The organism is Actinomadura kijaniata NBRC 14229 (assembly GCF_001552175.1).
Lineage (GTDB): Bacteria > Actinomycetota > Actinomycetes > Streptosporangiales > Streptosporangiaceae > Spirillospora > Spirillospora kijaniata.
Genome location: NZ_BCQR01000036.1, coordinates 1 through 55,087 on the forward strand (window position 1 = coordinate 1; position 55,087 = coordinate 55,087).

Consider the following 55,087-nt stretch of genomic DNA (forward strand, 5'->3'; position numbering starts at 1 on the left):
GGATCGGGACGTGCTCGTTGGCGGTCGGAGTGTCCAGGTGGGGCAGTACGCAAAGTGAATCTCCCGATTGCCGCGGGGGTCGATGTGCGGCCAGTAGAACTGGCGACAAACGTGGTAGTTGCATCCGACCGAGAGGTAGAGGGAGTCACGTGCTGCGGCCGGCGGGCCATGTTTGGCAACGGCGAAGAAATGGCGGGCCGCTTCCCGGAAAGCGGCGGCGCTGCCGGTCAAGAAAAGGGTCTCTGCGTACCTGTGCTGGCGGAGGACGTCTCTGTTCTCCTGGTAGCTGAAGGCCGGATAATTGACCTCCTCATCGGTAGGGAGGTCGCTGTCCGGTACGCCTGCGGTTCGGAGTTCGCGAGGGGTGTTGGCTCTGGTGATCCGTTCGCGTACCCGCTTCCAGCGCGAGGGCGGAAACTGCAACGAGTGGTGTAGCAGCACCAGGTCGAGTGGCCCCTCTGGAAACCAGTCGCAGCCGATGTCAGGGGGATGCGGAGTGGCGCGCATTGGCAGGTACACCATTGAGCGCGGGGAACGTGCTGCGAGCAGCCAGAGTGTGCCGGCCCGTCGCCCATCCGCGCGGTCGACATACATGTCGTAGTGGTTGAAGCCGTGGTCGTGGAGTGCCGCGTTGTTCAACGGCTTGGCGGGACGGATCACTCGATGCCGCTCGGCACCCAGGCTCACGTGTTGCACGATGATCTTTGTCTGCAATCGTCCCCCGTCGTGTCACCAGTCAGGCTCACTAGATGATCGTGCTTGCCTTCACTGTCACGCCATCCCTTTTCGCGTGCCTTCATCACGGCCTTGCCTGTCAGGGTTGTTGCCGGTGACTTGGCCCGGCCCAGGTGAGGTGGTGCGGTCACATCGTGAGGTAGGCGACCGGGCCGCCGGGGACATGGCAGGCAATCCAAGTTGGCAACGCTGTTCCGCATTGCGGTCGGCACCGGGGACTCGGCGCGAGGATGGCTTCGAGCAGTGGAGGGACGGCGTTCAGCAGCATGGCGGAACGGCCGGTCAGGACTTGAGCCAGCATCGGCCGTGGCCACGGGCTAAGTCGCCGCCAGCACGAGGCCATGTCATACATCGCCTCGTACGCGGTTCGGCGCTGCTGACGAGGCGATCGCGGCGGTGCGGGCATCAGGGGTGGCGATCACGAGGCCTGGCATTAACACGCATGATCACGCTGGGTCTGCGAGTCATCTGTGAAATTGCGGCGTTCGATGATGACGATCGCCTGCGTCGGTCACCCGCCTGGGCGGATGGTGTCGGCATGACTGCCGATCTCGGATCGGCATGTGGGTCCGCGCACGGTACCGGTGGCGGGGCTCTCACCCATGGGTCATAGTCCCGAGGCCCGCCGGGAACGGTTCTTCAAGGTGATCTGACTGGTGGTCGTCCCGCCCGTCGCCGTCACTCGTATCCTCATCGCCGCCCGAGAGACCGGTGCCGTCTTCGCGGCGGTGACCGAGTCCGGGTCGCCGGGTACGTTCACGGCCGCGGCCAAGACCTGCGGCCGGGGCTGAGTCTGAGGCGGAGGCTACGCAGGAAGCCGTTCGATCCTGCGCTCGTGTCAGGAGCCCTTCTCGCGGGTGGTGGAGGGGCGGGCGCGGAGTGTGTGGGTGCATGCCTCGCGTGCGGCGCGCAGGAGGCGCTCGCCGTCGGGGCCTGGCAGGCCCCGCCCGCACCTGGACCGTCCTGCTGGTCGCCGCGGTCGCCGACACCGGCACGCTGCCGATGGTCCTGGACACGGCGGCGCGGCTGGACGGGGAACGGCTGACGTTTCGGCGTCCCCTCATCCAGTCCACCGTCTACCAGTAGGCCGACACCGCGCGACGGCTGGCGGTGCACCGGGCGCTGGCGGAGATCCTGGCCCGCCACCGCGACCCGGTCGGCGGGCGTGGCACCTGGCGGCGGCCGGTATCGGGCCGGACAAGGAGGTCGCCGCCGCGCTGGAGGACAGCGCCGGGGAAGCGCGACGTCGCGGGGGATACCTGGCGGTGGCCCGCACCTACGAACGCGCCGCCGTCCTGACCTCCGACCGGTCCCGCCGCGCGGCGTCCCTGCTGGAGGAGGTGGCTGTGCACCTGACCAGCCCGGCCCGGCCCTGCCCGCCGAGGTCGCCGGGCTCGACGCGCTGCTGGACACCAGCGACGGGTGGCAGGCGAACCGGCGGCTGATCCACGCGGCGGGCACCGTCGCCGAACGGGGTCCGCGGACCTGACCCGGGCCGCGACTGCGTTCGATCGGCTCGCCGTCGGCGGCACTGCCACTGCGCCATGACCGTCCGGTGGCACGTGCTGCTCGGCGACTTCGCCACGGCCCAGGCGCTGGCGGCCGACCTGGAACGAGACTGCCGACTGTCGGGGCGATCGGCGTCCCGCCCGAGGTGCTGGCGCTGACCGCCATCGCGCACCTGCACCACGGACGGCACGCCGAGGCGCTCACCGCCGCGGGCGAGGGGCTGCGCCCGGCGGGACGGCCCGGCGATCGTCCTGGCACGGCACGCGGCGATCGAAGGGGGCACGCGGCGATGCCACGCGCTGCTGGTCGAGGCCGACGACGTCCCCACCCGTTCCTGGAGGCGACCCGCGCGAGGAACCTGAGGGCCGTCCCGACGCCGTCCTGGACCGGCTGCCGTCATCGCGGCCGCCCTGAAACGTATGGACGCCCGCGCGAACCGTTCCGGTGGTACCTGAACTGGGTGTTCTCGCTCGACCGCCCCTGGGCCGAGGCCATCGTGGCGCGTTGCGCGGCGCTGCTCGACGACGCCGAAACGCACTACCTCCGCGTTCTGCGTCTCCACCGGGAACGCGCTCGTACCGAGCTCCTGTACGGCGAATGGCCGCGCAGGGCGCAGCGGCGCGTCGACGCTCGCGCTCCGCTACGTTCCTCCTCGGAGACGTTCGAGCGCCTGGCCGCCCGCCCCTGGGCCGACCGCGCCCGGGCCGAGGCGCTCATCGCCGTCGGCGAGAGTCGCGCCGTGCCGACGCCCGGCTCCCTCGCCGACCTCAACCCCGCGTGAACAGCAGATCGCCCGCCTCGCGGCGACCGGCCTGTCCAACCAGGACATCCAGGACATCGTCGCCCACCTGTTCCTGAGCTCGGGGACCGTCGGGCACCACCTGTCCAACGCCTACCGGAAGCCCGGCCTCGCCTCCCGCACGGAACCGGCCCGCCTCGCACTGGACGACAGCCGGACCGGTGGCATGTGACGCGCACCGCCGAGCGGGTCCGAAGGGCGCGGAGCGGCGGGATGGCACCTCGCCGGTCCGTCACGCGTGAAGGGCCGGTAGGACCATTGCGGCCGTTCGTCGCGAAGCCGCAACCGCTGGTCGTATCCGGCACGCGGGCACCGGCCGACCGGACTAGTTTTCTGGGCGTCGACCAACCGGCCCGGAGCGACGCGGCCCAGGTGAGGGGATCGGGATCGGCGTCCGGCACCCGGCGCCCGGTTGGTCGGCCGCCTCCGTGGGCGCGCCCCGTGCCCGGCGCCATCCGTCCAGGCGCCATGTGTTCCCAGCACCGGCGAGGGCGTGCCCACGGAGGCGACAGCACCCCGGCCACCGCGTTCCCCGCCCGACTCCGGGTTCAACCGCCGGTCCATCCGCGCGGACGAGAGCTGCCGCTCGTCGATCGACCGGCCGGTCCGGTGTCCAGCCGTCCATGCCGCCGCGCGCGGCGGCACGCCGATGCGTTCCGTGGAGTCCCGCCGGTTCACGAACGGACCCGCAGGTGGGTGGTGAGGAACTCGATCTGGTCGGCGACGAGCCGTTCGACCAGCGGCGGATGGTAGACGGTGAAGTGGTCGGCGTCGTAGTGCTTGAGCACGCCGCGCGGCGCAGTGGCGGCGACCTTCTCCGCGATCGCGGTGTCGACCAGGTTCTCCCGGTCGCTCTGGCACACCAGCAGCGGGCACCGCACGCGGGCGGCTCGGGCCGCGGCGTTGTAGAACAGCATCCCCAGCCCGGAGGCGGCGGTGACGCGGTTGTCGAACTCGTAGCCCGGCGGGCACACCGACCGCCAGCCCTCCAGGGCGCCCGGCTGGTTGACGAAGGCCGGCTCGCCGGGGCGGCCCACCAGCGGAACGTACCGCCGCGACCGCCCCAGCGAGGCCCGCACCAGGTCGGAGGTGATCGGGACGGTGAGCCGGGCCAGGTGCCGCAGGCCGGCCCGCAGGGCGACGGCGCGTCCGCTCAGCACCGGGCACTGCACCACCGCCGCCGACAGCGTCGGATGCCGGGCGGCCGCGGCCACCACATGGCTGGCGCCGAACGAGGTCCCCCACAGCGCGACGCGCCCGGCGTCCAGCTCGGGCCGCGAGCGGGCGAACTCCAGCGCCGCGTCGATGTCCTCGGCGTACCGGCGCGCGCTGACCAGTTGGCGCGGCTCGCCGCCCGACTCGCCCAAATGACGGAAGTCGAAGGCGAGCACGGCCAGGCCCGCCTGGGAGAACCACTTCTCGTACTGGCCGAGCATCATCTCGTGCGTCGCCCCGCCGCCGTGCACCAGGACGACGACCGGATGCGGTCCGGAGCCCTCGGGAACGGTGAGCCAGGCGGCGCACCGGTCGCCGCCGGAGGTGAAGGAGGTGCGTGTCATCATGATCCCCTCGATCAAGTACCTTGTACGTGAACGGGGAGAGTTAAACACGTACCTTGTACGTAATCAAGTAGAGGAACCCATGCCGGCACCGCGCAAGTTCACCCACCAGCAGTTGCAGGCCGCGGCTCTGGAGCTGATCGACCAGGAGGGCCTGACGGGGCTGACCATGCGCGCCCTGGCCACCAGGCTCGGCACCGGCCCCATGACCATCTACAACTACGTCGACGGCCGGGAAGGACTCGAACGCCTCGTCACCAGCGCGGTCATGGCCCAAGCCCACTGGCCCGACGACCCTTCGGGCGACTGGCGGACGCGGGTGAAGGCGATCGCCGAGGCCATCTGGCGCGCCGTGCGCGCGCACCCCAACGCCATTCCCCTCATCCTCACCGCACGCAGCCTCGACGAGGACGCGCTCGTCCCCACCGAAGCCCTGTTGCAGGCCCTCGCCGACAGCGGAAGGTCCGGAGCAGACCTGCTGGCCGCCTTCCGCGTGGTCTCCGGTTTCATCGCCGGGTTCGCCCAGGCCGAGCTCACCGGCCCTCTCGTCGCCGGCCGGGACGCCGAAGCCATCACCGCGCGGATGGCCGATCTTCCGGCACGGCGGTTCCCCAGGCTGATCGAGACGGCCCACGCGGCCACCGGCGACCCTCAGGCCGAGTTCCACTCCGGTCTGAAGATCCTCCTCGCCGGGCTCGACGCCTCAGCCCCGGAGCGCAGGGGGTGAGGGCCGACCCGGTCCTTCCGGGGCTTCCCGATCGTCTGGTTCTGGCGGGAACAGCCGTGGCCTCCCCCTATACTTGCGGAGGCTTGATGCTCGGTAATGTTTGACGCTGACCCCAATCAGCCTCGTCCCCGTTCACTCCCGAGGGGGTTCTTGTGTCCGGCCTGCGCGTGCAGCCGTTGACCGAGCTGGTCGGCGTACGCGCCGTCGGGGAGGTGAACGTGCTCACTCGTGACATCTGGGAGTCCACCCTGTCGGAGCTGCCCCCCACCGGTAACGGCACCGACGTGACCGTGGTGCATCTGGAGCTGTCACAGCTGGTGAGCGTGGACGCCGGTGGCGCCGCGGCGGTCGCCGCCGTCGCCCATCGCCTGGCCCCCACCGGCCGAGTGGTCCTGCACAGCCCGCCTCCGGCCCTGCGGCGCATCCTGCAGGTCATGTGGCCCGACACCCCGGGGATCGAGGTGCTCGCGCCGTGACCGTCCCGACCTCTCACGCCTCCCGTCCCGCCGACCCGTTCTGGCATCCCGCGCTGTTCTACCGCGGCCTGGAGCAGTACCTGGCGGGCACCGTGCCGTTCGTCGTCGACGGCGTGCGGGCCGGGGAACCGGTCGCGGTGGCGGTTCCCACCTGGCGGCTGGAGCCCCTGAGCCAGGCCCTGCGCGAGGAGCTGGGCGCGACGGCCGACGCGGTGACGCTGCTGGACATGACGCGGGCCGGCCGCAACCCCGGCCGCATCATCCCCGGCGTGCTGCGCGCCTTCGCCGACCGCCACCCCCAGGCCCGCGTTCGCATCATCGGCGAGCCGATCTGGCCGGGCCGCTCGGCCAGCGAGTACCCCGCCTGCGCCCAGCACGAGGCGCTGATCAACCACGCCTTCACCGGCCGCGACGTGGCGATCCTGTGCCCCTACGACCTCGACGGGCTGGACGAGCGGGTGGTGGCCGACGCCGCCGCCACCCACCCGGTGCTGATCGACGCCGACGGCGAGGCCCCCAGCGACCGCTACGCGCCCGACGCGATCGTGGCCGCCTACAACCAGCCGCTGCCCGACCCCGCCCCCGGACAGGCCACGACGCTGCCGTTCGACCGGGACGCCCTGGAGCGGACCCGCGCGCTGGCCATCGAACACGCCGTCACCGCCGGGCTGGACCCCGAACGCGTGCTGGACGTGGAGCTGGCCATCAGCGAACTGATCTCCAACTCGGTCATCCACGGCGGCGGCACGGGCACCCTGCGGATGTGGATCGAACCCACCCACCTGGTCCTGGACGTCTCCGACCAGGGCCACCTCACCGACCCGCTGGTGGGACGCCGCCCCGTGCCACCGGACACCCCCGGCGGCCGCGGCGTGCTGCTGGTCAACCAGCTGGCCGACCTGGTCCGCATCCACACCATCCCGCAGGCCACCACCGTCCGCGTCTACTTCACCCGCTAGCCCTGCCTTCCCCCGCCGCCCAGCCGGGATGCCGGGCCTGCTCGTCCAAGTGCCTCATCGGCCAGGGAGCAGCGCGTCACGAAAATGCCACACCTGCGCCACCACTTCTTGACTTGGCCGTGCCGTGCCGTGGCGGCGCACGGCGCGGTGGTCGCCCAACCAGGCGGCGTTGACTGGGCGGGGGCGCTGGGCAACCAGGCCGCTGCCCTGCCGGTGGTGGTGCCGTGCTGGCCGACCGATGGCGCGACGGGCAGGTGGTCGATGCCTACCCGGCGCTGTATGAGGCCGCGCTGCACGCGGTACTGGACACGCTGTTCTCCACCCGGGCCGACACCGGCGTGGTGGACAGGGTGCACCGGTCGGTGGAGACGATCCTGGACTACCTGTTCCGGTGGATGTTCCTGCCGCCGTCACTGCTGCGCCTGCCGATGGCGGCCAACCGGCGCTTCGACCGCGCGCTGGCCGACCTTGATCGCAGCGTCGCCACCCTGATCGCCCAGTACCGGCGCACCGGCCGGGACCAGGGCGACCTGCTGTCGACGATGCTGGCGACCCAGCGCCACGCCGACGGCGGGTTGAGCGATGCCGAGATCGCCGACGAGGTGGCCCGGGAAGGCCGCACCGGACGGGTGGTCTGCGAGACGCTGCGGCTGTATCCGCCCGGATGGTTGTTCACCAGGGCCACCGGCGCTCCGGTCGAACCGGCCGGGCGGACGCTGCCCGCGGGCAGCACCGTGCTGTTCATGGCGCCGGCTGCCGCTGAGCCCGACCCGGCGCCCCGGGTGAGGTGATCACGTGACCGTCGGTGTCCGGTGCGACAGCACCGCCGGCCCCGGAGAGGCGGCGGTCCAAGTCGAACTGCCGCCTCGCCTGCGCCGAGATCATCGACGGGGAGGAAGTCCCGGCCGCCGAGGTGGATGCTCCCGCCGTGTGCGCGCTGACCGAGGTGGCCATCATCACCGCCGCCCTGGATGGCGACCTGTTCTACTACGGCAAGGAGCTGTGGCAGGCCATCCGCGCGCCCACCCCCTCGCGCTGCCGGCTGAACCTGCCCGACATCCTGCGCGCCGAACGGCACCTGGAACGGCCGCGGGCACTGGAACGGACCGTCGAGCTGTGCGACCAGCTCACCCTGCGGTTCCTCCAACTGCGCGAGCAGGTCCTTCCCGGCGCCAGCCGACCGCTGTGCCGCTACATCGAGCACCTGCCCCATCTGATCCTCGGCAACCTGGAACGGGGCCTGCGGGACGGCCGCCACCCCGGCGCCGTCGCCACCAGCGTCACCTTCACCCAGACCGCGCCCCCGCCGGTCCGCCGCCCATCCCCTCGATCGCCTGGTGGTGGGATCGGGCCCTGCGAGAAGGCCGCCCTCGCTCCACTCCAACGACCTTGCGGGGGACCGGAGACGGTCCCTCAGTTGTCGAGGAGGTGCCAGGCGGTGAGGGCGAGTTTGGCCCGTGTCAGGCCGGCGGGCTGGGTGAGGTCGATGTCGAGAGTCTTGCTGATGTGGTCGAGTCGGCGGGCGACGCTGCTGTGGTGCAGGTGGAGGAGGTCGGCGGCGCGACGCAGGGAGCCGGTGGCGCAGTAGGCCTCCAGCGTGTCCAGGTCCTGGGGGACGGTGGCCAGGTGGGCGACGGCGATGACGTCGGGGTTGGCGCGCAGGGTGTGCGGCGGCAGGTCGCCCAGCAGGGCCAGGGCGCCCAGGTGATGGTGGTGCAGGACGGGCTGGCGCGCGGTGGTGAAGCGCAGGGCGGTGCGGGCGTCGATCCAGGAGCGGTCGGGGCGGGGGGTGGAGGCGATGCCGGCGCGCACGCCGGGAGGGAACCCGGCGGGGTCCAGGGTGGTGGCCAGGATGACGCCCACCTCGGCCAGCGGGGCGGCCTTGACCGGGCGGGACGGGCAGATCAGCGTGCCGAGCCGGTCCAGGGGGAGCCGGGTGTGGACGGCGGCGACGTGGACGGGAAGGTCGGCGGCGAAGCCCAGCAGGCGGAGGGCACGGGCGCGGGCGGCCTCGTCGCTGTCGGCGCTGATCACCAGTTCGACCAGGGCGGGGTCGGCCATGGTGGTGCGGGCCGGGCCGTAGCGTTCGACGCTGGCGGCGGTGGCGATGGCCAGCCGGTCCAGCAGGACCTCGTCCAGGGGGTTGGGCGGGCCGCAGCGTTCCAGCCAGACCGTGCCGATCTGCTCGTCGTCCAGGGTGATGGGGGCGGTGCTGGAGGCGGGGGCCGCCGGGGCGGGGGCGGAGGTGCCGTCGGGGGCCATGCGGATGGTCCGCCCGGTGCCGTGCAACCCGATCCCGGCCACGCACTCGGCCAGGCCCGCCGAGGCCCGGGCCAGCGCCGGCAGGTCCACCCGCCGACGCATCAACGTGTCATAGAACGCCACGACGCGGATCGCGCCCTGGACGTGCGAGTCCAGCTGTGACAGCCGTTCGGCCAGGGCCTCCATGGCATCAGCATAGAGGCCGCCCGGCGCGCCGATCGGCGCGTTATCGGGGCGGGATGCCCGACGAATGGCGGATGATCGCCGGGGGCGGGACCTGGAGGATGGGGGCATGGACCCCGAGCTGGAAGCCTTCATCCCGTTTCTTCCGCAGGTCGACCTGAACGACCCGCTCACCGCGCGCAAGCACCTCGCCGGGCTGGCCGCCGCGAGGCCGACGCCGGACGTCGCGGGCCTGGAGGTCGAGGACCGCGTGGTGCCCGCCGATCCGGAGGTGCCGGTGCGGATCTACCGCCCGCACCAGGCGCAGGGCGCCCTCGTCTGGATGCACGGCGGCGGGTTCGTGATGGGAGACCTGGACACCGAGCACCTGTGGGCCGCCCGGCTCGCCGACGACTCCGGCGCGGTGGTGGTCTCGGTGGGCTACCGCCGGGCTCCCGAACACCCGTTCCCGGCGGCCCTGGACGACGCCTACGCCGTGCTGGCCTGGACGGTCGAGCACGCGGTCGAACTCGGCGTCGACCCCGAACGGATCGCGGTCGGCGGGCACAGCGCCGGTGGGAACCTCGCGGCCGCGATGGCGTTGCGGGCCCGCGACGAGCAGGGGCCGCCGATCCGCTTCCAGCTGCTCAACCAGCCTGGGCTCGACGACCGGCAGCAGACGTGGTCGGCGCGGAACTTCACCGACACGCCATGGATGAACCACGACACGATCGCCGCCATGTGGCGGCACTACCTGGGCTCACGACCCGCCACGCCGTACGCCGCCCCGGCGCGGGCCACCGACCTGTCCGGCCTGCCACCGGCCTACGTCGCCACCGCCGAGTTCGACCCGAACCGCGACGAGGACATCGACTACGCGGTCCGTCTGTTGCAGGCGGGCGTGCCGGTGGAGCTGCACCAGTGGGCCGGTACCTTCCACGGCTCGCAGGCGATCCTGTCCGCCGAGGTGTCCCAGCGGCAGATCGCCGAACTCTCCGCCGCCCTGCGCCGCGCCCTGGCCGGGTGAGACCGCCGTCCACGGCCGGAGAACCCGAACGCCGCCCTCATCCACCCTCGGCGCGACCGGATGCCCGGTCGTGACGAATTCGACGAAGACGAGAAGACGATGAACGCCGCCGCTCAGGCGAGACAGCAGTCCCCACCGCCGCCGGACGCCGATTCCGAGGCGGGACAGAGTATGGCGCGGCTGCTGCGCCCCTATGGATGGGGCTTCGCGGCCGTGGTGGTGTCGCAGGTCGTCGGGGCCGTCGCGGGGCTGGCGCCGCTGCTGGCGGTGGTGGAGCTGGGCCGCGCGCTGTTGGCGCCCGGCCCGGTCGACCACGGCCATGTCCGGACCGTCGTGGTCGTGGGCGCGGCCGGGCTGCTGGTCCGGCTGCTGTTCACGGCCGCCTCCTCCGGGATCGGGCATCTGCTGGACGGCAGGGTGCAGCTGGCGCTGCGCCGGCAACTGGCGGCGCGGCTGGGACGGGTGCCGATCGGCTGGCTGTCGCGGCGCCGGACCGGTGAGCTGGCCAAGGTGGTGGGGGAGGACGTCAGCGCGGTGCACCCGTTCATCGCCCACGCCCCCGGCGAGCTGGTGGCGGCGTTCGTGGTGCCGCTGGTGTCGCTGGTCTACCTGCTGACCGTCGACTGGCGGCTGACGCTGATCACGCTGATCCCGGTGGTGCTGGCGATCCTGCTGGTCCCGCTGCTGATGCTGCCGGCCCGGCTGCGCGAGCAGCGGCGGTTCGACGCGGCCATGGCCCAGATCGCCACCGCCGCGGTGGAGTTCGTGCAGGGCATCGCGGTGGTCAAGGCGTTCGGCGGCGCCGAGCGCGCCCACCGCCGCTTCCGCACCGCCACCGAGGAGTTCGTCGGCGTCTTCGCCCGGTGGGCGCGCGGCATGTCGCCGATCGCCGCCGGGATGCAGCTGGCGCTGTCGCCGCCGTTCGTGCTGCTGGTGGTGCTGCTCGGCGGCACCGTCCTGATCACCGACGGCTCCCTGGCCCCCTCGGACCTGCTGCCGTTCGTCCTGCTCGGACTGGGCCTGACCGCGCCGGTGGCGGCGCTGGGCCACGGGTTCGACGACCTCCAGGCCGCCCGGCGCGCCCTCGACCGGATCCGCGAGGTGCTGGCGGTGCCGCCGCTGCCCGAACCCGAGCACCCGGCCACGCCCCGGGGGCACCGGGTGGAGCTGCGCGGGGTCAGGTTCGGCTACCAGGACGATCACGAGGTGCTGCGCGGGATCGACCTGGCCCTGGAGCCGGGAACGGTCACCGCGATCGTCGGCCCGTCCGGGAGCGGGAAGTCCACGCTGGTGCAGCTGCTGCCCCGCTTCTTCGACCCGACCGAGGGATCGATCACCGTGGGCGGGGTGGACGTGCGCGAACTGGGCAGCCGCCAGCTGTACCAGCGGGTGTCGTTCGTGTTCCAGCAGGTGCGGCTGCTGAACGCCTCGGTCACCGACAACATCGCGCTGGCGGTGCCGCACGCTAGCCGCGAGGACGTGGAGCGCGCCGCCTGGCTGGCCCACATCCACCACCGCGTCCTGGAGCTGCCGCGCGGTTACGACACGGTGCTGGGGGAGGAGGCCCGGCTGTCGGGGGGCGAGGCGCAGCGGATCGCGCTGGCCCGCGCGCTGCTGGCCGACACGCCGGTGCTGGTGCTGGACGAGGCGACCGCCTTCGCCGACCCGCACACCCAGCAGGCGGTGCGCCACGCCCTGGCCACCCTGCGGGGCGAACGGACCCTGGTGGTCATCGCGCACCAGCTGGAGACCATCGCCGACGCCGACACCGTGGTGATGCTGGACGACGGCGCGATCGTCGAGCACGGCGCCCCCGCCGACCTGCTGGCCCGCGACGGACGGTTCGCCGCGTTCTGGCGCTCCCAGCAAACCGCGATCTCCACGGAGGTGACCCGATGATCGGCACGTTGCTCCGGGTGCTGGGCGACCAGCACGCCCGCCCGGTGCGCGGCACCGTGGCGCTGATGGCCGCCGCCGCGATCGCCGAGGGCCTGTCCTACGCCCTGCTGGTCCCGGTGCTGCGCGCGCTGCTGGGTGACGCGCCCGCGGACGCCTGGCCGTGGATGGGGGCGCTGGGGGCCGCGGTGGCGGCCTACGCGGCGCTGCGCTACGCCGGCGACCTGGCCGGGTTCCGGGTGGGGACCACGCTGCTGCGCGGCATGTACCACCGCCTGGGCGACCACCTGGCCCAGCTCCCTCTGGGCTGGTACCACACCGACCGCCTGGGGCAGGTGTCGGTGCTGGCCGGCCGCGGCCTGCTCCAGGCGATGAGCATCATCGCCCACCTGCTGGCCCCGTTCATCTCCGCCCTGGTCACCCCGGCGACGATCGTGGTGGTGATGCTGGCCTTCGACTGGCGCCTGGGACTGGCCGCGCTGGCCGCCGCGCCGGTCGTGGCGGCCACCCAGCGGTGGACGGCCCGCGCGACGGCCGCCACCGACACCGAACGCCACGCCCGCGACCAGCAGGCCACCGGCCGCGTCATCGAGTTCCTCCAGGCCCAGCCGGTGCTGCGCGCCGGCGGCCGCACCCGCGAGCGCTTCGGGATGCTCGACGAGGCGCTGCGGGAGGTCCAGCAGGTGTCGCGCCGCCAGACGCTGGCGACCCTGCCCGGCGCGGTGGGCCTGACGCTAGTGGTGCAGGCGGCGTTCACCGTGCTGCTGGCCCTGGCCGCCTACCTGGCGCTCGGCGGCGCCATCGGCGCGGCCGAGGTGCTGACGATCCTGGTGCTGGCCGCGCGCTGCGCCGACCCGCTGCTGTCGCTGTCGGACCTCGGCGGCAAGCTCCGCGCCGCCCGCGCCGAGCTGGACCGGCTCGACCAGGTGCTGCGCACCGAGCCGCTGCCCGAGCCCGCCGACCCCGTCCAGCCCGCCCACCAGGGCCTGGAGCTGGAGTCGGTCACCTTCCGGCACGGCGACCGCACCGTGTTCGACGACCTGTCGCTGACGATCCCCGAGGGGCAGCGGCTGGCCGTCGTCGGACCGTCGGGGGCGGGCAAGAGCACCCTGCTGCAACTGCTGGCCCGCTTCTACGACGTGGACGCCGGCGCGGTGCGGGTGGGCGGGGTGGACGTGCGCGAGATCAGCACCCGGGGGTTGATGGACCAGATCGCCATCGTCTTCCAGGACGTGTACCTGTTCGACGGCACCATCGAGGAGAACGTGCGGCTGGGCCGCCCGGACGCCACCGACGCCGAGCTGCGGGCGGCCGCGACCGCCGCGCGGCTGGACGAGGTGGTCCGGCGCCTGCCCCAGGGGTGGGCGACCGGCGTCGGCGAGGGCGGCGCGCTGCTGTCGGGCGGGGAACGCCAGCGTGTCTCGATCGCCCGGGCGCTGTTGAAGGACGCCCCGATCGTGCTGCTGGACGAGGTGACCTCCGCCCTGGACCCGGTCAACGAGGCCGCCGTCCACCAGGGCATCCAGCACCTGATGGCCGGGCGCACGGTGGTGATGGTGGCGCACCGGCTGCGCACCGTCCGGCGCGCCGACCGCATCATCTTCCTCGACGACGGCCACATCGTCGAGGACGGCACCCATGACGAACTGCTGCGCCGCGGCGGCCGCTACGCCGACTTCTGGGACATCGTGACCGCGCCGACGGCCGATCGATGAGCCGGAGCACCGGCCGGGCCGGCTCAGGGGGCGATCGGCAGCCGCCGCTTGTGCTCGGTGAGCCGGTAGCGGCGGACGATGGCCTCGAAGGCGGCCTCGCCGACCGGCTCGCCCTCCAGGAAGTCGTCGATCTCCTCGTAGGCGACGCCGAGAGCCTCCTCGTCGGGCCTGCCCGGGCTCAGCGTCTCCAGGTCGGCGGTCGGGACCTTGCCGACCAGCTCGGGCGGCGCGCCCAGCGCCTGCGCCACGGCCCGCACGCGCCGCTTGGTCAGGCCGGTCAGCGGGACCACGTCGGCCGCGCCGTCGCCGAACTTGGTGAAGAAGCCCGAGACCGCCTCGGCGGCGTGGTCGGTGCCCACGACCAGGCCCTCGTGCGCGCCCGCCACCGCGTACTGGGCGATCATGCGCTGCCGGGCCTTGATGTTGCCGTGCACGAAGTCCTGGTGGTGCTCGTCGCGGAAGACCGTGTCGCCGGCCAGCAGCGCCGCCAGCGCGGCGTCGCTGGCGGGCTTCACGTCGACGGTCAGGACCCGGTCGGGACGGATGAACTCCAGCGCCAGCCGCGCGTCCTTCTCGTCGGCCTGGACGCCGTAGGGCAGCCGCATCGCGAAGAACGTCGCCTCGTGCCCCTCGGCGCGGACCCGTTCGACCGCGAGCTGGCACAGCCGCCCGGCGGTCGTGGAGTCCACGCCGCCGCTGATGCCCAGCACCAGCGAGCGCAGGCCCGTGGAGGTCAGCTGGCCGGCGAGGAAGGACACCCGGCGCTCGATCTCCCGCCGCGCGTCGAAGGACGCGCTCACCTGGAGATCCCGGGCGATCTCCTGCTGCATGGACGCCGGGTCGGTCACGGTTGCTCCTCTGCTCCTCGTTCGGTCCGGTGTGCGGGAACGCCAGCACTCCAGGGGAGGGCCGTCCGGACCCGACCAGGAGAGGTGACCCGACGACCGCTCACCACGTCATCTCGAACCACACTGTTGCCCTCAAAGCCGCGCGTTAAGCCTTCACGGCCGTGACGTAGTGGACGAGCGGGCGCAGGTCGCCCTCCTGCTCGACGGTGAGACCGGCGCCGGCCAGGAGTTCCGGTAGCGCTCCGGTGATGTCGTGCCGGTGTTCGCGCGTGTGGTGGGCCGCGGAGCGCGGGAACACGTTCGGCGGGCGGATCCTCGGGGCGCGCAGTTCGGCTGTCAGGAGGCGTCCTCCCGGGCGGAGGACCCGGGACATCTCGGCGACGGCCGAGGGGCGGGCCGGTTCCGGGACGTGGTGCAGCGTGAAGCTGGAGACCACCAGGTCGAAGTGCCCGTCGGGGAACGCCAGGTCCTGCGCCTCGCCGACCGCGTAGGAGCAGTTCGGCGGGGCCTTGCGGCGGGCGTGGGCGACCATGGCGGGGGACAGGTCCACGCCGGTCACCTCGCCGTCGCGGGTGACGGCGCGGGCGAGCATGCGGGTCCAGTACCCGGGCCCGCAGCCGACGTCCAGGATCCGCTGGCCCCGCCGGGGACCCGCGAGCCCGCTCAGGGCGAGGAAGACCCGGCGGCGGCCGCCCAGGAACAGCGGCGACAGCAGGTCGTAGGCGCGCGGGTGGTCGATGGTCGCGCCCGCGCGGTCGCGGTGAGGCGACGTCCGCTCCTTCGTCGCCTCCCATGGTGCCCCATCGCGGCGCCTCAGGTCGCGTTCAGCACGGCGTACACGGTCTTGCCGCCGGAGGCCAGGAGCCGGTAGCCCCAGCGGCGCGCCAGGCGCTCGACCGTCGCCAGGCCCCGGCCCGACACGCCGTCGGGGGTGAGGGGATGGACGGCCGGCGCGGCGGTGCTGGTGTCGCGGACCTCGACGACCGGGCCGGCGTCGGCGAGGTACAGGTGGAGGGAGATCACCTCGCCGGGACGGGAGCCGTGCCGATGGGCGTTGGTGGTCAGTTCCGTCACCACCAGGGCCGCCAGGAAGACCGTGTCCTCGGGGAAGCCCCTCGCCGTGAACCAGCCGCGGGTGAAGTCCCGTGCGGCCCTGATCGCCTCGGGGGCCGACGCGAGCAGCAGCGTGGCCGGGGCGCCGCGCGGGACGGGCGGCGGCGGGCAGGTGCGCACTGTGGACATGGCCGGTGCCTTCGAGAGAGGCGAAGTTTCTCTGACCATTGAGGCATCATGTCGGTACCGTGTGTAACAAAGCGCAGCGTGCGGGGGTGCAATTCGGTGGGTGCGGCCCCTCTTGGTTGGGGGCGACTTGGGTCGTACTTTGGTGGGAGGAGAGGGCGAGATCATGGCTCCTAAGCGCAACAAGGCCACCGTTTCCCCCAGCCTGCTCGCCTTCGGCAAGCGGTTCCGCAGTTACCGCGAGGCGAAGCACTGGACCCAGGAGGCGTGCGCCGCACGCGCCAACAACGGCGCCGGCGTCAAGTACCAGTACATCGGCGCCATCGAGAACGGCCGCACCCGCTGCACCCTCGAGTTCGTCGAGATCATGGACCGTGAGCTGGAGGCGCGGGGGGAGCTGGTGGCGCTCTGGCACGACCTGGTGAAGGAGGCCGCCTACCCGACCTGGTTCGACTGGCCCGAGGTCGAGAGCCAGGCCGCCGAGCTGACCACCTGGGAGCACACCATCATCCCGGGCCTGCTCCAGACGCCGAACTACGCGCGCGCGTTCCTCGGCTCCGACGAGGCGCTGGAGGCGCGGCTGGCGCGCCAGCGCATCCTCACCCGGCCGGAGAACCCGGTCGCCCTCGTCGCGCTCATCAGCGAGACCGCGCTGCGCAACCTGGTCACCTCCAGGGAGGTGATGCGGGAGCAGCTGGAGTACCTGGTCGAGGTGAGCGCGCTTCCCAACGTCACCGTTCAGATCGTCGTGAACGACGGCCGCCCGGCGGGGACGGGCGGCGCGTTCGTGGTCGCGACCATGGAGGACCGGAGCGAGGTGGCGTACCTCGAGACGGTCGTGCGGGGGATCACGTCGGACGACCCCCAGGACCTCTCGGGGATCGCCCGGTCACTGCGGTCGCTGAGAGGCAGGGCACTGCCCGTTGACATGTCGCGAGACGCCGTAAGAAAGGTGATCGAGGAACTATGGACCTGAGCAGCGCCACGTGGCGGAAGGGTGCCCGCAGTGGCGAGAACGGCGGCAACTGCGTGGAGGTCGCCGCCGTGCCCGGTGTCGTCGCCATCCGCGACAGCAAGGACCCCGAGGGTCCCAAGGTGTTCGTCGAGTTCGGCATCTTCCGCCGGCTCGCCGACGCCATCAAGAACAACTGAACCCGAAAACAGAACAACGGAAAAGGACGCCTCCGCCCCGCGACGCGGGACGGAGGCGTCCTTTTCCGCCGTTCAGGCCGGGCCGGTCCGCTCCAGGATCTCCAGGTAGTGGACGTTGCGCATGACGCCGAGGACGTTGCCGAACGGGTCGACCACCGAGGCGGTGACGAAGCCCTCGCCGTGCTCGGTGACCGGCATGTGCTCCTTGGCCCCGAGTGACAGCAGCCGGGCCACCGCCGCCTCCAGGTCGTCGACGTGCCAGTGCGTGACCGCGCCGCCGGGCGCCGTCCGGGTGGGGGCGTAGCGGCTGTCGATGATGCCGAGCTCGTGCTCGTAGTCCCCGACGCGGAACTCCAGATAGGCCGTGGTGCCGTCGGGGTTGGAACGCCGGAAGTACGCCTGGATGCCCAGGAACTCGGCGTACCAGCGGCCCGCCTCCTCCACGTCGTCGGCCCAGATGTTGATGGTGGCCATTCCTCGCAGCATGTGCTGTTCCCTTCGTTCCGGCTGATGGGCACCACGTTAGGCGGCCTTGCGGAACGTGCGTTTCCTCAAGGGATGGCAGGCTTGGGCCATGTTGGAGACATCGGTTCGGCTGCTGCGGTTGCTGTCGTTGCTTCAGTCCCGGCCGGTCTGGTCGGGCAACGAGCTGGCCGCGCGGCTCGGCGTGACCACCCGGACGGTCCGCAACGACGTCGAGCGGCTGCGGATCATGGGGTACGAGATCGGCTCGACGACGGGGACGGCGGGCGGGTACCGGCTGGGCGCGGGCGCGGCGCTGCCGCCGCTGCTGCTGGACGACGAGGAGGCCGTCGCGGTCGCGGTCGGGCTGCACGCGGCGGCGGGCGGCACCGTCACCGGGATCGAGGAGACCTCGCTGCGGGCGCTGACCAAGCTGCGGCGGATGCTGCCGTCGCGGCTGCGGCACCGCGTCGACACGCTGGGCGCGGCCACCGTCGCGGTGGGCGGGCGCGGGCCCACCGTGGACGCCGAGACCCTCACGGCCATCGCCGGGACGGTCCGGGACGGGGTGCGGCTGCGGTTCGACTACGTCGGCCACGAGGGGGGCGCGAGCGTGCGCGACGTCGAGCCGCACCGCCTCGTCTACACCGGGCACCGCTGGTACCTGCTGGCCTGGGATCCGGACCGGGGCGACTGGCGGACCTTCCGCGCCGACCGGATCCGCCCGCGCGTCCCGAACGGGCCGCGGTTCACGCCCCGGGAGATGCCCGACGAGGACGCCGTCGCCCGCGTCATCCGCGGCACGAGCTCCAGCGCCTGGCGGTACCCGGCGAGGGTGCGGCTGCACGCCTCCGCCGAGACGATCGCGGGCATGCTCCCGCCGGCCGCCGGGCTGCTGCACGCCGACGGCGCGGACGGGTGCGTGCTGGAGACCGGCTCCGACACGCTGCACAACCTCGCCGGGTTCCTGGGCGGCCTCGGCGTCGGCTTCACCGTGCTGGACCCGCCGGAGCTGCGCGGGTACCTGGACGAGCTCGCCGACCGTTACAAGGCCGCCGCCCGCCTCACGTCCGCCGGAACGTCTCCACCGGACGGCCCGGCCGCCACAGGCGGATGACCATCTCGTTCCCCTCGACGCCGGTCAGCACCGCCTCCCGCAGGTCGAGGCGGAAGGCGTGGAAGCCGCCGGGAGGCTCGCTCCCGGTGGTGTAGCGCCGCTTCTCCTCCGGATCGGTGACCTCCACGGCGATCCCGGCGACCTTGGCGTCGCCGTCCTTGGCCGGGTGCGCGTGGATCGCGCAGCGGCCGTCCCGCCGCAGGTCGCGCGCCTTGACGGCGTTCAGCATGGAGCCGAACGACAGGTCCGGCCCCCGGAAGTCGACCTCGGTGCCGCTCACCCGGGGCGACCCGTCCTTGCGGAGCGTCGCCAGCACGTGGGTCTCGGCCGCCTCGAAGCGTGCCCGGACGGTCGCGGCGAGGTCGCCGGCCTCCCTCTCGAACTGTTCCCAAGTCGCCATGGCGCGGATTATCGCCCGGGGCTCCGACATTCCTCGCCGAGTGCCAGGTCCAGCGTCACGGCCCACTGCCGCAGCAGCCGGGAGCGCCGCGCCGAGTCGTCGGTGAGCAGGTCCGCCAGGCCGAGGCCGCGCATCAGGTCCAGCGTCGCCTGGACGGTCTCGCGCACCCCCGGCACCGACTCGTCCGCCCCCAGGGCCTCCACGGTGAGCCGGTGCGCCTCCCGGCCGACCCGGGTCTCCAGCGGCACCGCCTGGGCGCGCAACGCCTCGTCCGAGCTGGCCGCCACCCACAGCTGCAGCGCCGCGCGGAACAGCGGGCTGGTGTACATCTCGCCGAGCAGCTCCAGGACCTCCAGCGTGGACAGGCGGCGGTCGGCGAGCGCGCGCAGGCGTTCGCGCATCTGCGTCATGCGCACGTCGGCGCCGTACTCGACGGCGGCGGTGACGAGCTCCTCGCGGGTGCGGAAGTGGTGCTGGGCCGCGCCGCGCGACACGCCGGCGCGCTCGGCGACGACGGCGACGGTCGTCCCGGCCCAGCCCGCCGACGCCAGGCAGTCGACGGCCGCCTCCAGCAGCCGCCGCCGGGTGGCGCGGCTGCGGTCCTGGCGCGGTTCGCGGGGGAGGGCCCGGGGGGCCGTCGCATCGGTGGTCATCGCGTCCTCGGTTCGGGTGGCGTCCCAGTCAACCAGACCGCGTCGCCAAGAAAAAATCAAGCACGATTGATTTTTTCGGGGTGGACTGCCATGGTTCAGCCATGAGCCCACCGCTGCGGATCGGCAACGCCTCCGGCTTCTACGGCGACCGCCTCACCGCCGTCCGGGAGATGCTGGAGGGCGGCCCGCTGGACGTCCTCACCGGCGACTACCTCGCCGAGCTCACCATGCTGATCCTCGGCCGCGGGAGGCTGAAGGACCCCGGCGGCGGGTACGCGACCACGTTCCTGCGGCAGATGGAGGACACCCTCGGGCTGGCCGCCGAACGCGGCGTGAAGATCGTGGCCAACGCGGGCGGGCTCAACCCGCGCGGCCTGGCCGACCGCCTCCGGGAGCTCGCCGACCGCCTCGGCGTCCCGGTGCGGGTCGCCCACGTCGAGGGCGACGACCTGCTGCCGCGCGCGGAGGAGCTCGGCCTGGCCGGCTCCCGGTACGGGCGGCCCCTCACCGCCAACGCCTACCTCGGCGCCTGGGGCATCGCCGAGTGCCTGCGCGCCGGGGCCGACATCGTCGTGACCGGGCGCGTCACCGACGCCTCGCTGGTGGTCGGCCCGGCCGCCGCGCACTTCGGCTGGGCCCGCGACGACTGGGACGCCCTGGCCGGGGCCACGGTCGCCGGGCACGTGCTGGAGTGCGGCGCGCAGGCCACCGGCGGCAACTACGCCTTCTTCCGGGAGATCCACCGGGGGAAGCCGCCGGGCTTCCCGCTGGCCGAGATCCACCCCGACGGCTCCAGCGTCGTCACCAAGCACGAGGGCACCGGCGGCGCCGTCACCGTCGAGACCGTCACCGCGCAGCTGCTGTACGAGATCGGCCCGCCCCACTACGCGGGACCGGACGTGACGGCCCGGTTCGACACGATCCGGCTCCGCCCGGACGGGCCCGACCGCGTCGCGATCGGCGGGGTGCGCGGGACGCCCCCGCCGCCCACCACCAAGGTCTGCCTCAACCACCTGGGCGGGCACCGCAACGAGATGACGTTCGTGCTGACCGGGCTGGACGTCGAGGCCAAGGCCGCGTTCGCCCGGGAGCAGGTGGAGGCGGCGTTCGGCGACCGGCGGCCCGCGCGGGTGGAGTGGACCCTGATCGGCGCCGCCGCGCCCGACCCCGCCACCCAGGGCGCGGCGACCGCGCTGCTGCGGTGCGCGGTGCTGGACCCCGACGCCGACCGGGTCGGGCGGGCGTTCAGCGGGGCGGCCGTGGAACTGGCGCTCGCCGGATACCCGGGGTTCACGATGACGTCGCCGCCGGGCAGGGGGAGCCCGTACGGGGTCTATGCGCCCGCGTTCGTGCCGAACGGGGAGATCGAGCACGTCGCGGTCCTGCCGGACGGCGAACGGACGGTCATCCCGCCCGCCCCGGTCACCGCGCCGCTGCCGGAGCCCGAGGACGTCCCGGCCCCGGCGCCGCCGCCCGGACCGACCGTCCGCGCCCCGCTCGGCCGCGTCGCCGGAGCCCGCAGCGGCGACAAGGGCGGCGACGCCAACATCGGCGTGTGGGCCCGCACCGACGCCCAGTGGCGCTGGCTGGAGGCGTTCCTGACCGCCGACCGCCTCACCGGGCTGCTCCCCGAGACCCGCGAGCACCGGGTCACCCGCCACGTCCTGCCCCACCTCCGCGCCGTCAACTTCGTCGTCGAAGGGCTGCTGCAGGAGGGAGTGTCCGCCTCGACCCGCTTCGACCCGCAGGGCAAGGCCCTCGGGGAGTGGCTGCGGTCCCGCCTCGTCGACATCCCGGAGGCCGTCCTTTGACCCTCAAGAGCACGCTCGACCCCGACAGCCCCGAGTACCGGGAACGCCGCGCGGCGATGCTGGCCCGGCTCGCCGACCTGGAGGCCGAGCACGCCAAGGCCCTGGCCGGCGGCGGCGACAAGTACGTCGCCCGGCACCGGAAGCGCGGCAAGCTGCTGGCCCGCGAGCGCATCGAACTGCTGCTGGACCCCGACTCGCCGTTCCTGGAGCTCAGCCCGCTGGCCGCCTGGGGCAGCGACTTCCCGGTCGGCGCGAGCGTCGTCACCGGCATCGGCGTCGTCGAGGGCGTCGAATGCATGATCGTCGCCAACGACCCGACGGTGCGCGGCGGCGCCAGCAACCCCTGGACGGTCAGGAAGAGCTTCCGCGCCTCCGACATCGCCCTGGAGAACCGGCTCCCGGTCATCAACCTCGTGGAGTCCGGCGGCGCGGACCTGCCCTCCCAGAAGGAGATCTTCATTCCGGGCGGGCGGATGTTCCGCGACCTGACCCGCCTGTCAGCCGCCGGGATCCCCACGATCGCGCTGGTGTTCGGCAACTCCACCGCCGGCGGCGCCTACATCCCCGGCATGTGCGACCACACCGTCATGGTGAAGGAGCGCGCCAAGGTGTTCCTCGGCGGCCCGCCGCTGGTGAGGATGGCGACCGGCGAGGAGTCCGACGACGAGTCCCTCGGCGGCGCGGAGATGCACGCCCGCACCTCCGGCCTCGCCGACTACATGGCCGCCGACGAGCACGACGCGCTGCGCCTGGGCCGCCAGATCGTCCGGCGGCTCAACCACCGCAAGCTCGGTCCCGCGCCCGGCCCGGTCCGCGAGCCGCTGTACGACGCCGAGGAGCTGGCCGGCATCGTCCCGGAGGACCTGAAGGTCCCCTTCGACCCGCGCGAGGTGCTCGCCCGGATCGTGGACGCCTCCGAGTTCGACGAGTTCAAGCCGCTGTACGGGACGAGCCTGGTCACCGGCTGGGCGCGGCTGCACGGCTACCCGATCGGCGTCCTCGCCAACGCCCAGGGCGTGCTGTTCGGCGAGGAGGCCCAGAAGGCCGCCCAGTTCATCCAGCTCGCCAACCAGGCCGACACCCCGCTGCTGTTCCTGCACAACACCACCGGCTACATGGTCGGCCGCGAGTACGAGCAGGCCGGGATCATCAAGCACGGCGCGTTGATGATCAACGCGGTGGCCAACAGCGGGGTGCCGCACCTGACCGTGGTCATGGGGGCCTCCTACGGCGCGGGCAACTACGGCATGTGCGGCCGCGCCTACGACCCCCGCTTCCTGTTCACCTGGCCGAGCGCCAAGTCCGCCGTCATGGGCCCGCAGCAGCTCGCGGGCGTGCTGTCGATCGTCGCCCGGCAGGCCGCCCAGGCGCGCGGCCAGGCCTACGACGAGGAGCAGGACCGCGCCATGCGGGAGATGGTCGAGGCGCAGATCGAGGCCGAGTCGCTGCCGTTCTTCCTGTCGGGGCGGCTCTACGACGACGGAGTGATCGACCCGCGCGACACCCGCACCGTCCTCGGCCTGTGCCTGTCCGTCGTCCACAACGCGCCCGTGCGCGGAGCCGACGGCTTCGGCGTCTTCCGGATGTGAGCTGATGATCAACAATCTGCTGGTGGCCAACCGCGGCGAGATCGCCCGCCGTGTCTTCCGCACCTGCCGCGACCTGGGAATCGGCACCGTCGCGGTGTTCTCCGACGCCGACCGGGACGCCCCGCACGCCGCCGAGGCGGACGCCGCCGTGCGGCTGCCCGGCGCCGCGCCCGCCGACACCTACCTGCGCGCCGACCTGCTGATCGGCGCCGCCCGGTCCGCCGGGGCCGACGCCGTCCACCCCGGCTACGGGTTCCTGTCGGAGAACGCCGGCTTCGCGCGCGCCGTCGCCGAGGCCGGGCTGACCTGGGTCGGCCCGCCGCCGGACGCCATCGCCGCGATGGGCTCCAAGATCGAGGCCAAGAAGCTGATGGCCGCCGCCGGGGTCCCGGTGCTGCCCGAGCTCGACCCCGGCGCCGTCACCGAGAGCGACCTGCCGATCCTGGTCAAGGCGTCGGCGGGCGGCGGCGGACGCGGCATGCGGGTCGTACGGACCCTCGCCGACCTGCCGGACGCCGTCGCCGCCGCGCGCCGCGAGGCCCGGTCGGCGTTCGGCGACCCGGCGGTGTTCTGCGAACCGCTGCTGGAACGCGCCCGCCACATCGAGGTGCAGATCCTCGCCGACGCCCACGGCACCGTCTGGGCGCTCGGCGAACGCGAGTGCTCGGTCCAGCGCCGCCACCAGAAGATCATCGAAGAGGCCCCGTCGCCCGCCGTCGGCGACGCCCTGCGCGCGGAGCTCTGCGAGGCCGCCGTGAACGCCGCCCGGGCCATCGGCTACACCGGCGCGGGAACCGTGGAGTTCATGCTCGCCGCCGACGGCCGCTTCTTCTTCCTGGAGGTCAACACCCGCCTCCAGGTCGAGCACCCCGTCACCGAGTGCGTCTACGGCCTGGACCTGGTCCGCCTCCAGATCGAGGTCGCCGAGGGGGCGCGGCTGCCCGCCTCGCCCCCGCGGCCGCGCGGCCACGCCGTCGAGGTCCGCCTGTACGCCGAGGACCCCGCGGCCGACTGGCGGCCCGGCAGCGGAACGCTGCACGCCTTCGCGATCCCCGGCGTGGACGCCGCGTTCACCGTCCCCGCCGGGCACGGGCTGCGCCTGGACAGCGGCGTGGAGTCCGGCAGCGAGGTCGGCGTCCACTACGACCCCATGCTGGCCAAGCTCATCGCCCACGGCCCGACCCGCGCCGCCGCGATCCGGCGCCTGCGCGCCGCGCTCACCGGCGCCCGCATCCACGGCGTCACCACCAACCGGGACCTGCTCGCCCGCATCATGGCCGAGCCCGCCTTCCAGGCCGGCGACACCCACACCGGCTACCTCGACCAGGTCGGCCTGGACGTCCTCGCCGCCCCGCTCGCCGACGCCGCGGCGGTGGAGCTGTCGGCGCTGGCCGCCGCCCTCGCCGGCGCCGCCGCCGACCGCGCCGCCGCCCCCGTCCTCGGCGGGCTGCCGTCCGGCTGGCGCAACGTCCCCTCCCAGCCGCAGCGCAGGACCTACGAGGGGCCCGGCGGGGCGATCGAGGTCGCCTACCGCCACACCCGCGACGGCCTGCGCGCCGACGGCCACCCCGGCGTCACCCTCGTCGAGGCCACCCCCACCGGCGTGGTCGTCGACCACGCCGGCGTGCGCCGCGCGTTCGCGGTCCACACCGTGGGCGACCGCGTGTACGTCGACTCCGCCCTCGGCCCGGTCGCGCTGCGCGCGGTGCCCCGCTTCGCCGACCCCAGCGACCTGGTCGCCCCCGGCTCGATGCTCGCCCCCATGCCCGGCACCGTCGTGCGCGTCGAGACCGGGCCCGGCGCGACCGTCGCCGAGGGCCAGACCCTCCTGGTGCTGGAGGCGATGAAGATGGAGCACCGCATCGCCGCCCCCGCCGCCGGGACCGTCGCCGAACTTCCCGTCACCGCCGGTCAGCAGGTCGAGGCCGGAGCGGTCCTCGCCGTCATCGCGGAAGGAACACCCCAGTGAGCTTCATCGAGTCCGAGGAGCGGCGCGCCCTGCGCGCCGCCGTCGCCGAGCTGGCGTCCAAGTACGGCGTGGACTACTACGTCGCCAAGGCCAGGGCGGGGGAGAAGACCGACGAGCTGTGGAACGAGGCGGGCCGCCTCGGCTACCTCGGCGTCAACGTCCCCGAGGAGTACGGCGGCGGCGGGGGCGGCATCGGCGACCTGGCCGCCGTCTGCGAGGAACTGGCCGCCGCCGGGTGCCCCCTGCTGCTGATGGTGGTCTCCCCGGCCATCTGCGCCACCATCATCGCCCGCTCCGGCACCGAGGAGCAGAAGAAGCACTGGCTGCCGCGGTTCGCCGACGGGTCGGTCAAGATGGCGTTCGCGATCACCGAGCCCGACGCCGGCTCCAACGCCCACCGCATCACCACCACCGCCCGCCGCGACGGCGACGGCTGGATCGTCAACGGGCAGAAGACGTTCATCTCCGGCGTCGACGAGTCCGACGCGGTGCTGTTCGTCGCCCGCACCGCCGACCAGAAGGGCAACCTGCGGCCCTCCCTGTTCATCGTGCCGACCGACACCCCCGGCTTCACCCGGACGCCGATCGAGATGGAGATCGTCTCGCCCGAGAAGCAGTTCGTCTGCCACCTCGACGACGTCCGCCTGCCCTACGACGCCCTGGTCGGCGACGAGGACGGCGGCCTGCTCCAGCTGTTCGCGGGCCTGAACCCCGAGCGGATCATGGCCTCGGCGATGGGCGCGGGCATCGGCCGCCTCGCCCTCGGCAAGGCCGTGCGCTACGCCAACGACCGCCAGGTCTTCAAGACGCCGATCGGAGCCCACCAGGGCCTGGCCCACCCCCTCGCCCAGGCCAAGATCGAGCTGGAGCTGGCCCGGCTCATGGCCCAGAAGGCCGCCTGGCTGTACGACTCCGGCGACGACATGGGCGCGGGCGAGGCCGCCAACATGGCCAAGTACGCCACCGCCGAGGCCGCGATCCACTGCGTCGACCAGGCCATCCAGACCCACGGCGGCAACGGCCTGACCACCGAGTACGGCGTCGGCATGCTGGCGGGCGTGGTCCGCCTGATGCGCATCGCCCCGGTGAGCCGCGAGATGATCCTCAACTTCGTCGCCCAGCACTCCCTGGGCCTGCCCAGGAGCTACTGAGCCGCCCTACCGATCGGCGACCAGCGCCTCGACCTGCGCCGCCAACGGCGCCGGCGCGGTCAGGCGGTTGTCGACCTCCCGGTGCGGGACCGGCGGCGGCTCCTCGGGGCGCATCCGCTCCACGAACGCTTCGAACGCCGCCAGCTTGCCCGCGTCCCGGGGCAGGCCGCGGGCCCTCAGCCGGTGCCGGAGCGTCGCGGGGTCCGTGCGGATCCAGACCAGGCGCACCGGCGGGCCGCCCAGCTCCGCCGCCCACGCCGCCCAGCGTTCCGGGTCACGGATCTGGGCGGTGAACGGGCCGCTCAGCAGCACCGGGCAGCCGTGGGACCGGATCTCCGCCGCCGTGGCCGTCATGCCCGCGTACTCGTGCCGCTTGACGTGCTCGTCGTACCAGGGGCCCTCGCGCTCGCCCGGGTCACGGCCCCCCGCCGCCAGGACGGCCGCCACGAACGACCCGAACATCGTGTCCTTGTCCAGCAGCGCGGGCGTCGGGTCCAGCCGCGCCAGCAGCAGGTCCGCCACCGTCGTCTTGCCGCCGCCCGGCGGGCCCGCCACCACCCAGACCGGGGCGGGCACCGTGCCGGGCATCAGACCGGAAGGCGCATGCGGCGGCTCGCCAGCCGCTCGATGCGCTCCTCGTCGACCTCGTGCCCGAGACCCGGCTGGGTCAGCGGGACCCCGACCACCCCGCCGGAGGAGCGGACCGGGGGAGTGACGAACACCGGGCCGCCCGCCGGGTCGGTCACGTCGCTCGGCAGCGTCACCCCCGGCATCGCCGCCAGGGCCACCGTCGCCGCCTGCCCGATCCCGAACGCGCCCGGCCCGGTACACCAGATGTCCCAGCCCGCCGCGTAGGCGCGGTCGTGCGCGCCGCGCGCGGCGGTCAGCCCGCCCAGCAGGTCGATCCGCAGGTCCAGCACCCGGCCCGCCTCCAGCGCGACCGCCGCCTCCAGGGTGTCCAGGTCCCCGATCGCCGGGCCCACCGCCGTGCCGGTCCGCCGTTGCAGACGGGCGTGCGCGGCCAGGTCCCCGGCGGGGAAGGGCCGCTCGATCGCCAGCAGCCCGTAGCCGTCCAGGGCCTCCAGCGCCGCCAGGTGCTCGGGCGTCTCCCGGTAGGCGTGCCCCGCGTCCGCCACGACCGCCAGCGCCGGGAACGCCTCCCGGACCACCCGGACCGGCTCGATGTCCCAGCCCGGCCGCACCTCCACCGTCACCCGCGTGTGGCCCGCGCCGACCGCCCGGTTCACCCGTTCGGCGACCGTGTCCAGGATCGGCTCGGGCGAGATCCGCGCGCCCGTCACCAGCGACGTGCGGGTGCCGCCCAGCGCGTGCGCCAGCGGCAGCCCCCGCGTCCGGCACCACAGGTCCCAGCAGGCGGTGTCCACGGCCGCCGCCGCGCCCCTGCCGCCCAGCTCGGCCGCCGCCGACACGTCCTCGGGCCGCTCCCACTCCAGCCCGATCAGCGCCGGGCCCATCCGCTCGGTGAGGTCGGCCCACACCCCCGGCCCGTCGGAACGGTCCATCAGGGCGACCTCGCCCCAGCCCACCACACCGTCGTCGCCGGTCACCCGTACCAGGATGCTCTCGGGCCGCCTGCCGCGCGGCATCGCCACGTGGAAGGCCTCACAACCCTGGATCTGGGGCACTCGGTCCGCCTTTCCGCCTGAGGACGTTCCCTTCCATGATCCCCCCTTCCCGGACCGGCCCGCACACCGCCGATCCGGCTCACCGCCGGGCGAACCAGGGCGGACGCCGCCGGTAACCGCCCTCCTCCAGGCCCGCCAGCCGCTCGAACGGGTTGTAGGAGGCGTGGTCGCCGCACAGCAGCAACGACACCCCCGCGCACACCAGATACGCCACCGGCATCACCGGACCCAGGCAGAACGCGTACTGCGTGGCGTGCCGCCCTTCGTGCCGCAGCAGCGCCGGACGCGCCAGCAGGTCGCCCGCCGCGCCGCGCACCAGGATCACGTTGCCCACCGTGAACGCCGGGGCGTCCGGCAACGGCAGCCGGTACCCGCCCCGCACCAGCAGCCCGCCCGGGGCCCGCACCGTGTCCCGGCCCCGCGTCCCCACCGCTCCCAGCAGCAGCCCCAGCGGGGTCGACAGGTTGACCAGGTTCACCACCCGGCGGGCCCGGAGCGCGCGGTTCACGTCAGGGAGCGTTCCCGGCGCGGCACGCCGGCACGCCGCGGGCCGCCCGTCGCGCCCGGACCACCGGTCAGGGCGGTCAGGACGGTCAGGACGGTCAGGACGGTCAGGACGGGCAGGTCGCGTCCAGCGACACCGGCTTGGCGTCGGAGGCGCGCTTCCCGGCCGGCGTCCGGTCCGCGCGCGGCGTCCGGGACGGGCCCGGCGACGCGGACGCCGAGGTCGAGGGGGACGCCGAGGGGGAGGGGGTGGCCGAGGGGGAGGACGTCGCGCCCGCCTCCTGCTTGCTGACGGCCTGGGCGGCCAGCCGGCGGATCAGCGCGAAGTCCGGGGAGCCGGTGGCGATCAGCGGCGGCACGAACTGCAGGCTGTCGATCCGCGCCCCGTTCTTGACCTTGCCCGACAGCCGCACCAGCGCCGGCAGCAGCTCCTGCGGGATGTCGGTCGACAGGGTCCGCTTGGCCGCCGCCGCCAGCCGGTCGAACTTGGTCAGCACCGTCTGCGGGTCGGCCTGCTGGGCGATCGCCCGCAGCAGGCACTTCTGGCGGCCCATCCGCGTGTAGTCGTCGCTGTTGGTGCGCGAGCGCCCGTACCAGAGCGCCTCCTTGCCCTTCAGCGTCCGGTGCCCCGGCTGGAGCACCCCGCCGTCGGTGCCGTAGGGGATCGGCTCGGGGATGCGCAGCCTCACCCCGCCCATCGCGTCGATGAGGTCGGCGAAGCCGAACATGTCGACCAGGATGTAGTAGTCCACCCGCTGCCCGAGGATCCCGCTGATCGTCGCCTTGAGCAGCTCGGGGCCCCGGCTGTTCTTGGGCACCCCGGGAATGATGTCGGGGTGGTCCTCGGCGTACTGGTACACCTCGTTGAGCAGCCCCGGCGTCTCGGGTCCGTCCCCGGTGAAGCCGTAGGGGAACCGGTCGCGGGCCGGGCCCGGCGGCATCTGGAACCTCTCCAGGTTGCGCGGCAGGCTCAGCAGGACGGTGTCGCCGGTGCGGGTGTCGACGCTGGCGAGGGTCATGCTGTCGGTGCGCACGCCCTCCCGGTTGCGGGCGGCGTCGCCGCCGAGCAGCAGCACGTTCACGCGCGACTGCCCGTTCCACGGGTCCCGGGTGTCGACCTGGCGGCCGTTGGCGCCGCCGACGCGGAAGATGCTGCTCAGCGCGTCCTGGTACAGGTAGGTGCGGTGCGCCGCCCACGAGACCGGGACGGCCACCGCGAAGCACAGCACCGCCACCGCCGCCGCGCCCGCGGTGCGGGCCGGCAGCCGCAGCCCGCCCGGCCGGACCAGCTGGTAGGAGCGGACCACCACGGTGATCCAGACCAGGCCCAGCACCAGGAACCCGGCCGAGAGCCCGGTGATCCAGTCCGGCTGGACCGCCAGCTGCCGCAGGTCGTCCTGGAACACCGTCCAGGCGACCACTCCGGCCGCGCCCAGCGTCGCGTACAGGGCGAGCAGCAGGCCTCCGGTGAGCCGGCGGCCGGTGGCCAGATGGGCCACCCCCCACACCAGCGCGGACGCGAGGGTCAACCCCAGCGCGCGGGGCAGCCCGGAGTCGTCGCTGGTGCTGCGGTCGGCGTCCCTCTCCTCCTGGGTACGCTCGGCCGATCGACTCGCCATGTACGCTCCGATCCCCCACGCACGGTGATTTCAGGCTCCGAACTACATTATGGACGCGCAAAACCGGGTAAGGGTTGCGTGGTAGTCGACCGAATACGAGCTGTGGTGTTGTCAGGTGCAGCTTTGGTTCAGGATATGCAATCGGGCCCGGGTACGCACGGCCGACCCCCGGTTTTCGATCATTCGCTCCGCCGTGCGCCGGATCGCCGGATAGTCCGGCCGGGCCGGTGACACCAGCGGCGGCACGAACTGCAGGCTCGTGACCCGCGCGTTCCTGATCCTCGCCGACAGCGCGACCAGGTGCGGCAGCGTCCCGCGCGGCAGATCGGTGTTGACCGAGTACCGGAACACCCGCGACAGCCGCTGGAAGCTGCGCAGCACCGTCCAGGGGCCGGCCTGCCGGGCGATCTCCCACATCAGGCACTTCTGGCGGCCCATCCGGCCGTAGTCGTCGCCGCCGGTCCGCGAGCGCCCGTACCACAGCGCCTCGCGGCCGTTCAGCCTGCGGCAGCCGGGCCGCAGCACCCCGCCGGGGATCTGCTGCCGGGGCACCGGCACCGCGCGGTCCACGCACACCCGCACCCCGCCGACGGCGTCGACGATCTGCCGGAAGCTGCGCATGTCGACCATCGCGTAGTAGTGGACGCGGCGGCCCAGGATGTGGCCCACGGTCCGCTTGAGCAGCTCGGCCCCGGGGTTGCGGGCCCCGCCTCCCACCAGCCCCGGATGGGTCAGGCCGTGCTGGTAGACGGCGTTCAGCAGCTCGCGGCGGGGGAACGGCACGCGGCGGCGGCCCGACCAGACCGGGACGTTCTGCAGGTTGCGCGGCAGGCTCAGCAGGACGGTGTCGCCGGTGCGGGTGTCGATGCTGGCCACCGTCATGCTGTCGGTGCGGACGCCGGGACGGCCCACGTCGGCGTCCCCGCCCACCAGCAGGACGTTCAGCCGCTCCAGACGGCGCAGGGGGTCGGCCGGGGGAGCGGGCGGGGCGGCCGGAACGGCGTCGGGGGCGGTGGCCGCGGGGTCGTCGGCGAAGACGCTGCCGACCAGGTCCCGCTGGAGCTGCCCGTAGCGCGCGACGGTCAGCGGCGGCGCCAGCGCCAGCGCGCACAGCGCCGCCACCGCGACCCGGCCCGCCCGCCGCTCCCGCGCCGAGAGCGCGGCCGGGCGCAGCACCGCGTACGAGCGCGCCACCAGCGCGACCCAGGCGACGGCGGCCACCGCGCACCCGGCGATCAGCCCCGCCAGCCACTCCGGGCTCACCAGCAGCTCCAGCAGCCGTTCCCGGGCGCGCCCGGCGGCGACGGCGAGGGCGGTCAGCGTCAGGGCGTACCCGGTCAGCAGCGCCGCCCCGGCGCGGACCCGTCCGGCCCGCAGGTGCGCCAGGCCCGGCATCACGACCGACAGCGCGGTCAGCGCCAGCGCCTCGGCCAGCCGCGGCAGGGCGGGAGAGCGGCGCGAGCGCGCCCACCACGGCGGGATCGGGTCGAGATCCGGTTCCTCGGGTCCGGTTCCGTCCCCGGCCGGTCGTGGTGCTTCCAGGCGCGCGCGGATGGGTCCGCCGTCGTACATGTGCCGCCCCCCTCAGGGGCGGCGGCCCCCACCGTCGCCCCTGGAGGGCAAGGGTGGACGGCCGGACGCCGCGGCCGACAGCGCGACCACGGCGTCCTGGGAGAAAACGTGCGGCTCCGCTACCAACTGGTGGCCAGCGGCATACCCTCCGCGTAACCGGCCGAGCCCTGGATGCCGACCACGGCCTTGTCGTGGAACTCCTCCAGGTCGCGCGCGCCCGCGTAGGTGCACGACGAGCGCAGTCCCGCCACGATCGAGTCGATCAGGTCCTCCACGCCCGGACGCTGCGGGTCCAGGAACATCCGGGAGGTCGAGATGCCCTCCTCGAACAGCGCCTTGCGCGCCCGGTCGAACGGCGAGTCCTCGGCGGTGCGCAGCCGGACCGCGCGGGCCGAGGCCATGCCGAAGCTCTCCTTGTACAGGCGGCCGTCGGCGGCGCGCTGCAGGTCGCCGGGCGACTCGTAGGTCCCGGCGAACCAGGAGCCGACCATCACGTTGGCCGCGCCCGCCGCCAGCGCCAGGGCCACGTCGCGGGGGTGGCGCACCCCGCCGTCGGCCCAGACGTGCCGGCCCAGGCGGCGCGCCTCGGCGGCGCACTCCAGAACGGCCGAGAACTGCGGGCGGCCCACACCGGTCATCATGCGGGTGGTGCACATCGCGCCCGGGCCCACGCCGACCTTGACGATGTCGGCCCCGGCCTCGATCAGGTCGCGGGTGCCCTCGGCGGTGACCACGTTGCCGGCCACGATCGGCACCTGCGGGTCCAGCCCGCGGACCGCCCCCAGCGCGCTGATCATCTTCTCCTGGTGGCCGTGCGCGGTGTCCACCACGATCAGGTCGGCCCCGGCCTCCAGCAGCGCCTTGGCCTTGCCGGCCACGTCGCCGTTCACGCCGACCGCCGCGGCGACGCGCAGCCGGCCCTCGGCGTCCACGGCGGGCTTGTACAGGGTGGCGCGCAGCGCGCCGGTGCGGGTCAGGACGCCGACCAGCCGCCCGTCGCCGTCCACGACCGGGGCCAGGCGGTGGCCGCGCTCGTGCAGCCGGTTGAACGCCTCGCGCGGGTCGACCCCGGCGGGCAGCGTCACCAGGTCGCTGGACATGATGTCGCGCAGCTGGGCGAAGCGGTCCACGCCGTGGCAGTCGGCCTCGGTGACCACGCCGACCGGTCGGTCGTCCTCGACGACGATCACGGCGTTGTGGGCGCGCTTGGGCAGCAGCGCCAGGGCCTCGCCCGCGGTGGAGGTGGGCGCCAGGGTGATCGGGGTGTCGACGACCAGGTCACGCTGCTTCACCCAGCCGATGACGTCGGACACCACGTCGACCGGGATGTCCTGCGGGATGACGGCGATGCCGCCGCGCCGCGCGATCGTCTCGGCCATGCGGCGGCCCGACACCGCCGTCATGTTCGCGACGACGAGCGGGACGGTCGTCCCGCTGCCGTCGAAGGTGGCCAGGTCGACCTCCAGGCGGGACCCGACCGAGGAGCGGTTGGGGACCATGAAGACGTCGTTGTAGGTGAGGTCGTGAGCGTTGTGCTCACCATTCAGCAGTCGCACGGCTGTCTTACACACCAATCGCGATCAGGAGTGGCTGGGCCACCGTACATTGTGAGCCATACCCCAGGGTGCTGTGACCAAGCACGCACCGCTACGAAGATCGAACGGTCGCGGCCGGCGGACGTCGCTGACCTGCGCGACCCCGCCGAGCGGCGGAATCGATGGCCACGGCAGGGTTGGCTCTCTGTAAAGTTACCTCTTGACGTCGCAGCGCCCCCGATGCACTTTTCTTACATGTGCCTCGCGCGGACGGACGTGCGCCCGTAGAGGCGGCACAGCAGAACACCGGGGAGACGCGCATGCAGGTCACGCTGGCAGGCCCGGTGAAGGCTGCCTTTCCGCGCCCGTGCGGGCGCGGCCGGAGTGACCATCGCCACCCCCCTCGCCGCCGATGCCCCGCGGGCCCCGATCCGCCCCGGGGGCAGGGGCGTGCGCGTTGCGTTCCCGCACCGCGTGGCAGGGCCCCCTATTCGGCGCCCAACGGACTTTTCGCCGACGCTTCGACGGCGGCGCGCCGCGCCGAACACGAGCAGGATCAATATTTGACGGGATACCGCCCCGAAATGGAATGATCTTGCAGTTGCGACAAAACGATCTTCAAGGGATGTCGAGGAGGACAGCCGTGCTGGATGCGGTCGACGCCGTGCTCGTCCGCGAGCTCCAGCGGGATGGCAGGGCCACCTTCCAGGCCCTCGCCGACCGGGTCGGGCTTTCCCGCACGGCAGTGCGGGCACGCGTGCAGAACCTTCTCGAAACGGGGGTCGTCCGCGTCGTGGGCATCGTGCACGCCGCGGTCGTCGGGGCCGAGGCCGTGGGGCACGTGTCGGTCACGGTCACCGGGTCGGCCCGCGAGGTCGCCGCCGCCATCGCCGAGCGCCCCGCCGTCAGCTTCACCGCGCTCACCGCCGGACCCCAGGACCTGGTCGTCCAGGTCCGCACCCGCGACGACGCCGCCCTGGCCGCCGAGATCGACCAGATCCGGTCGGTGCCCGGCGTGCGGTCGGCCGAGGTGTTCCGCTCGGTGTCGACGGTGCGCGACACCCACGCGGTGGTGCGCGAACTGGGCGACATCACCCTCGACGACATCGACTGGCGGCTGCTGCAGGAGCTGCAGCGCGACGGCCGCGCCCCCTACACCAGGCTCGCGCAGATCATCGGGCTGTCGCAGGCCGCGACCCGCGCCCGGGTGGTGCGGCTGATGCGCTCGGGGGTCATCCAGGTCACCGGCCTGGCCGACCCGCACGCCCTCGGCGCCGCCGAGCTGGGCGGGTTCGGGCTGGTGGTGACCGGGGGACTGCGCCGGGTCGCCGAGGCCGTCGCCGAGCAGGAGGGCGTGCGCTACCTGGCGACCGGGTTCGGCCGCTACGACATCGTCGGGCAGGCCGAGGCGGCCTCCCGCGCCGAGCTGGTCGCGGTGCTGGACGCCATCCGCGCCATCCCCGGCGCGACCGTCCGCGAGTCGTGGCACCACCTGGACGTGGTGAAGGAGTCCTACGCCGTCGAGCTCCCGGACAAGCCGCTGAACGGGAACTGACCGCCGCGAACCCCCGCCGGCGGGACGGCCCGCGGGCTTGACCTTCGAGCCGGGTCGAAGGCCTACCGTCGGGGGTATGGACGGTATGCGGATCTCCCAGCTCGCCGAACGGACCGGTGTCCCGGCCACCACGCTGCGCTTCTACGACACCGCGGGACTGCTCCCGGCCGAGCGCTCCCCGTCGGGGTACCGCCTCTACGGCCGGGACGCGGTGGAGCGGCTGGCGTTCATCCGCGAGGCCAAGCGACTGGGGCTGCCCCTGGAGGAGATCGCCGAGCTGCTGCGGGTGTGGGCCACCGGCGCCTGCGCGGACGTCAAGGCCGACCTGCGGCCGCGCGTGGCCGCCCGGCTGGGCGAGGCCGAGGCCCGCATCGCCGAACTGGCGGCCTTCACCGCCTCGCTGCGGCGGGCGCTGGCCCACCTGGACGCCCTGCCCGACCGCTCGGGCCGGTGCGACCCGCGGTGCGGCCTCCTCGCCCCGGAGGAGCAGGGGGATCGGTGGCGCGGTGTCCCGGTGGCCTGCTCGCTGACCGGCGAGGCGGTGGCCGAGCGGGTCGGCCGGTGGCGGCAGATTCTGGACGGCGCCGAGCCGCGGGAGATCGACGGGGGCGTGCGGGTCACCCTGCCCGCCGACCGCGTCGCCGCACTGGCCGCGCTCGCCGCCGACGAGCAGCGGTGCTGCCCGTTCTTCGACTTCCGGCTCCATCTGGACGGCCCGGCGGTGCACCTGGAGGCGCGCGCCCCGGCGCAGGCCGCCGACCTGCTGGGGGAGCTGTTCACCCCCGCCCGGGGCCCGGGAACACGGGTCAGTCGCGGTTGAGCGCGGCCTCCTCCAGGTCCAGTTCGTGCAGCATCCGCTGGAGGACCTCGTCGTCGATGCGGCGCTCGTTCCGCATCCGCACCAGCGTCGCGCGTTCGGCGGCCAGCATCTCCCGGCGCAGCCGCCGGTAGACGGCGGTCGGCACCTCCTCGCCCTCCGGGCCGGTGCCACCGCCCAGCCGTTCCCACGCCCGCATCTGCCGGTGCTCGGCCATCGCCCGCAGCCGCTCCACCACCGTCGGGTCCAGCATGTCGCCGGTGTCGGCGGCCAGCTCCTCCAGCCGCGCCATCGCCGCGTTGGCGGCGGCGTGCTGGGCGCCCGCCTCGGCCACGCTGTCCTCGTAGCGCTCCCGCTCGGCGGCCACGCCCAGCCACCGGATCAGCGGCGGGAACGTCAGCCCCTGCACCAGCAGGGTGCCCAGCACCGTGGTGAACGTCAGGAAGACGATCAGGTCGCGGCCGGGGAACGGCGCGCCGCCCGCGACGGTGGCCGGCACCGCGAACGCCGCCGCCAGCGACACCACCCCGCGCATGCCCGCCCACGACACCACGACCTTGGCGCGCCAGTCGAGCGTCCGGGGACGGCGGCGCCCCGCGGGCGTCAGCCGGAACGGCAGGTATCCCGTGAACACCCACACGAACCGGGCGACGACCGTCACCGCGAACACCGCCAGCGCCCACCAGGTCAGCGAGCCCCACCCGTACCCGGACAGTCCCTCCAGCACCGACGGAAGCTGGAGCCCGATCAGCAGGAACACCACCGACTCCAGCAGGAAGACCATGACCTTCCAGAAGGAGTGGCCGATCAGCCGGCTCACCGCGGGCGACTCGGTGAAGCGGTGTCCCAGGTACAGCCCGCTCACCACCACCGCGATCACTCCGGAGGCGTGCACCGCCTCGGCCGTCAGGTACGCGGCGAACGGAGCCACGACCACCACCGAGTTCTCCACCAGCGGGTCGTTCAGCCGGGTCCGCAGCCAGTGCAGCGGCGGCCCCAGCAGTAGCCCCACCGCCGCGCCGACCCCGGCCGCGAACAGGAACCGCCCCATCCCGTCGGCCAGGGTGAAGCCCGCGCCGACCGCCGCCGCCAGCGCCACCCGGAACGCCGTCAGCGCGGTGGCGTCGTTGAACAGGCTCTCGCCGACCAGGATCGTCACCACCCGCCGGGGCAGCCCCAGGCGCTGGGCGACGCTGACGGCGGCGACCGCGTCCGGCGGCGCCACGATCGCGCCCAGCGCCAGCGCCGCCGCCAGCGGCAGGTCCGGGACCAGCAGGTGCGCCGTGTACCCGACCGCCAGGGTGGTGAACAGCACCAGCCCGACCGACAGCAGCCCGATCGGCCGGCGGTTCTCCCGCAGGTCGTAGTAGGAGCTCTGCCACGCCGCCGAGAACAGCAGCGGCGGCAGGAACACGAACAGCACGAACTCGGGGTCGAGCCTGAACTCCGGCACCCCCGGCACCAGGGACACCAGCAGTCCGGCGACCACCAGCGCCAGCGGTGTCGAGAGCGCGTACCGGCGGGCCAGCGCGGCCACCCCCAGCGCGCAGACGGGTACCGCCAACAGCCACAACGCGTGTGTCGCTCCCACAACGCCGATCATGGCAGATGGACGGAGCGGGGCGTTCAGTGCGGTTTGCGTTCCCGCGTCTCCCGGGCCGTCTCCTTGGCGAACGCCAGGAAGTCGCGCGCCACCGGAGGCAGATGCCGGTGCGGGTGCACCAGCCCGATCATCCGGGTGATCGGCGGCATGAACGACCGCACCACCAGCCCCTCGGCGTCGTCGATCTGGTTGCGGTACCACACCAGCGAGCCCATCCCGGCGCGCACCCAGCCCAGCCAGGAGCCGCGCTCGTCGGACTCCACCGCCGGGACCACCCGCGCCCCGACCCGGTCCAGCATCGCGTCGATCTCGGCGCGGCGGGCGCTGCCGCGCGCCGGCAGCACCAGCCGCATCCCGTCCAGCGCCGTCAGCGGCACCGGGTCGCGCAGCTTCAGCGCCGGCGGCGAGATCAGCACGACCTCGCGCTGCTCGAAGGGGTGGGCCGCCAGGTCGCCGGGCACCGGCAGGTCGGTCAGCGCCAGGTCGGCGCGGCCCGCGCGCAGCGCGGCGGCGACGTGGTCGCGGCCGTCGCAGCGCACCACCCGCACCCGCACCGCGGGCTGGTCGCGGGCGAAGCGGGGGATGAGCCGGCCGGTGAGCTCCGGCTCCAGGGAGGAGGTGGTGGCGATGCGCAGCTCACCGCCGCGGCCGTTGGCCCGCGCCACCGACAGGCCCTCGATCGCGTCGACCGCGTCCAGCGCCACCCGCGCCTGGCGGACGACCTGCTCGCCGACCGCGGTGAGCACCACGCCCCGCCCCGAACGGGCGAACAGCTCCACACCGAGCTCGCGTTCCAGCTCGCGGACGGCCCGCGACAGCGCGGGCTGGGCGACGTACAGCGCCTGGGCCGCCGATGTCATCGTGCCGTGGTCGGCGGTGGCCACGACGTAGCGGAGCTGCCGCAGATTCATGCCCTGACCGTATGACAACGAACCGATCCGGTCTTGGACATAGCCGGAATAGGCCCGGAGATTTGCAGGCAACGCTCACCGGCCCGGCGCACCGGTCCCCACCGGCCGCCGGACCCAGCCCCCGTGAGGTGTCCCATGACACGAGCCGGCCCCCGCCCCCGGACCATCCTGGCCCTGGCCGCGCTGCCCGCCCTCGCCCTGGCCGCGCCCGCCACCGCGCCCGCCACCGCCTCCGCCGAGACCGCGTCCGCCGGGACGGCCGCGCCCCGGCACCGCGCCCCCGCCCCGCTGAACATCCTGCTCACCAACGACGACGGCTACCAGGCGCCCGGCCTGGCCGCCGTCCGGCAGGCCCTCACCGACGCCGGGCACCGGGTCACCGTCGTCGCGCCCGCCACCGACCAGTCCGGCCGGAGCGCCGCGATCACCGCCACCCTCGGCGCGCGGCTGGCCGCCCGGCAGGAGTCGCCCGGCGTCTGGTCGGTCGGCGGCACCCCCGCCGACAGCGTCTACTTCGCCCTGGCCGTGGTGTTCGCCGACCGCGCGCCCGACCTGGTGGTGTCGGGCACCAACTTCGGCCAGAACACCGGCACGGTCGCCAACCACTCCGGCACCGTCGGCGCGGCGATCACCGCGCTGGAACGCGGGATCCCCGCCATCGCCGTCAGCACCGAGTACGACCCGAGGGCCGGGAACGAGGCGACGCTCCGGACGTTCCCGGCCACCGCGCGGTACACCGCCGACCTCATCGCCAGACTGCGGCGCGCGTCCGACGGGCGGGCGGTGCTGCCGCCCGGCACCGCCCTGAACGTCAACTACCCGATCACCGAGGCGGGGCCCAGGGGCACCAGGCACACCCGCCTCGGCAGGACCGCGCAGTTCACCCTGACCTACACCCCGGCGGGCGACGGGCAGTACGTGATCGGCGGGCGGCTCTCCACCGAGCCCGAGCCGGTCCGCAACGCCGACACCACCGCCCTCGCCCAGGACTACGTCTCGGTCACCCCGCTGGACGGGGACTGGACGCACCCGTCGGCGGCGCCCCTCCGGGCGCGCTAGCCCGGGCGGGCTCCAACGGCGGGGCCCCGACCGCGCAGTGACTACGGCACTGCGGCTCCTTCGCGGCGGGGGCGGCGCGCAGCACGTCGTCGCGCACGGCGGCGAACGTCAGCGCCGCCCCCGCCACCAGCAGCACCGCGCACACCGTCAACGCCGCCTGGTAGCCGTCGGCGAACCGCCCGGGATCCCGGTAGGCGTCGCCGGTCAGCCCCGCCAGCGGCGGGACCGCCGCGACCGCCAGCAGGCCCGCCGCCCGCGCGACCGCGTTGTTGACGCCGCTGGCGATCCCGGCGTGCCGCTCGTCGGCCGACGCCAGCACCGTCGCGGTCAGCGGCGCGACCATCGCCGACAGGCCCAGCCCGAACACGACCGCCGCGGGCAGCACGTCCCGCACGTAGGAGGTCTCGGGCCCGAACCGGCTCGCCATCAGCATCCCGGCCGCCGCGACCAGCAGCCCCACCGCCATCGGACGCCGGGGCCCGATCCGCTGCGCCAGCGCCCCGGCGCGCGACGACAGCAGCAGCATCAGCACCGTCACCGGCAGCAGCGCCGTGCCGGCCGCGACCGGCGAGAACCCGGCCACGACCTGGAGGTCCAGCACCAGCAGGAAGAACATCACGCTCATGCCGCCGTAGACCAGGAACGTCACCGCGTTGACCGCCGAGAACTGCCGCGACCCGAACAGGCCCAGCGGCAGCATCGGCGGGATCTCCCGGCCGTCCGCGCGCGCCCGGTCACGCGTTCCGTCCGCGCGGCCCCGGGACCGTTCCACCCACCAGAACGCCACCGCCGACAGCAGCCCCACGGCCGTCGCCGCCGCCACGGCCGCGCCGAACCCGCTCGCGGGCCCCTCGGTGAGCGCGTAGGTCGTCCCGGCCAGCGTGGCCGCCGCCAGCACCGCCCCCAGCACGTCGAACCGGCCGTGCGTACCGGGATCGACGCTCTCGGGCACGTGCCGCACCGCCACCAGCACCACCACCGCCGCCAGCGGCAGGTTCAGCAGGAACACCCAGCGCCAGCCCGCCGCCTCCACCAGCCAGCCCCCGGCGAACGGCCCGATCGCGCCCGCCACGCCGCCCAGCCCCGACCAGGCCCCGACCGCGCGCGGCCGGTCGTCGGGCGCGAACGACGCCTGGATGATCGCCAGTGAGCCGGGGGTCAGCAGCGCCCCGCCCACGCCCTGCAACGCGCGGGCCGCCACCAGCATCGGCACGTTCTGCGCCAGCCCGCACAGCAGCGACGCCACCGCGAACCACACCACGCCGATCACGAACACCCGGCGCCGCCCGTACCGGTCGCCCAGCGCGCCGCCGAGGAGGATCAGCCCGGCCAGCGCCAGCGTGTAGGCGTTGACCGTCCACTGCAACCCGGCCATGTCGGCGCCCAGCTCGTCGGCCAGCCTCGGCAGCGCCACGTTCACCACGGTCGCGTCGAGCATCGCCACGCTGGAGCCCAGCACGGTGGCCAGCAGGATCCACCGGCCGGCGGGGGTGCCCAGCCGCACCTGGGCCATCAGACGATCATTTCGTCGACGAAGCACCAGCGCCAGTCCTCGCCCGGCTCGAACGACCGGACGACCGCGTGCGCGGGATCCTCCCGGCGGCTGTCGTGGAAGTGGCGGGTGGCGTGCCGCTGCGGCGAGGAGTCACAGCACCCCACGTGCCCGCATGTCAGGCACAACCGCAGGTGCACCCAGCGGGTGCCGTCCCGAAGGCACTCCTCGCAACCCTGCGGCGTGCGCGGTTCCGGGGCGGCGTCGGGGAGGTCCTTCACATGGTCACATGTAGCCATGACAGCATGATCGCACGCCCCCGGCCGTTCACCAGTGGTCGGGACTGAACGGCTCGCCCTCCGGCCGCGCCGACCCGCTGAGCAGCCTCAGGTCCGACTCGACCATCATCGTCACCAGCTCCTCGAAGGTGACGCGCGGCTCCCACCCGAGCTGCTCGCGCGCCTTCTTGGGGTCGGCGCACAGCAGGTCCACCTCGGCGGGCCGGGTGTAGCGGTCGTCCAGCACCACGTGGTCCTGCCAGTCGAGGCCCACGGTGCGGAAGGCGAACTCCACCAGGTCCCGCACCGAGTGGATCTTGCCGGTGCCGATGACGTAGTCCTCGGGCGCCTCCTGCGCCAGCATCATCCGCATGGCGCGCGCGTAGTCCCCGGCGTAGCCCCAGTCGCGGCGGGCCTCCAGGTTGCCCATCCGCAGCTCGGAGGCCAGCCCCAGCTTGATGCGGGCCGCGCCGAGCGTCACCTTGCGGGTGACGAACTCCGCGCCCCGGCGGGGCGACTCGTGGTTGAACAGGATCCCGCTGACCGCGAACATCCCGTAGGACTCGCGGTAGTTCTGGGTGATGTAGTGCCCGTAGGTCTTGGCGACGCCGTAGGGGCTGCGCGGGTGGAACGGGGTCCGCTCGTTCTGCGGGGTCTCCCGGACCATCCCGAACATCTCCGACGAGGAGGCCTGGTAGAAGCGGATCTGCTCGCCGCCCGGCGTGCGCGACTGGCTGATGCCCGACACCACGCGGATCGCCTCCAGCATCCGCAGCACGCCCATGCCGGTGACCTCGGCGGTCAGCTCCGCCTGCTGCCACGACATCGGCACATAGGAGATCGCCCCGAGGTTGTAGACCTCGTCGGGCCGCACCCGCTCCACCGCCGAGATCAGGCTGCCCTGGTCCAGCAGGTCACCGGTGGTGATCCGAACGTCGCCGATGTGCTTGCGCAGCCGCGACACGTGCGGATTGGCCTGACCCCGTACCAGGCCCCAGACCTCATACCCCTCGGCGAGCAGATGCTCGGCGAGGTAAGAGCCGTCCTGCCCGGTGATGCCGGTGATGAGTGCTCGCCTGGACAGCGGATCCTCCAAGGCTGAAATAGGTCAGACGTGGCGGCTCGGCGGGGCGGACCACGACGAGCGTGAACCATGAGGTTAGCGACCCTGGAGCGCCACTGACGAGACAGGGGCGACTTTCCACCGAATTTGCTTCTGTTCCGGCCTTCCCCGGTGATCAGACCCGGAGTCGGAGGCGGTGTCCGGGCTCAGTGCTCGGTGGAGCCGACCGTCTTCGGCTCGGCCTCACGGCGGCGCGCCCGGTAGGCCGCCACATGCATGCGGTTGCCGCAGGTGCGGCTGTCGCAGTACCGGCGGCACCGGTTGCGCGACAGGTCCACCAGCACCCGTTCGCAGTCCGGGGCGGCGCAGGTGCGCAGCCGGTCCAGCTCCCCGGCCGACACCACGTAGGCCAGCGCCATCCCGCAGTCGGCCGCCAGGTGCTCGCCCATCGGCGCGCCCGGCGCGAAGAAGTGCACGTGCCAGTCGTAGCCGTCGTGGTCGGTCAGGTGGGGCCGGGCGCGGACCTCGGCGACGACCTCGTTGATCAGCCGGACGGCGGCCGGCACGTCCTCGGCCCGGAACACCGCGTGGAACCGCTCGCGCAGCCCGCGCACCCGCGCCAGGTCCGCCTCGGTCAGGTCGCCCACGTCGCTGAACCGGTTGCGGTGCACGAACGCCCGCAGCGCCGCCAGGTCGCCGAGCAGTTCGGTCCCCGCCGCGGCGGGGCCGGTGTTGATCAGATCGACGACGGTGCCGAGCGCGTACTCGGTGTCATGCGTGAAGATCACAGGTGGCTCCAGTCTCGCGCGGACCACCTCTCACCCTACGGCGGCCCGAGCCGCCGCGTGTACCCCCCGGTCCGGCTGGAAACGATCATGGGGTGGAGCCTGAACGCCTGTTCGTCGTCCTGCTGGTGGTCGCGGTGGTGGTGCTGCTCGCCCGGACGCTGGCCGCGCGGGGCGGCGTTCCCGACGCCATCTGGCTGGTCGTGCTCGGCATGGCCGCCGGGTTCGTGCCCGCGCTGCCCGCGGTGGAGATCTCGCCGGACCTGGTGCTGCTGGGCTTCCTGCCGCCGCTGATCTACCACGCGGCGTTCTTCACCTCCCCGCGCGAGGCCCGCGCGGACGCGGTGCCGATCTTCGCGATGGCGTTCGGGCTGACCGCGGTGACGACCCTGGCGGTCGCCGGGACCGCCTACGCGCTGCTGCCCTCGGTCGGCTGGGCCGCCGCCATCGCGTTCGGCGCGGCCGTCGCCCCGACCGACGCGGTCGCCGCCACCTCGGTGCTGAAGCGCCTGGGCGCGCCGCGCCGCATGGTCACCATCCTGGAGGGCGAGAGCCTCATCAACGACGGGGTGGCGCTGACGGTGTTCGGGCTGGCCGTCGAGGCGATGACCGGCGGGTTCAGCCCCGGCCACGGCGTGCTGCGGGCCGTGCAGGTCGTGGTCGGCGGCGTGGTCTACGGCCTGCTGGTCGCCGTGGTGGCCCGCCGGGTCCGGCGCCGGGTCTCCGACCCCATGAGCCAGGTCATCGTCTCGCTGATCATCCCCTACGCGGCCTACGTGCCCGCCGAGAACCTGGGGGCCTCGGGCGTGCTGGCCACCGTCGTGACCGGCTTCTACCTCGGCACCCGCGGCGAGGGCGTGCTGCAGCCCGCCTCCCGGGTGGCCGGGCGGCTGTTCTGGCGCATCCTGATCTTCCTGCTGGAGTCGGCGCTGTTCGTGCTGCTGGGCCTGGAGATCCGGGAGGTGCTGCGCGACCTCGGCGCCTACACCTGGGGCACCGTGCTGCTGACCGCCCTGGCCGTCACGGGCGTGGCCGTCGGGGTCCGGCTGCTGTGGCAGTGGGGGCACGGGCCGCTGCTGGTGCTGCTGCCCGGCGGCCGCCACCTGCGCGGCCTGGGGTTCCGGGAGCGCACCGTGATGGGCCTGGCCGGGATGCGCGGCGCGATCACGCTGGCGATCGCCCTGTCGCTGCCCCGCGACGCCGGACCCGGCCGCGACGTGCTGGTGCTGCTGGCCGCCCTGGTCGTGCTGGCCACGCTGGTCGGGCAGGCCCCGCCCCTGCCGCTGCTGCTGCGCCGCCTCGGCCTGCTGGAGGCCGGCGACCGCCGCCGCGTCGCGGCGATGTCGGCCCGCGAGGACATGGTGCGGGCCGCGCTGGAGCGGCTGGACGCGATGGCCGACGCCGCCGAGGTGGACGAACGCACCGCCGAGGCGTTCCGCCAGATGATGGAACTCCGGCTGGAACGCCTGCGTTACTTCAAGGACGAGGAGAACGCGGAGGGCGAGCCGCCCGGCGGCCGGCGCGTGCGCGCCGCCCTCGCCGAGGCCGAGCGCGCCAAGCTCAAGGAGCTCTACGGGAAGGGACGCATCGACGGTGACACCTACCAGGCCATCGGCAGGGAGCTGGACCTCGCGGGCCCGGTGTCGCTCGTCCGGCCCCTGACGTGACCGCGGGGCGCGGGAAGGCGATCAGCGCGAGTAGTGCGGGTCGGCCACCACGGGGTAGTAGGCGCCCTCGTGCTGGACCCGCATGACGACCGTCTGCCCCTCCAGGGCGTAGTCCGCCTTCACCTGGCGGAACATCGAGTCGCACGCCCAGGGGTTGTAGAACCGGCCGACCGTCGCCCCGTACCGCAGGTGCACCACGTCGTAGCCGCCCGACGGCATCGCCTCCAGCGCCAGCCCGTCGGCCAGCGAGACCGGGAAGCGGAACTCCGTCGGCGCGTCCGGGCCGTGCACCACGGTCAGCAGCCGGATGCCGCTGGCGGTGGTCTGGGCGACGATGTCGGTGTCGACGTCCACCCCCACCAGCACGCGCAGCGTCGGCCGCAGCACCTGGTGGACGGTGTCCCCGGCGGCGACGTCGATGCCGACGTGGATGCGCTGGCCGTCCTTGGTGGGGACCCACACCCCGTCACGGGCGCGCTGCCCCCAGGCCACGTCCGGGTTGTCGAGCTCCTGAGGCTCGTGCTTACCGCGGGCGACGAGGATCCGGGAGGCGGCGTTCATGGCCGCGGCAGCCCCGTCCCGTGCGTGCCTCATGGCGGGCCCCCTAGCCTTCTTCCGTAACGGTCACGTCGGATGTCGCGACGTTGTTCTGGGTTTACCACGGGGAAGCGTGACACGACCTCCCTTGGTCGGCACTCGGGTGCTTTGTGACGTTTGCCCGTGCGACGTTGGACCCTACACCACGCTTAACGCAGGTTGGGCGGAAGTCGCCGAGGTCGTCCCGCCCCCGGTCACGGGCGGGAACGCGGTGTGCCGCGGGGGTGACGCGGGGCCACCGGAAAAAACGTTGCGGCCGATCATGAACCGGCGCATCCTGGGAGGCGTCGAAGAAAGGCGAAAGGGCCTACGGGAAAAGCACTCGGGCCGAAGGAGTGAGCCACACTGGATAGGCGGCTGGTCTCCAAAACCAGCGGAATGCAGGTTCGATTCCTGCCACTCCTGCGAGGACACGACGGGCTTGTGGTGTGAAGGGGAACATCTCTCCCTTGCAAGGAGAGGATCAGGGTTCGAGTCCCTGCGGGTCCACGCCGTAGAGGCCTTGGCGGTGAGGCGACAGGCTTCCAACCTGTACAACCGGGTTCGACTCCCGGCTACGGCTCGAACGGCCGGCGAACCGGCCGGGAAAGCGATTCCTCCGCTTCCCGCGGAATGAGGCTCCGGCCGGTGGAAAACCGGCCGGAGCCTTTCGCGTCGGCGGGCGGCGCTCAGCGCATTACCGTCAGGACGCCGCCGCCGCGACGGGGGAGTGGCCGGATCCGGTCCGGTGAGTCACCCCACACGCCTCCCCCGGCGCCGGGGCGGCCAGGTCGGTCAGGACCCCCGACAGGCGGTCCAGCGCCCCGGCGATCCACGGCAGCGACACCGGGTCGGGGGAGTCCAGGGCCTCCAGCCGCCGGTCGTCGTCGTCCCCGTACAGCATCGTCGGCGCGACGCGCACGCGCAGGACGCCGTCCGCCTCGCCGAACGCCGAGGCGGGCAGCACGCCGACCCCGTAACGTTCCAGCAGCAGCCCGGTCAGCTCCGCGCCGGTCGTGACGCCGTGCGCCGCCCGCAGCCGGTCCCGCAGCGGCTCCAGGTCCGGGTAGACGTAGAACGCCGCCTCCGGCCGCCGCACCCGCGCGCCCGCCGCGGCGAACCGGTCGGCGACCGCGCCGGTGACGGCCGCGTGCAGACGGCGGCTGCGCTCCACGTGCGCGACCAGCTCCGGGGGCTCGCCGAAGGCGTAGGCGGCGGCGTGCTGCATCGGGGCCGGGGACGCCGACCAGATCTCGCTGGCCAGCCCGACCAGGCTGGCGCGCAGCGCCCGCCCGAACGGCCCCTCCGGCAGCCGCGCCACCCCCAGCCGCCAGCCGCCCGCCGCCAGGTGCTTGCTCAGCGCGGTGGTGACGACGGTGCGCTCGGGGGCCACCCGGGCCGGGGAGAAGACCCGGCGGGCCGGGTCGTGCACCAGGTCGCCGTAGATCTCGTCCGAGATGATCAGCAGGTCGTGGTCGCGGGCGACCCCGCACAGCTTGCGGACGGTCTCCTCCGACGCCAGGGTGCCGGTCGGGTTGTCCGGAAGCGTCACCACCACGGCCCGGATGGGACGGCCCTCGGCGCGGGCCCGCACGACCGCGTCGGCCAGCAGCGCGGCGCTGGGGACGCCGCCCTCGCCCGGCGGCGTGGCCACCAGCGCCGGCGCGTGGCCGGCCAGCGTCGCCTGGGCCGCGTAGCTCACCCAGGAGGGGGAGGGGACGGCGACCCGCCCGCCGACCGCCATCAGCAGGCCGAACAGCAGCGCCTTGCTTCCCGGGCCGCAGACCACGGTCTCGGGATCGGTCGGCAGGCCGCGGCGGCTCCAGTACCCGGCGGCGGCGGCGCGCAGGGCGGCGGAACCGGCCACCGGGCCGTAGGCGCCCCGGCCGGCGGCGGCGGACAGCTTGCGGACCAGGGCCGGATGGATGGGAACACCCGCCTCCCCGAAGCCGAGCGGGAGCACGGGGACCCCCTCTCTTCGCTTGCGGACGATGGCCTCGTTCACGGCGAGAGTGGGCGACAGGGGAACCGGACGCGGGTCGATGGGCATGGAACGCTCCTGGGACGAACGGCGCCGTACGAGGACGACGCCGCGGCTTATGACTTTGGGTGGCGACGGCGATTCCGTCAGTGACCCGGCCGGGTTCGCTCCATGCTTTACCCCGCAGAAGCATCATCACAAGCGAGTCTGATCGATGCCGACCGTAAGCTGTTCTTATGCTTGAGGTGCGTCGGCTGCGTTTACTGTGCGAGTTCGCCCGCCGGGGGAGCATCGCCGCCACGGCGTCCGCGCTGGGCTACACGCCCTCGGCGGTGTCCCAGCAGCTGGCGGCGCTGGAACGGGAGGCCGGGGTGCCGCTGCTGGACCGCACGGCCCGCAGCGCCGAGCTCACCGACGCCGGACGCCGCCTGGTCGACCGCGCCGAGGAGATCCTCACCCTGGTGGAGGCGGCCGAGGCCGAGCTGTCGGCGCAGGCCGACATGCCGAGCGGCCGGGTGGTGGTGACCGCGTTCCCGACCGCCGCGGTGGCGTTCGCCCCGGCGCTGGTGCAGAGCCTGGCCGACCACCCGGAGCTGACGTTCGTGCTGCGGCAGACCCGTCCCGGCGACGGGATCCGGCAGGTCAGCGGCGGCGAGGTGGACATCGCGCTGGTCGACGACTGGTCGGGGAACCTGCCGGAGAGGATCCCGGCGACGCTGGAGCTGTTCCGGCTGCGCCGCGACCCGGTGGTGCTGGTGGTCCCCGGGGACCACCGGCTGGCCGACCCGGAGCGGCCGGTGGACCTGCGCGAGCTGCGGGACGAGCCGTGGATGGCGGCCCCGCCGGGCGAGTCCTCCCGGCAGGCGGTGGAACGCCTGCTGGAGACCGTCGGCGGGGCGCGGAACATGCCGTGGGAGTTCGAGGGCCTGCACACCATCCTCAGCCTGGTGGCGCGCGGCATCGGCATCACGGCCGTGCCCGCGCTGGCGTTGGCCGCCGGTGACCACGGCCTGGTGGTGCGCGCCATCCCCGGCTGCACCCTGGCACGCGAGGTGTACGCCGTGACCCGGGCCGCGAGCGTGCGGCGGCCCTCGGTGGCGGTGACGCTGCGCGCGATCTACACGGCGTCGCGGGACGCCTGGCCCGCGCCGCCCGGCGACCGGCCGCGGCCGGACGGGTCCTGACCGCTCTCACCCGTCCCTTCCGGACACGGGCGACGGCCCGCCCCTGTCCGAAAGGGGCGGGCCGTCGTCACCGCGGTCGCGGTCCCCGTCTCTACAGCAGCCCGAGATGGAGATCGAGGAGACCGTGATGGTGAGGGTGGCAGTAGGGGTGGTACCAGTACTTCCAGCAGGGATGCGACGCGGCGGAAGCCTGGGCGACCGTGGCGCGCTCCGGCGCCTGGGCCGTGGCCGTGCCCGCCAGCGGCGCCACGCTCACGGTGGCCAGGGCTGCGACGGCCGCCATGCGACCGAGGGTCTTGATCATGGTTCCTCCTTCGATGTCCGGATAGGACCACCTCGATCATCCCCGTGCGTAATCAATCAGTATCTGTTTGTAGTCGCATGTTTGCGGAGATCGCCGGAATCAAGATCGCTCGGCCGTGGACGCGGCGAGGACGGCCCGCCCCCCGGCGGGGACGGCCGTCCTCGTCCTCTCAGCTGTAGTCGAACCAGCTTTGCATTTTGGCGGCGAACATCATGTCGCCGGAGATCTTGATCTTGCCGGTCATGACGGCGGTGACGCCGTTCAGCTCGCCCGCGCACAGCCGCAGCAGGTTGGGCAGCGACATCCGGAGGGTGACCCGGGGCTTGTCGGGCGCGCCCCGGCGGCCCTTGGCCCTGCCGTCGGCGATCACCAGCTGGTAGGTCCTCCCGTCCTCGGGCGTCTTGATCTCCCACTGGACGACGCCCCCGTCCCCGCCCGCCTTCCCGGGCACCAGCCGGGTCCCCATCAGGCCGAAGATCCGGTCGAGGACGGGGTCCACCCCGATCCCGGCGACGAACTGTTCGATGACCTTGTCGTCGACGCCCTCGGCGTTCAGCAGCTGCCGCAGCTCGCCCGGCGTGCCGACGGCGTTGAGCATGTCCTGGGGCGACCCGGGGTCGCCCGGCTCCGGGGGGTGGGCCTGGCTCATGTGCGCCTCCTCGTCGAGACCCGTCGTCCCCCGAACTATTAACAATGGATCTAATAAGGTCAAGGGGGGTGGCGCGGGAGACCTCGCCGAACCGGCGGGAAGAGGGCAGATCATGACGTACCGTGGGGCGGGTCCTGACCTCTCCGGGGCGGCGCGGCCGCCGAAGCACCGACGCGGGGGCACAGCGCTCGATGCAATCACCCTCCACCACGCTCGTCACCATGCCCGCGGGCACGCCCGCCGGCCTGACCGTCACCACGCCCGCGGCGGTTCCCGCCGCCGTCCCCGCCGACCGCGCGGGGCACGGCGCGTTCGAACTGCCCCGGCTGACGGCCATGCTCCGGCACGCGCTGCCCCGCTTCGTCGAGGGCGTCATCGCCCCGGTCGCGGTCTTCTACGCCGCGTTCGCGCTGCTCGGCCTGAACGGCGCGCTGGTCGCCGCCGTCGCCTGGGTCTACGGCGGCATCGCCTGGCGCTGGCTGCGCGGGCACGGGGTGTCGGCGATGCTGCTGCTGGCCGGGCTCGGCGTCACGGCCCGCGCCGGGCTGGCGGCGTTCACCCACAGCGCGGTCCTCTACTTCCTCCAGCCGACCCTCGGCACGCTGATGGTGGCGGTCTCGTTCCTGGCCTCGGTGCCGCTCGGCCGGCCGCTCGCCCAGAAGGTGGCCACCGACATGGTGCCGATGCCCGAGGCGTTCCTGCGGCACGCCCGCGTCCGGCGTTTCTTCCGGCGCATCTCGCTGCTGTGGGCGCTGGTCTTCTTCGTCAACGCCACCGTCAGCCTCTGGATGCTGTTCCACCAGTCGATCGGCGTGTACCTGTGGGTGCGCACCGGCCTGGTCGCCGCGCTGGGCGCGGCGGCGGTGGCGGTGTCGGTCTGGGGCTTCCGCCGCTGCCTCCACCAGGTGAACGCGGTCACGGCCTGACCCGTCCTGATCTTTCTTGCGACAGCAGCGAACTTCTGCGGCTTTTGGGACGTCTCTCATTCTCGGATAGATTCACGGCGCACGGGGTGAATCTGGGGATATGGGAGAGTTTGTGGCTTTCAAGGGTCGTGTCGGGCTTGCGGTGACCGGCGGCGCGGGCGCGGTGCTGATGCTGGCGACCGCGTGCAGCGGCGGAGGAGACAAGGGGTCGGGCGAGCTGTCGGCGGCCGACAAGAACACGGTGACGATCACGCCCGGCAACGGCACCGACAAGGTGAAGCCGGACGCGCCGATCGAGGTGCGGGCGGGCGAGGGCACCCTGGAGGGCGTCACCGTCCAGGGCAAGGGCGTGACGGTGACCGGCCGGCTGTCGGCCGACAAGAAGTCGTGGCGCTCGGACCGCACGCTGGCCCCCGGGACGTCCTACACCGTCACCGCGCAGGCCCGGCTGGACGGCAAGGTCAACACGGTGACCAGCACGTTCAAGACGCTCCGGCCGTCCAAGACGCTGACGATCACCGACATCACGCCCAACCAGAAGGGCGAGGAGGTCGGCGTCGGAATGCCGATCTTCGTGCGCTTCAACCGGCCCGTCACCGACCGGGCCGCCGTGGAGCGGGCGCTGAAGGTCACCCCCGACCACCCGGTCGAGGGAGCCTGGCGCTGGATCGACTCCCAGCAGGTCATCTACCGCACCAAGACCTACTGGAAGGCGCACCAGAAGGTGCGCTTCAACGCCGCACTGGCCGGGGTGAACGCGGGCGGTGGCGTCTACGGCGCCAAGGACGCCGAGGCGACGCTGAACATCGGCGCCGCGCAGATCACCACCGGCAACATCAGCGGCCACCACATGACGGTCCGCCGGGACGGCAAGAAGCTGCGCACCATCCCGTTCAGCGCGGGCAACGGCACCACGCGCGAGTACACCACCACCAGCGGCGTGCACCTGCTGATGGAGAAGGCCAGCCCGGTCACCATGGTCTCGCCCGGCCGCAAGGAGGGCGATCCCGGCTACTACAAGACCGTCGTGCAGTGGGCCGTCCGGTTCTCCAACAGCGGCGAGTACACCCACTCGGCTCCCTGGTCGGTCGGCTCCCAGGGCTCGGCGAACGTCAGCCATGGCTGCCTCAACCTGAGCCCGGCCAACGCCAAGTGGTACTACGACATCATGCAGCGCGGCGACGTGCTGAAGCTGACCGGCACCTCCCGCGAGGTCGAGTGGAACAACGGCTGGAGCTTCTGGCAGATGCCCTTCTCCCAGTGGAAGAAGGGCAGCGCCCTGAAGGACCAGGCCGCCGCGGGCACGCCCACCGGCACGCCCACCGCGCCCACCACGGGCTCTCCCACCACGGGGACCGCCGGCAACTGACGCCCCCCGCCCGGACCGCCACGCGGCCCGCCGCCCCACCGTGGGGCGGCGGGCCGCGCGCCGTTCCGGGGCGCCCGTGCAACGCTTTGATCTCGGAGTCTGGGCAAATGCCCAAGTAGTGACATGCGCAACGACTTTTGTCGCTAATGTCTCCCAGACAAGGCGGGGTCTGGGGAGGTCCACGGTGCAGCGAAGGCTTGCCGCTGGGGTGCGGGCGGGTGCGGGCATGGCGGGAGCGGTACTGCTCCTGACGACCGCGTGCTCGGGTGACGGGGACGGTGGCGGCGTCACCGTCGGCGGCAACGGCGAGGCGGGTGCGCCACAGGTGACCGTCACGCCCGGCAACGGCGACGGCAAGGCCAAGCCGGAGGCGGGCGTCCAGGTCACCGTGACCGGCGGAACCCTGGAGCAGGTCACGGTCACGCGCGGCGGCAAGCCCGTCGAGGGCGCGATGGCGAACGACAAGACCGGATGGAAGTCGCGGACCCTCAAGCCCGGTTCGAGCTACCAGGTGAACGCGGTCGCCCGCAGCCCCAAGGGCAAGACGACCACGGTCACCGCCAAGTTCTCCACGCTCAAGGCCGCGAACCCCCTGGCCGTCACCGACGTGACGCCCAGCGCGGGCGAGACCGTCGGCGTCGGGATGCCGATCATGGTGACGTTCAACCGGGCCGTGGGCGACCGCAAGGCCGTCGAGCAGGCGCTGGAGGTGAAGTCCACCAAGCCCGCCGTCGGCGCCTGGTACTGGGTGAGCGACACCCAGGTGATCTTCCGGACGCAGAACGGCCAGTACTGGAAGCCCAACCAGCGGGTCAGCCTCAAGGCGAAGCTGGCCGGGGTGAAGGCCGGCGCGAAGGTCTACGGCACCAACGACTTCACCCGTTCCTTCAAGATCGGCAACTCGCAGATCACCACGGTCAGCACCAAGACCAAGCGGGCCGTGATGAAGGTCAACGGCAAGGTCCGCAAGCAGTGGAAGATCAGCGCCGGCAAGGGCGGCCGGGTCCGCAACGGAGTCGACACCTACCTGACCACCAGCGGCATCCACCTGACCATGAGCAAGCACCTGGTCGAGCGGATGACGTCGGCGTGGATGGGCGTCACCGACAAGAAGCACCCCGAGTACTACGACCTGAAGCTGCCGCACGCGGTGCGCATCTCCAACTCGGGCGAGTACCTGCACGCCAGCCCCGACCGCTACTGGGCGTTCGGCCGCGTCAACGCCAGCCACGGCTGCGTCAACATGCCGCCGCCCGTCGCCGCCTGGTACTACGGCGTCACCAACCGCGGCGACGTGGTCGTGATCACCGGCAGCAAGCGCGGCCTGGAGTGGAACAACGGCTGGAGCTACTACCAGATGCCCTGGTCCAAGTGGGTGAAGGGCAGCGCGCTGGACCGCACCGTCACCACCGGCTGACCGGATTTTTCCACGGCGCCACCGGGGGAGAACCGGTTCCTCGGGGAACGGGCACATCATGAATATGCGGGGGAGCACGCGCGGCCTGGCGCGGCGAGGACTGAGACCGGCCCACTACGCGTTGCGGCGGACCACGCTGTGGGCGCTGCGGCCGGTGGCGCTGCTGCGCCCCGCGCCCCGCCGCGGGGACCGCCCGCGCGTGCGGTTCCTGCTCCAGCACGCCCACGGCAGCGGCGGGACCATCCGCACCGTGCTCAACCTGAGCGGCCATCTGGCCCGCGAGCACGACGTGGAGATCGTCAGTGTGCTGAACCGCCGCGCCACCCCGTTCTTCCCGGTGGCCGACGGCGTCCGGATCGTCGTCGCCGACGACCGGCTGACCCCGCCGTCGGGCCGGGCGGGGCGGCTGCTGGCCCGGGTGCCGAGCCTGCTGACCCCGGTCGACGACGCCTCGTTCCGCTCCATGAACCTGCGCGCCGACCTGCTGCTGCTGCGCGCGCTGTGGCGGCGGCCCCCGGACGTGGTGATCGGCACCCGGCCCTCGCTCAACCTGCTGGTCGCCGAGCTGGCCCCGCGCGGCACGGCGGCGGTCGGGCAGGACCACATGAACCTGGCCTCCTACCGGCCCGCGCTGCGCCGCCGGATGGAACGCGCCTACCGGCGGCTGGCGCTGCTGGCGGTGCTGACCGAACGCACCCGTGCCGAGTACGCCGCCGCCCTGGCCGGGGCGCCCACCCGGCTGGAGGTCGTGCCCAACGCGCTGCCCGAGCTCGGCGGCGGCCCGTCCCGGCGCGAGCACAAGGTGCTGCTGGCCGCCGGGCGCTACACCCGGCAGAAGGGCTTCGACCTGCTGCTGGACGCCTACGCGCCGCTGGCGGCCGAGCACCCGGACTGGACGCTGCGCATCTTCGGCGCCGGGCCGATGCGCGACCAGCTGCGCAAACGCGTCGCCGACCTGGGACTGGCCGGACGGGCCGAGGTGGGCGGGCGCACCGCGAAACTGGGCGCGGAGATGGAGCGGGCCGCCGTCTACGTGCTGTCCTCACGGTTCGAGGGGCTGCCCATGGTGGTGCTGGAGGCGATGAGCAAGGGGCTGCCGGTGGTGGCGTTCGACTGCCCCACCGGCCCCGCCGAAGTGATCACCGACGGGGAGGACGGGCTGCTGGTGCCCGCCGAGGACGTCGCGGCGCTCACGGCGGCGCTGCGCCGGGTGATGGGTGACGCGGACCTGCGGGACCGCCTCGGCGAACGCGCGCTCCGCACCGCCGAGGAGTACCGCCTGGACCGCATCGGCCCGCGGTGGGCGCGCCTGATCGCCGAACTGCGCCCCTGACCCGGACCCCTCCCCGGGGCCCGGCGGTCAGGGCCGGCGCCAGCCCAGATGGATCACGGCGACGTCGTCCTCCAGGCCGTCGTAGTCGGCCGAGGCGGCCTCGGCCCCGTCCACCAGCGCGTCCACCAACGCCTCGGAGTCCATGCCGGGCCCGGCGGCGGCGCGCGCCAGCCCCAGCAGCCCGGTCAGGTCCAGCCGCTCGCCGTCCGGACCGGTCCGGCCCTCGAACAGCCCGTCGGTGAACAGCACCAGGCCGCCGCCCGGAGGCAGCGGCACCTCCTCCTCGGACCAGCCGCCGAGGCCCGGCACCATGCCGAGGGCGATCCCGCCGGGCGGCTCCACCAGGTGGACCCCGCCCGCCGAGTCGTAGCACAGCAGCCCCGGATGCCCGGCCCGCACGATCAGCGCGCGGTCCCGCTCCGGCGGCAGCGTGACGCTGGTGAGGGTGACGAACGCCTCGGTGTCGTCGCGTTCGGCCAGCAGCAGGTCCTCCAGCAGCCCGACCAGCCGCGCGCCGCTCAGCCCGGCCAGCACGAACGACCGCCAGGCCACCCGCAGGCACACCCCCATGGCGGCCTCGGCCGCGCCGTGCCCGGCCACGTCGCCGATCACCGCGTGCAGCGCGCCGTCGACGGACTCCACCACGTCGAAGAAGTCGCCGCCCAGCAGCGAGTGCGCGCGGCCGGGGCGGTAGCGGGTCACCACGTCGGGCCGGTCGCTGGAGATGAGGGGGCGGGGGAGCAGGCCGCGTTCCAGCCGGGCGTTCTCGGCCGCGCGCAGCCGTTCGGCCTGGAGTTCCGCCGCCGACAGCGCCACCTGCTTGCGCTGGGCGGCGTAGCGGATGGCCCGGCCCAGCCACTGGGGCTCCAGCTGCCCCTTCACCAGGTAGTCCTGCGCGCCGACCGCGACGGCGGTCAGGCCCGCCTCCTCCTCGGCCAGCCCGGTCAGCACGATCACCGCCGCGCGGGGCGCGGCGGCCAGCATCGCGTGCAGCCCCTCCAGGCCCTGGGCGTCGGGCAGGTGCA

54 protein-coding genes and 3 tRNA genes (1 of these 57 cut by a window edge) are annotated in these 55,087 nt (G+C 73.5%); 31 read left to right on the plus strand and 26 right to left on the minus strand.

Annotated features, from left to right (window positions below; translation table 11 throughout):
* Positions 1-687 (minus strand): hypothetical protein (locus AKI01S_RS49115; RefSeq protein ID WP_174567381.1); only part of this gene is annotated, 687 nt, incomplete at its 3' end.
* 948 nt (positions 688-1,635) lie between these two features.
* On the opposite strand from AKI01S_RS49115, the gene AKI01S_RS50435 reads away from it, so the two are divergent.
* The 5 genes from AKI01S_RS50435 (at position 1,636) to AKI01S_RS52785 (ending at position 3,215) form a co-directional block, all read left to right on the plus strand.
* Positions 1,636-1,821, plus strand: a complete 186-nt coding sequence (locus AKI01S_RS50435; protein WP_067815811.1) for a hypothetical protein — start codon at positions 1,636-1,638, stop codon at positions 1,819-1,821.
* A 179-nt stretch (positions 1,822-2,000) separates the two neighbouring features.
* Complete coding sequence (locus tag AKI01S_RS50440) at positions 2,001-2,180, plus strand: hypothetical protein (protein ID WP_157419812.1); 180 nt, start codon at positions 2,001-2,003, stop codon at positions 2,178-2,180.
* Positions 2,181-2,279: 99 nt separating this feature from the next.
* Positions 2,280-2,402: a hypothetical protein gene (locus tag AKI01S_RS54240; protein ID WP_281186073.1), complete on the plus strand. Its 123-nt coding sequence runs from the start codon at positions 2,280-2,282 to the stop codon at positions 2,400-2,402.
* Between the two features lie 302 nt (positions 2,403-2,704).
* Positions 2,705-3,025, plus strand: a complete 321-nt coding sequence (locus tag AKI01S_RS52780) for a hypothetical protein (RefSeq protein ID WP_067815817.1) — start codon at positions 2,705-2,707, stop codon at positions 3,023-3,025.
* 46 nt (positions 3,026-3,071) lie between these two features.
* Positions 3,072-3,215, plus strand: coding sequence for a LuxR C-terminal-related transcriptional regulator (locus AKI01S_RS52785; protein WP_245681604.1), 144 nt, complete (start codon positions 3,072-3,074; stop codon positions 3,213-3,215).
* A gap of 502 nt (positions 3,216-3,717) precedes the next feature.
* On the opposite strand, the gene AKI01S_RS13150 is transcribed toward AKI01S_RS52785, so the two are convergent.
* Entirely contained in the window at positions 3,718-4,602 is an 885-nt protein-coding gene (locus AKI01S_RS13150; protein ID WP_218009662.1) for an alpha/beta hydrolase, read from the minus strand.
* An 82-nt stretch (positions 4,603-4,684) separates the two neighbouring features.
* Between AKI01S_RS13150 and AKI01S_RS13155 the strand changes: the two genes are divergently transcribed.
* The 4 genes from AKI01S_RS13155 (at position 4,685) to AKI01S_RS13170 (ending at position 7,555) form a co-directional block, all read left to right on the plus strand.
* The gene (locus AKI01S_RS13155; RefSeq protein WP_067815821.1) at positions 4,685-5,329 is read left to right on the plus strand and encodes a TetR/AcrR family transcriptional regulator; all 645 of its coding nucleotides are present in this window, start codon (positions 4,685-4,687) and stop codon (positions 5,327-5,329) included.
* 152 nt (positions 5,330-5,481) lie between these two features.
* Entirely contained in the window at positions 5,482-5,805 is a 324-nt protein-coding gene (locus AKI01S_RS13160; RefSeq protein ID WP_067815823.1) for an STAS domain-containing protein, read from the plus strand.
* The gene (locus AKI01S_RS13165) at positions 5,802-6,764 is read left to right on the plus strand and encodes a sensor histidine kinase (RefSeq protein ID WP_067815827.1); all 963 of its coding nucleotides are present in this window, start codon (positions 5,802-5,804) and stop codon (positions 6,762-6,764) included. Before AKI01S_RS13160 ends, AKI01S_RS13165 begins: the two co-directional genes overlap by 4 nt.
* A gap of 224 nt (positions 6,765-6,988) precedes the next feature.
* Positions 6,989-7,555: a cytochrome P450 family protein gene (locus AKI01S_RS13170; protein ID WP_067815830.1), complete on the plus strand. Its 567-nt coding sequence runs from the start codon at positions 6,989-6,991 to the stop codon at positions 7,553-7,555.
* A gap of 622 nt (positions 7,556-8,177) precedes the next feature.
* Here the strand turns inward: AKI01S_RS13170 and AKI01S_RS13175 are convergent.
* Complete coding sequence (locus tag AKI01S_RS13175; protein ID WP_067815833.1) at positions 8,178-9,212, minus strand: helix-turn-helix domain-containing protein; 1,035 nt, start codon at positions 9,210-9,212, stop codon at positions 8,178-8,180.
* Between the two features lie 106 nt (positions 9,213-9,318).
* Between AKI01S_RS13175 and AKI01S_RS13180 the strand changes: the two genes are divergently transcribed.
* The 3 genes from AKI01S_RS13180 (at position 9,319) to AKI01S_RS13190 (ending at position 13,826) form a co-directional block, all read left to right on the plus strand.
* Positions 9,319-10,215, plus strand: a complete 897-nt coding sequence (locus AKI01S_RS13180) for an alpha/beta hydrolase (protein ID WP_157419814.1) — start codon at positions 9,319-9,321, stop codon at positions 10,213-10,215.
* Between the two features lie 171 nt (positions 10,216-10,386).
* Positions 10,387-12,114, plus strand: coding sequence for an ABC transporter ATP-binding protein (locus AKI01S_RS13185; protein ID WP_083999480.1), 1,728 nt, complete (start codon positions 10,387-10,389; stop codon positions 12,112-12,114).
* Entirely contained in the window at positions 12,111-13,826 is a 1,716-nt protein-coding gene (locus tag AKI01S_RS13190; protein ID WP_067815841.1) for an ABC transporter ATP-binding protein, read from the plus strand. The genes AKI01S_RS13185 and AKI01S_RS13190 overlap by 4 nt, the downstream gene beginning before the upstream one ends.
* Positions 13,827-13,849: 23 nt before the next feature.
* On the opposite strand, the gene nadE is transcribed toward AKI01S_RS13190, so the two are convergent.
* From nadE to AKI01S_RS13205, 3 genes are all read right to left on the minus strand, one after another.
* Entirely contained in the window at positions 13,850-14,656 is an 807-nt protein-coding gene (nadE, locus tag AKI01S_RS13195; protein ID WP_174567382.1) for an NAD(+) synthase, read from the minus strand.
* A gap of 163 nt (positions 14,657-14,819) precedes the next feature.
* Positions 14,820-15,551, minus strand: a complete 732-nt coding sequence (locus AKI01S_RS13200) for a class I SAM-dependent methyltransferase (RefSeq protein ID WP_083999482.1) — start codon at positions 15,549-15,551, stop codon at positions 14,820-14,822.
* Positions 15,488-15,916 carry an ATP-binding protein gene (locus AKI01S_RS13205; protein WP_169813954.1) on the minus strand — a complete coding sequence of 143 codons (429 nt, stop codon included), beginning with the start codon at positions 15,914-15,916 and terminating at the stop codon, positions 15,488-15,490. Before AKI01S_RS13205 ends, AKI01S_RS13200 begins: the two co-directional genes overlap by 64 nt.
* Before the next feature lie 163 nt (positions 15,917-16,079).
* On the opposite strand from AKI01S_RS13205, the gene AKI01S_RS13210 reads away from it, so the two are divergent.
* Together AKI01S_RS13210 and AKI01S_RS13215 are read left to right on the plus strand one after the other, a co-directional pair.
* Complete coding sequence (locus tag AKI01S_RS13210) at positions 16,080-16,889, plus strand: helix-turn-helix domain-containing protein (RefSeq protein WP_067815852.1); 810 nt, start codon at positions 16,080-16,082, stop codon at positions 16,887-16,889.
* Complete coding sequence (locus tag AKI01S_RS13215) at positions 16,880-17,065, plus strand: DUF397 domain-containing protein (RefSeq protein ID WP_067815854.1); 186 nt, start codon at positions 16,880-16,882, stop codon at positions 17,063-17,065. The genes AKI01S_RS13210 and AKI01S_RS13215 overlap by 10 nt, the downstream gene beginning before the upstream one ends.
* Positions 17,066-17,137: 72 nt before the next feature.
* Here AKI01S_RS13215 and AKI01S_RS13220 read toward each other — a convergent pair whose 3' ends face one another.
* Positions 17,138-17,551: a VOC family protein gene (locus AKI01S_RS13220; RefSeq protein WP_067815857.1), complete on the minus strand. Its 414-nt coding sequence runs from the start codon at positions 17,549-17,551 to the stop codon at positions 17,138-17,140.
* Between the two features lie 88 nt (positions 17,552-17,639).
* Here AKI01S_RS13220 and AKI01S_RS13225 point away from each other — a divergent pair, with 88 nt between their 5' ends.
* Entirely contained in the window at positions 17,640-18,644 is a 1,005-nt protein-coding gene (locus AKI01S_RS13225; RefSeq protein WP_067815860.1) for a helix-turn-helix transcriptional regulator, read from the plus strand.
* Here AKI01S_RS13225 and AKI01S_RS13230 read toward each other — a convergent pair.
* Complete coding sequence (locus AKI01S_RS13230) at positions 18,592-19,044, minus strand: pyridoxamine 5'-phosphate oxidase family protein (RefSeq protein ID WP_067815863.1); 453 nt, start codon at positions 19,042-19,044, stop codon at positions 18,592-18,594. The genes AKI01S_RS13225 and AKI01S_RS13230 overlap by 53 nt on opposite strands.
* Positions 19,045-19,052: 8 nt before the next feature.
* Positions 19,053-19,697: a TetR/AcrR family transcriptional regulator gene (locus AKI01S_RS13235; protein WP_067815866.1), complete on the minus strand. Its 645-nt coding sequence runs from the start codon at positions 19,695-19,697 to the stop codon at positions 19,053-19,055.
* Between the two features lie 101 nt (positions 19,698-19,798).
* Here AKI01S_RS13235 and AKI01S_RS13240 point away from each other — a divergent pair, with 101 nt between their 5' ends.
* From AKI01S_RS13240 to AKI01S_RS13255, 4 genes are read left to right on the plus strand one after another with little or no spacing between them, the layout of a single operon-like run.
* Positions 19,799-21,508 carry an acyclic terpene utilization AtuA family protein gene (locus tag AKI01S_RS13240; protein WP_067815869.1) on the plus strand — a complete coding sequence of 570 codons (1,710 nt, stop codon included), beginning with the start codon at positions 19,799-19,801 and terminating at the stop codon, positions 21,506-21,508.
* Positions 21,509-21,564: 56 nt separating this feature from the next.
* The gene (locus tag AKI01S_RS13245; protein WP_245681606.1) at positions 21,565-23,097 is read left to right on the plus strand and encodes an acyl-CoA carboxylase subunit beta; all 1,533 of its coding nucleotides are present in this window, start codon (positions 21,565-21,567) and stop codon (positions 23,095-23,097) included.
* Positions 23,098-23,101: 4 nt separating this feature from the next.
* Entirely contained in the window at positions 23,102-25,066 is a 1,965-nt protein-coding gene (locus tag AKI01S_RS13250) for an acetyl/propionyl/methylcrotonyl-CoA carboxylase subunit alpha (protein WP_067815874.1), read from the plus strand.
* Entirely contained in the window at positions 25,063-26,217 is a 1,155-nt protein-coding gene (locus AKI01S_RS13255) for an acyl-CoA dehydrogenase family protein (RefSeq protein WP_067815877.1), read from the plus strand. Before AKI01S_RS13250 ends, AKI01S_RS13255 begins: the two co-directional genes overlap by 4 nt.
* Positions 26,218-26,223: 6 nt before the next feature.
* On the opposite strand, the gene AKI01S_RS13260 is transcribed toward AKI01S_RS13255, so the two are convergent.
* From AKI01S_RS13260 to AKI01S_RS13285, 6 genes are all read right to left on the minus strand, one after another.
* Complete coding sequence (locus AKI01S_RS13260) at positions 26,224-26,805, minus strand: P-loop nucleotide/nucleoside kinase family protein (RefSeq protein ID WP_067815880.1); 582 nt, start codon at positions 26,803-26,805, stop codon at positions 26,224-26,226.
* A complete protein-coding gene (locus AKI01S_RS13265) occupies positions 26,805-27,863 on the minus strand; it encodes an enolase C-terminal domain-like protein (protein ID WP_067815883.1) in 1,059 nt (352 codons plus the stop codon). Before AKI01S_RS13265 ends, AKI01S_RS13260 begins: the two co-directional genes overlap by 1 nt.
* 79 nt (positions 27,864-27,942) lie before the next feature.
* Complete coding sequence (locus tag AKI01S_RS13270; protein ID WP_067815886.1) at positions 27,943-28,371, minus strand: hypothetical protein; 429 nt, start codon at positions 28,369-28,371, stop codon at positions 27,943-27,945.
* Positions 28,372-28,474: 103 nt separating this feature from the next.
* Complete coding sequence (locus AKI01S_RS13275; RefSeq protein ID WP_083999486.1) at positions 28,475-29,986, minus strand: LCP family protein; 1,512 nt, start codon at positions 29,984-29,986, stop codon at positions 28,475-28,477.
* 111 nt (positions 29,987-30,097) lie between these two features.
* Positions 30,098-31,558 carry an LCP family protein gene (locus AKI01S_RS13280; protein ID WP_067815890.1) on the minus strand — a complete coding sequence of 487 codons (1,461 nt, stop codon included), beginning with the start codon at positions 31,556-31,558 and terminating at the stop codon, positions 30,098-30,100.
* Between the two features lie 119 nt (positions 31,559-31,677).
* On the minus strand, positions 31,678-33,114 hold the full coding sequence (locus tag AKI01S_RS13285; protein ID WP_067815894.1) for a GuaB1 family IMP dehydrogenase-related protein: 1,437 nt from the start codon (positions 33,112-33,114) through the stop codon (positions 31,678-31,680).
* A gap of 622 nt (positions 33,115-33,736) precedes the next feature.
* Between AKI01S_RS13285 and AKI01S_RS13290 the strand changes: the two genes are divergently transcribed.
* Together AKI01S_RS13290 and AKI01S_RS13295 are read left to right on the plus strand one after the other, a co-directional pair.
* Complete coding sequence (locus AKI01S_RS13290) at positions 33,737-34,648, plus strand: Lrp/AsnC family transcriptional regulator (RefSeq protein ID WP_067815897.1); 912 nt, start codon at positions 33,737-33,739, stop codon at positions 34,646-34,648.
* 76 nt (positions 34,649-34,724) lie between these two features.
* Entirely contained in the window at positions 34,725-35,468 is a 744-nt protein-coding gene (locus tag AKI01S_RS13295; RefSeq protein ID WP_067815899.1) for a MerR family transcriptional regulator, read from the plus strand.
* On the opposite strand, the gene AKI01S_RS13300 is transcribed toward AKI01S_RS13295, so the two are convergent.
* Complete coding sequence (locus AKI01S_RS13300; RefSeq protein ID WP_245681602.1) at positions 35,455-37,056, minus strand: Na+/H+ antiporter; 1,602 nt, start codon at positions 37,054-37,056, stop codon at positions 35,455-35,457. The two genes, AKI01S_RS13295 and AKI01S_RS13300, sit on opposite strands and share 14 nt — an antisense overlap.
* A 35-nt stretch (positions 37,057-37,091) precedes the next feature.
* Complete coding sequence (locus AKI01S_RS13305; protein WP_067815905.1) at positions 37,092-37,979, minus strand: LysR family transcriptional regulator; 888 nt, start codon at positions 37,977-37,979, stop codon at positions 37,092-37,094.
* Positions 37,980-38,114: 135 nt separating this feature from the next.
* On the opposite strand from AKI01S_RS13305, the gene surE reads away from it, so the two are divergent.
* The gene (gene surE, locus AKI01S_RS13310; RefSeq protein WP_083999488.1) at positions 38,115-39,038 is read left to right on the plus strand and encodes a 5'/3'-nucleotidase SurE; all 924 of its coding nucleotides are present in this window, start codon (positions 38,115-38,117) and stop codon (positions 39,036-39,038) included.
* Here the strand turns inward: surE and AKI01S_RS13315 are convergent.
* The 4 genes from AKI01S_RS13315 to AKI01S_RS13330 form a co-directional block, all read right to left on the minus strand.
* Positions 38,980-40,551: an MFS transporter gene (locus AKI01S_RS13315; RefSeq protein ID WP_067815908.1), complete on the minus strand. Its 1,572-nt coding sequence runs from the start codon at positions 40,549-40,551 to the stop codon at positions 38,980-38,982. The genes surE and AKI01S_RS13315 overlap by 59 nt on opposite strands.
* Positions 40,551-40,829 (minus strand): UBP-type zinc finger domain-containing protein, encoded by a 279-nt coding sequence (locus tag AKI01S_RS13320; protein ID WP_067815911.1) that lies wholly within the window; start codon positions 40,827-40,829, stop codon positions 40,551-40,553. Before AKI01S_RS13320 ends, AKI01S_RS13315 begins: the two co-directional genes overlap by 1 nt.
* A 28-nt stretch (positions 40,830-40,857) precedes the next feature.
* Positions 40,858-41,892, minus strand: a complete 1,035-nt coding sequence (gene gmd, locus AKI01S_RS13325; protein WP_067815998.1) for a GDP-mannose 4,6-dehydratase — start codon at positions 41,890-41,892, stop codon at positions 40,858-40,860.
* Positions 41,893-42,077: 185 nt separating this feature from the next.
* On the minus strand, positions 42,078-42,659 hold the full coding sequence (locus AKI01S_RS13330) for a CGNR zinc finger domain-containing protein (protein ID WP_067815914.1): 582 nt from the start codon (positions 42,657-42,659) through the stop codon (positions 42,078-42,080).
* Between the two features lie 92 nt (positions 42,660-42,751).
* On the opposite strand from AKI01S_RS13330, the gene AKI01S_RS13335 reads away from it, so the two are divergent.
* Positions 42,752-44,323 (plus strand): Na+/H+ antiporter, encoded by a 1,572-nt coding sequence (locus AKI01S_RS13335; RefSeq protein ID WP_067815917.1) that lies wholly within the window; start codon positions 42,752-42,754, stop codon positions 44,321-44,323.
* 21 nt (positions 44,324-44,344) lie between these two features.
* On the opposite strand, the gene AKI01S_RS13340 is transcribed toward AKI01S_RS13335, so the two are convergent.
* The gene (locus AKI01S_RS13340; protein ID WP_067815920.1) at positions 44,345-44,917 is read right to left on the minus strand and encodes a hypothetical protein; all 573 of its coding nucleotides are present in this window, start codon (positions 44,915-44,917) and stop codon (positions 44,345-44,347) included.
* A 334-nt stretch (positions 44,918-45,251) separates the two neighbouring features.
* Between AKI01S_RS13340 and AKI01S_RS50445 the strand changes: the two genes are divergently transcribed.
* The 3 genes from AKI01S_RS50445 (at position 45,252) to AKI01S_RS50450 (ending at position 45,482) form a co-directional block, all read left to right on the plus strand.
* Positions 45,252-45,325 (plus strand) — tRNA-Trp (locus AKI01S_RS50445).
* 12 nt (positions 45,326-45,337) lie between these two features.
* Positions 45,338-45,409: transfer RNA gene (locus AKI01S_RS13345), tRNA-Ala, on the plus strand.
* Between the two features lies 1 nt (position 45,410).
* Positions 45,411-45,482, plus strand: a tRNA-Gly gene (locus tag AKI01S_RS50450).
* A 120-nt stretch (positions 45,483-45,602) separates the two neighbouring features.
* Here the strand turns inward: AKI01S_RS50450 and AKI01S_RS13350 are convergent.
* Positions 45,603-46,949 (minus strand): pyridoxal phosphate-dependent aminotransferase, encoded by a 1,347-nt coding sequence (locus AKI01S_RS13350; RefSeq protein WP_083999490.1) that lies wholly within the window; start codon positions 46,947-46,949, stop codon positions 45,603-45,605.
* A 167-nt stretch (positions 46,950-47,116) separates the two neighbouring features.
* Here AKI01S_RS13350 and AKI01S_RS13355 point away from each other — a divergent pair, with 167 nt between their 5' ends.
* Complete coding sequence (locus AKI01S_RS13355) at positions 47,117-48,064, plus strand: LysR family transcriptional regulator (protein ID WP_067815923.1); 948 nt, start codon at positions 47,117-47,119, stop codon at positions 48,062-48,064.
* A 91-nt stretch (positions 48,065-48,155) separates the two neighbouring features.
* Here the strand turns inward: AKI01S_RS13355 and AKI01S_RS13360 are convergent, their stop codons facing one another.
* Both AKI01S_RS13360 and AKI01S_RS13365 read right to left on the minus strand, forming a co-directional pair.
* The gene (locus AKI01S_RS13360) at positions 48,156-48,368 is read right to left on the minus strand and encodes a hypothetical protein (protein WP_067815926.1); all 213 of its coding nucleotides are present in this window, start codon (positions 48,366-48,368) and stop codon (positions 48,156-48,158) included.
* A 169-nt stretch (positions 48,369-48,537) separates the two neighbouring features.
* Positions 48,538-49,017, minus strand: a complete 480-nt coding sequence (locus AKI01S_RS13365) for an SCP2 sterol-binding domain-containing protein (RefSeq protein WP_067815931.1) — start codon at positions 49,015-49,017, stop codon at positions 48,538-48,540.
* 221 nt (positions 49,018-49,238) lie between these two features.
* Here AKI01S_RS13365 and AKI01S_RS13370 point away from each other — a divergent pair, with 221 nt between their 5' ends.
* The 4 genes from AKI01S_RS13370 to AKI01S_RS13385 all read left to right on the plus strand — a co-directional run bounded on the left by AKI01S_RS13370 (position 49,239) and on the right by AKI01S_RS13385 (position 54,062).
* On the plus strand, positions 49,239-49,943 hold the full coding sequence (locus tag AKI01S_RS13370; RefSeq protein WP_067815934.1) for a VC0807 family protein: 705 nt from the start codon (positions 49,239-49,241) through the stop codon (positions 49,941-49,943).
* Positions 49,944-50,055: 112 nt separating this feature from the next.
* Positions 50,056-51,312: a L,D-transpeptidase gene (locus AKI01S_RS13375; RefSeq protein WP_157419815.1), complete on the plus strand. Its 1,257-nt coding sequence runs from the start codon at positions 50,056-50,058 to the stop codon at positions 51,310-51,312.
* Between the two features lie 226 nt (positions 51,313-51,538).
* A complete protein-coding gene (locus tag AKI01S_RS13380) occupies positions 51,539-52,729 on the plus strand; it encodes a L,D-transpeptidase (RefSeq protein WP_067815939.1) in 1,191 nt (396 codons plus the stop codon).
* A 58-nt stretch (positions 52,730-52,787) separates the two neighbouring features.
* Entirely contained in the window at positions 52,788-54,062 is a 1,275-nt protein-coding gene (locus AKI01S_RS13385) for a glycosyltransferase family 4 protein (protein ID WP_157419816.1), read from the plus strand.
* 27 nt (positions 54,063-54,089) lie between these two features.
* On the opposite strand, the gene AKI01S_RS13390 is transcribed toward AKI01S_RS13385, so the two are convergent.
* Positions 54,090-55,087 carry the 3' portion of a PP2C family protein-serine/threonine phosphatase gene (locus tag AKI01S_RS13390; RefSeq protein ID WP_067815943.1) on the minus strand. 208 nt of this gene lie beyond the right edge of the window, so 998 of the gene's 1,206 nt are visible here — the last part of the coding sequence; its start codon lies off the right edge, out of view; the stop codon is at positions 54,090-54,092.

Excerpts from the sequence above, each read along its gene's own strand:
- AKI01S_RS13385 (WP_157419816.1), top strand. The coding sequence starts at position 52,788 with ATGAATATGCGGGGGAGCACGCGCGGCCTGGCGCGGCGAGGACTGAGA.
- AKI01S_RS13220 (WP_067815857.1), bottom strand. The coding sequence starts at position 17,551 with ATGCTGCGAGGAATGGCCACCATCAACATCTGGGCCGACGACGTGGAG.
- AKI01S_RS13150 (WP_218009662.1), bottom strand. The coding sequence starts at position 4,602 with ATGACACGCACCTCCTTCACCTCCGGCGGCGACCGGTGCGCCGCCTGG.
- AKI01S_RS13250 (WP_067815874.1), top strand. The coding sequence starts at position 23,102 with ATGATCAACAATCTGCTGGTGGCCAACCGCGGCGAGATCGCCCGCCGT.
- AKI01S_RS13180 (WP_157419814.1), top strand. The coding sequence starts at position 9,319 with ATGGACCCCGAGCTGGAAGCCTTCATCCCGTTTCTTCCGCAGGTCGAC.
- AKI01S_RS54240 (WP_281186073.1), top strand. The coding sequence starts at position 2,280 with ATGACCGTCCGGTGGCACGTGCTGCTCGGCGACTTCGCCACGGCCCAG.
- AKI01S_RS13275 (WP_083999486.1), bottom strand. The coding sequence starts at position 29,986 with ATGGCGAGTCGATCGGCCGAGCGTACCCAGGAGGAGAGGGACGCCGAC.
- AKI01S_RS13215 (WP_067815854.1), top strand. The coding sequence starts at position 16,880 with ATGGACCTGAGCAGCGCCACGTGGCGGAAGGGTGCCCGCAGTGGCGAG.
- AKI01S_RS13190 (WP_067815841.1), top strand. The coding sequence starts at position 12,111 with ATGATCGGCACGTTGCTCCGGGTGCTGGGCGACCAGCACGCCCGCCCG.
- AKI01S_RS13245 (WP_245681606.1), top strand. The coding sequence starts at position 21,565 with ATGCTGGCCCGGCTCGCCGACCTGGAGGCCGAGCACGCCAAGGCCCTG.
- AKI01S_RS13365 (WP_067815931.1), bottom strand. The coding sequence starts at position 49,017 with ATGAGCCAGGCCCACCCCCCGGAGCCGGGCGACCCCGGGTCGCCCCAG.
- surE (WP_083999488.1), top strand. The coding sequence starts at position 38,115 with ATGACACGAGCCGGCCCCCGCCCCCGGACCATCCTGGCCCTGGCCGCG.
- AKI01S_RS13295 (WP_067815899.1), top strand. The coding sequence starts at position 34,725 with ATGGACGGTATGCGGATCTCCCAGCTCGCCGAACGGACCGGTGTCCCG.
- AKI01S_RS13155 (WP_067815821.1), top strand. The coding sequence starts at position 4,685 with ATGCCGGCACCGCGCAAGTTCACCCACCAGCAGTTGCAGGCCGCGGCT.
- AKI01S_RS13210 (WP_067815852.1), top strand. The coding sequence starts at position 16,080 with ATGGCTCCTAAGCGCAACAAGGCCACCGTTTCCCCCAGCCTGCTCGCC.
- AKI01S_RS13315 (WP_067815908.1), bottom strand. The coding sequence starts at position 40,551 with ATGGCCCAGGTGCGGCTGGGCACCCCCGCCGGCCGGTGGATCCTGCTG.
- AKI01S_RS13370 (WP_067815934.1), top strand. The coding sequence starts at position 49,239 with ATGCCCGCGGGCACGCCCGCCGGCCTGACCGTCACCACGCCCGCGGCG.
- AKI01S_RS13380 (WP_067815939.1), top strand. The coding sequence starts at position 51,539 with ATGGCGGGAGCGGTACTGCTCCTGACGACCGCGTGCTCGGGTGACGGG.
- AKI01S_RS13205 (WP_169813954.1), bottom strand. The coding sequence starts at position 15,916 with ATGTCCACAGTGCGCACCTGCCCGCCGCCGCCCGTCCCGCGCGGCGCC.
- AKI01S_RS13305 (WP_067815905.1), bottom strand. The coding sequence starts at position 37,979 with ATGAATCTGCGGCAGCTCCGCTACGTCGTGGCCACCGCCGACCACGGC.
- nadE (WP_174567382.1), bottom strand. The coding sequence starts at position 14,656 with ATGCAGCAGGAGATCGCCCGGGATCTCCAGGTGAGCGCGTCCTTCGAC.
- AKI01S_RS13350 (WP_083999490.1), bottom strand. The coding sequence starts at position 46,949 with ATGCCCATCGACCCGCGTCCGGTTCCCCTGTCGCCCACTCTCGCCGTG.
- AKI01S_RS13225 (WP_067815860.1), top strand. The coding sequence starts at position 17,640 with ATGTTGGAGACATCGGTTCGGCTGCTGCGGTTGCTGTCGTTGCTTCAG.
- AKI01S_RS13355 (WP_067815923.1), top strand. The coding sequence starts at position 47,117 with ATGCTTGAGGTGCGTCGGCTGCGTTTACTGTGCGAGTTCGCCCGCCGG.
- AKI01S_RS13280 (WP_067815890.1), bottom strand. The coding sequence starts at position 31,558 with ATGTACGACGGCGGACCCATCCGCGCGCGCCTGGAAGCACCACGACCG.
- AKI01S_RS13235 (WP_067815866.1), bottom strand. The coding sequence starts at position 19,697 with ATGACCACCGATGCGACGGCCCCCCGGGCCCTCCCCCGCGAACCGCGC.
- AKI01S_RS13230 (WP_067815863.1), bottom strand. The coding sequence starts at position 19,044 with ATGGCGACTTGGGAACAGTTCGAGAGGGAGGCCGGCGACCTCGCCGCG.
- AKI01S_RS13175 (WP_067815833.1), bottom strand. The coding sequence starts at position 9,212 with ATGGAGGCCCTGGCCGAACGGCTGTCACAGCTGGACTCGCACGTCCAG.
- AKI01S_RS13185 (WP_083999480.1), top strand. The coding sequence starts at position 10,387 with ATGGCGCGGCTGCTGCGCCCCTATGGATGGGGCTTCGCGGCCGTGGTG.
- AKI01S_RS13240 (WP_067815869.1), top strand. The coding sequence starts at position 19,799 with ATGAGCCCACCGCTGCGGATCGGCAACGCCTCCGGCTTCTACGGCGAC.
- AKI01S_RS13320 (WP_067815911.1), bottom strand. The coding sequence starts at position 40,829 with ATGGCTACATGTGACCATGTGAAGGACCTCCCCGACGCCGCCCCGGAA.
- AKI01S_RS13340 (WP_067815920.1), bottom strand. The coding sequence starts at position 44,917 with ATGAGGCACGCACGGGACGGGGCTGCCGCGGCCATGAACGCCGCCTCC.
- AKI01S_RS13360 (WP_067815926.1), bottom strand. The coding sequence starts at position 48,368 with ATGATCAAGACCCTCGGTCGCATGGCGGCCGTCGCAGCCCTGGCCACC.
- AKI01S_RS13260 (WP_067815880.1), bottom strand. The coding sequence starts at position 26,805 with ATGCCCGGCACGGTGCCCGCCCCGGTCTGGGTGGTGGCGGGCCCGCCG.